This window comes from Algoriphagus sp., assembly GCF_013373065.1.
Taxonomy (GTDB): Bacteria; Bacteroidota; Bacteroidia; order Cytophagales; family Cyclobacteriaceae; genus Algoriphagus.
On sequence record NZ_JABXIN010000024.1, the window covers coordinates 1 to 57671 of the forward strand.

50 protein-coding genes and 4 tRNA genes (1 of these 54 running past the window's edge) are annotated in these 57671 nt (G+C 41.3%); 23 read left to right on the top strand and 31 right to left on the bottom strand.

The genetic code is table 11. The annotated features are described in order from the left end of the window. Positions 1-43 precede the first annotated feature (43 nt). A tRNA-Pro gene (locus HWE15_RS14550) sits at positions 44-118 on the top strand. A 72-nt stretch (positions 119-190) separates the two neighbouring features. On the opposite strand, the gene HWE15_RS14555 is transcribed toward HWE15_RS14550, so the two are convergent. After that, positions 191-820 carry an LON peptidase substrate-binding domain-containing protein gene (locus tag HWE15_RS14555; RefSeq protein ID WP_290508279.1) on the bottom strand — a complete coding sequence of 210 codons (630 nt, stop codon included), beginning with the start codon at positions 818-820 and terminating at the stop codon, positions 191-193. Between the two features lie 58 nt (positions 821-878). Then, the gene (gap, locus tag HWE15_RS14560; RefSeq protein ID WP_290508280.1) at positions 879-1883 is read right to left on the bottom strand and encodes a type I glyceraldehyde-3-phosphate dehydrogenase; all 1005 of its coding nucleotides are present in this window, start codon (positions 1881-1883) and stop codon (positions 879-881) included. Between the two features lie 255 nt (positions 1884-2138). Between gap and HWE15_RS14565 the strand changes: the two genes are divergently transcribed. Continuing rightward, a complete protein-coding gene (locus HWE15_RS14565) occupies positions 2139-3011 on the top strand; it encodes a serine protease (RefSeq protein WP_290508281.1) in 873 nt (290 codons plus the stop codon). Positions 3012-3059: 48 nt separating this feature from the next. Here the strand turns inward: HWE15_RS14565 and HWE15_RS14570 are convergent, their stop codons facing one another. The 5 genes from HWE15_RS14570 to HWE15_RS14590 all read right to left on the bottom strand — a co-directional run bounded on the left by HWE15_RS14570 (position 3060) and on the right by HWE15_RS14590 (position 7990). Further along, complete coding sequence (locus HWE15_RS14570) at positions 3060-5288, bottom strand: NADP-dependent isocitrate dehydrogenase (protein ID WP_290508282.1); 2229 nt, start codon at positions 5286-5288, stop codon at positions 3060-3062. 179 nt (positions 5289-5467) lie between these two features. Continuing rightward, on the bottom strand, positions 5468-6271 hold the full coding sequence (locus HWE15_RS14575; protein ID WP_290508283.1) for an amidohydrolase: 804 nt from the start codon (positions 6269-6271) through the stop codon (positions 5468-5470). Continuing rightward, positions 6268-6822 (bottom strand): peptide deformylase, encoded by a 555-nt coding sequence (gene def, locus HWE15_RS14580; RefSeq protein WP_290508284.1) that lies wholly within the window; start codon positions 6820-6822, stop codon positions 6268-6270. Before def ends, HWE15_RS14575 begins: the two co-directional genes overlap by 4 nt. Beyond that, the gene (ruvX, locus tag HWE15_RS14585; protein WP_290508285.1) at positions 6819-7232 is read right to left on the bottom strand and encodes a Holliday junction resolvase RuvX; all 414 of its coding nucleotides are present in this window, start codon (positions 7230-7232) and stop codon (positions 6819-6821) included. Before ruvX ends, def begins: the two co-directional genes overlap by 4 nt. Continuing rightward, a complete protein-coding gene (locus HWE15_RS14590; protein WP_290508286.1) occupies positions 7232-7990 on the bottom strand; it encodes a hemerythrin domain-containing protein in 759 nt (252 codons plus the stop codon). The genes ruvX and HWE15_RS14590 overlap by 1 nt, the downstream gene beginning before the upstream one ends. A 163-nt stretch (positions 7991-8153) precedes the next feature. Between HWE15_RS14590 and HWE15_RS14595 the strand changes: the two genes are divergently transcribed. Together HWE15_RS14595 and HWE15_RS14600 are read left to right on the top strand one after the other, a co-directional pair. Beyond that, entirely contained in the window at positions 8154-9806 is a 1653-nt protein-coding gene (locus HWE15_RS14595) for a S41 family peptidase (protein WP_290508287.1), read from the top strand. A 154-nt stretch (positions 9807-9960) separates the two neighbouring features. Beyond that, positions 9961-10362 (top strand): VOC family protein, encoded by a 402-nt coding sequence (locus HWE15_RS14600; RefSeq protein WP_290508288.1) that lies wholly within the window; start codon positions 9961-9963, stop codon positions 10360-10362. A 38-nt stretch (positions 10363-10400) separates the two neighbouring features. Here HWE15_RS14600 and HWE15_RS14605 read toward each other — a convergent pair whose 3' ends face one another. Then, positions 10401-12353, bottom strand: coding sequence for a M1 family metallopeptidase (locus HWE15_RS14605; protein ID WP_290508289.1), 1953 nt, complete (start codon positions 12351-12353; stop codon positions 10401-10403). A gap of 162 nt (positions 12354-12515) precedes the next feature. Here HWE15_RS14605 and HWE15_RS14610 point away from each other — a divergent pair, with 162 nt between their 5' ends. Beyond that, positions 12516-14342, top strand: coding sequence for a TonB-dependent siderophore receptor (locus HWE15_RS14610; protein ID WP_290508290.1), 1827 nt, complete (start codon positions 12516-12518; stop codon positions 14340-14342). A 3-nt stretch (positions 14343-14345) separates the two neighbouring features. Here HWE15_RS14610 and HWE15_RS16070 read toward each other — a convergent pair whose 3' ends face one another. From HWE15_RS16070 to HWE15_RS14630, 5 genes are all read right to left on the bottom strand, one after another. Continuing rightward, on the bottom strand, positions 14346-14726 hold the full coding sequence (locus HWE15_RS16070; RefSeq protein WP_367204032.1) for a GIY-YIG nuclease family protein: 381 nt from the start codon (positions 14724-14726) through the stop codon (positions 14346-14348). A 36-nt stretch (positions 14727-14762) separates the two neighbouring features. Further along, positions 14763-14837: transfer RNA gene (locus tag HWE15_RS14615), tRNA-Val, on the bottom strand. Positions 14838-14860: 23 nt separating this feature from the next. After that, positions 14861-14935: transfer RNA gene (locus HWE15_RS14620), tRNA-Val, on the bottom strand. A gap of 111 nt (positions 14936-15046) precedes the next feature. Then, the gene (locus tag HWE15_RS14625; protein ID WP_290508291.1) at positions 15047-16591 is read right to left on the bottom strand and encodes an aldehyde dehydrogenase family protein; all 1545 of its coding nucleotides are present in this window, start codon (positions 16589-16591) and stop codon (positions 15047-15049) included. Positions 16592-16657: 66 nt separating this feature from the next. Next, positions 16658-17680 (bottom strand): DUF4421 domain-containing protein, encoded by a 1023-nt coding sequence (locus HWE15_RS14630; protein ID WP_290508292.1) that lies wholly within the window; start codon positions 17678-17680, stop codon positions 16658-16660. A gap of 304 nt (positions 17681-17984) precedes the next feature. Between HWE15_RS14630 and HWE15_RS14635 the strand changes: the two genes are divergently transcribed. Both HWE15_RS14635 and HWE15_RS14640 read left to right on the top strand, forming a co-directional pair. Next, a complete protein-coding gene (locus tag HWE15_RS14635) occupies positions 17985-18770 on the top strand; it encodes a glycosyltransferase family A protein (RefSeq protein ID WP_290508293.1) in 786 nt (261 codons plus the stop codon). A gap of 61 nt (positions 18771-18831) precedes the next feature. Beyond that, complete coding sequence (locus HWE15_RS14640) at positions 18832-19656, top strand: FkbM family methyltransferase (protein WP_290508294.1); 825 nt, start codon at positions 18832-18834, stop codon at positions 19654-19656. Here the strand turns inward: HWE15_RS14640 and HWE15_RS14645 are convergent. Together HWE15_RS14645 and HWE15_RS14650 are read right to left on the bottom strand one after the other, a co-directional pair. Further along, the gene (locus HWE15_RS14645) at positions 19653-20363 is read right to left on the bottom strand and encodes a glycosyltransferase family A protein (protein WP_290508295.1); all 711 of its coding nucleotides are present in this window, start codon (positions 20361-20363) and stop codon (positions 19653-19655) included. The genes HWE15_RS14640 and HWE15_RS14645 overlap by 4 nt on opposite strands. 91 nt (positions 20364-20454) lie before the next feature. Then, a complete protein-coding gene (locus tag HWE15_RS14650; protein ID WP_290508296.1) occupies positions 20455-21657 on the bottom strand; it encodes a pyridoxal phosphate-dependent aminotransferase in 1203 nt (400 codons plus the stop codon). A 131-nt stretch (positions 21658-21788) separates the two neighbouring features. Here HWE15_RS14650 and HWE15_RS14655 point away from each other — a divergent pair, with 131 nt between their 5' ends. Continuing rightward, a complete protein-coding gene (locus tag HWE15_RS14655; protein WP_290508297.1) occupies positions 21789-22643 on the top strand; it encodes a hypothetical protein in 855 nt (284 codons plus the stop codon). On the opposite strand, the gene HWE15_RS14660 is transcribed toward HWE15_RS14655, so the two are convergent. After that, positions 22640-23167 carry a YSC84-related protein gene (locus HWE15_RS14660; protein WP_290508298.1) on the bottom strand — a complete coding sequence of 176 codons (528 nt, stop codon included), beginning with the start codon at positions 23165-23167 and terminating at the stop codon, positions 22640-22642. The two genes, HWE15_RS14655 and HWE15_RS14660, sit on opposite strands and share 4 nt — an antisense overlap. A gap of 11 nt (positions 23168-23178) precedes the next feature. Next, complete coding sequence (locus tag HWE15_RS14665) at positions 23179-23535, bottom strand: YraN family protein (protein ID WP_290508299.1); 357 nt, start codon at positions 23533-23535, stop codon at positions 23179-23181. An 81-nt stretch (positions 23536-23616) separates the two neighbouring features. Between HWE15_RS14665 and lipB the strand changes: the two genes are divergently transcribed. From lipB to HWE15_RS14695, 6 genes are read left to right on the top strand one after another with little or no spacing between them, the layout of a single operon-like run. After that, positions 23617-24333, top strand: a complete 717-nt coding sequence (gene lipB / locus HWE15_RS14670) for a lipoyl(octanoyl) transferase LipB (protein WP_290508300.1) — start codon at positions 23617-23619, stop codon at positions 24331-24333. Between the two features lie 27 nt (positions 24334-24360). Further along, positions 24361-24762: a hypothetical protein gene (locus HWE15_RS14675; RefSeq protein ID WP_290508301.1), complete on the top strand. Its 402-nt coding sequence runs from the start codon at positions 24361-24363 to the stop codon at positions 24760-24762. A 6-nt stretch (positions 24763-24768) separates the two neighbouring features. Beyond that, positions 24769-25518 (top strand): 3'-5' exonuclease, encoded by a 750-nt coding sequence (locus tag HWE15_RS14680; protein WP_290508302.1) that lies wholly within the window; start codon positions 24769-24771, stop codon positions 25516-25518. Between the two features lie 46 nt (positions 25519-25564). Beyond that, the gene (rnr, locus tag HWE15_RS14685; RefSeq protein WP_290508303.1) at positions 25565-27763 is read left to right on the top strand and encodes a ribonuclease R; all 2199 of its coding nucleotides are present in this window, start codon (positions 25565-25567) and stop codon (positions 27761-27763) included. Then, on the top strand, positions 27726-28712 hold the full coding sequence (locus HWE15_RS14690; protein WP_290508304.1) for a polyprenyl synthetase family protein: 987 nt from the start codon (positions 27726-27728) through the stop codon (positions 28710-28712). Before rnr ends, HWE15_RS14690 begins: the two co-directional genes overlap by 38 nt. Positions 28713-28715: 3 nt before the next feature. Continuing rightward, a complete protein-coding gene (locus tag HWE15_RS14695; protein ID WP_290508305.1) occupies positions 28716-29345 on the top strand; it encodes a rhomboid family intramembrane serine protease in 630 nt (209 codons plus the stop codon). Between the two features lie 37 nt (positions 29346-29382). On the opposite strand, the gene HWE15_RS14700 is transcribed toward HWE15_RS14695, so the two are convergent. The 3 genes from HWE15_RS14700 to rplU form a co-directional block, all read right to left on the bottom strand. Beyond that, the gene (locus tag HWE15_RS14700) at positions 29383-32448 is read right to left on the bottom strand and encodes a glycosyl hydrolase (RefSeq protein ID WP_290508306.1); all 3066 of its coding nucleotides are present in this window, start codon (positions 32446-32448) and stop codon (positions 29383-29385) included. Between the two features lie 152 nt (positions 32449-32600). After that, positions 32601-32861, bottom strand: coding sequence for a 50S ribosomal protein L27 (gene rpmA / locus HWE15_RS14705; RefSeq protein ID WP_290508307.1), 261 nt, complete (start codon positions 32859-32861; stop codon positions 32601-32603). Positions 32862-32895: 34 nt separating this feature from the next. Continuing rightward, on the bottom strand, positions 32896-33207 hold the full coding sequence (rplU, locus tag HWE15_RS14710) for a 50S ribosomal protein L21 (protein WP_290508308.1): 312 nt from the start codon (positions 33205-33207) through the stop codon (positions 32896-32898). Between the two features lie 618 nt (positions 33208-33825). Here rplU and HWE15_RS14715 point away from each other — a divergent pair. The 3 genes from HWE15_RS14715 (at position 33826) to HWE15_RS14725 (ending at position 37770) form a co-directional block, all read left to right on the top strand. Then, positions 33826-34806: a ribonucleoside-diphosphate reductase small subunit gene (locus HWE15_RS14715; protein WP_290508309.1), complete on the top strand. Its 981-nt coding sequence runs from the start codon at positions 33826-33828 to the stop codon at positions 34804-34806. A 38-nt stretch (positions 34807-34844) separates the two neighbouring features. After that, positions 34845-37244, top strand: a complete 2400-nt coding sequence (locus HWE15_RS14720) for a ribonucleoside-diphosphate reductase subunit alpha (protein ID WP_290508310.1) — start codon at positions 34845-34847, stop codon at positions 37242-37244. 82 nt (positions 37245-37326) lie between these two features. Continuing rightward, positions 37327-37770: a DUF1569 domain-containing protein gene (locus tag HWE15_RS14725; protein ID WP_290508311.1), complete on the top strand. Its 444-nt coding sequence runs from the start codon at positions 37327-37329 to the stop codon at positions 37768-37770. Between the two features lie 16 nt (positions 37771-37786). On the opposite strand, the gene HWE15_RS14730 is transcribed toward HWE15_RS14725, so the two are convergent. From HWE15_RS14730 to HWE15_RS14750, 5 genes are all read right to left on the bottom strand, one after another. Next, positions 37787-38998, bottom strand: coding sequence for a glycoside hydrolase family 57 protein (locus HWE15_RS14730; protein ID WP_290508312.1), 1212 nt, complete (start codon positions 38996-38998; stop codon positions 37787-37789). After that, on the bottom strand, positions 38995-40284 hold the full coding sequence (locus HWE15_RS14735; protein ID WP_290508313.1) for a glycosyltransferase family 4 protein: 1290 nt from the start codon (positions 40282-40284) through the stop codon (positions 38995-38997). Before HWE15_RS14735 ends, HWE15_RS14730 begins: the two co-directional genes overlap by 4 nt. Positions 40285-40294: 10 nt before the next feature. Continuing rightward, the gene (locus HWE15_RS14740; RefSeq protein ID WP_290508314.1) at positions 40295-42211 is read right to left on the bottom strand and encodes an amylo-alpha-1,6-glucosidase; all 1917 of its coding nucleotides are present in this window, start codon (positions 42209-42211) and stop codon (positions 40295-40297) included. A gap of 339 nt (positions 42212-42550) precedes the next feature. Then, a tRNA-His gene (locus HWE15_RS14745) sits at positions 42551-42626 on the bottom strand. Between the two features lie 82 nt (positions 42627-42708). Beyond that, positions 42709-44049 (bottom strand): dihydroorotase, encoded by a 1341-nt coding sequence (locus HWE15_RS14750; RefSeq protein WP_290508335.1) that lies wholly within the window; start codon positions 44047-44049, stop codon positions 42709-42711. 37 nt (positions 44050-44086) lie between these two features. Between HWE15_RS14750 and HWE15_RS14755 the strand changes: the two genes are divergently transcribed. Continuing rightward, positions 44087-45436: a DEAD/DEAH box helicase gene (locus HWE15_RS14755; protein WP_290508315.1), complete on the top strand. Its 1350-nt coding sequence runs from the start codon at positions 44087-44089 to the stop codon at positions 45434-45436. A 35-nt stretch (positions 45437-45471) separates the two neighbouring features. On the opposite strand, the gene HWE15_RS14760 is transcribed toward HWE15_RS14755, so the two are convergent. After that, positions 45472-46968, bottom strand: a complete 1497-nt coding sequence (locus HWE15_RS14760) for a M28 family peptidase (RefSeq protein WP_290508316.1) — start codon at positions 46966-46968, stop codon at positions 45472-45474. Between the two features lie 196 nt (positions 46969-47164). Between HWE15_RS14760 and gcvP the strand changes: the two genes are divergently transcribed. Further along, the gene (gcvP, locus tag HWE15_RS14765; protein ID WP_290508317.1) at positions 47165-50059 is read left to right on the top strand and encodes an aminomethyl-transferring glycine dehydrogenase; all 2895 of its coding nucleotides are present in this window, start codon (positions 47165-47167) and stop codon (positions 50057-50059) included. A gap of 66 nt (positions 50060-50125) precedes the next feature. Here the strand turns inward: gcvP and HWE15_RS14770 are convergent, their stop codons facing one another. Continuing rightward, a complete protein-coding gene (locus HWE15_RS14770; RefSeq protein WP_290508318.1) occupies positions 50126-50779 on the bottom strand; it encodes an MCP four helix bundle domain-containing protein in 654 nt (217 codons plus the stop codon). An 81-nt stretch (positions 50780-50860) separates the two neighbouring features. Continuing rightward, complete coding sequence (locus HWE15_RS14775) at positions 50861-51661, bottom strand: glycoside hydrolase family 16 protein (RefSeq protein WP_290508319.1); 801 nt, start codon at positions 51659-51661, stop codon at positions 50861-50863. A 204-nt stretch (positions 51662-51865) separates the two neighbouring features. On the opposite strand from HWE15_RS14775, the gene HWE15_RS14780 reads away from it, so the two are divergent. Continuing rightward, positions 51866-53029 carry a homogentisate 1,2-dioxygenase gene (locus tag HWE15_RS14780; RefSeq protein ID WP_290508320.1) on the top strand — a complete coding sequence of 388 codons (1164 nt, stop codon included), beginning with the start codon at positions 51866-51868 and terminating at the stop codon, positions 53027-53029. A 34-nt stretch (positions 53030-53063) separates the two neighbouring features. On the opposite strand, the gene HWE15_RS14785 is transcribed toward HWE15_RS14780, so the two are convergent. Together HWE15_RS14785 and pafA are read right to left on the bottom strand one after the other, a co-directional pair. Continuing rightward, positions 53064-53483 carry a transposase gene (locus HWE15_RS14785; protein ID WP_367204035.1) on the bottom strand — a complete coding sequence of 140 codons (420 nt, stop codon included), beginning with the start codon at positions 53481-53483 and terminating at the stop codon, positions 53064-53066. Positions 53484-53598: 115 nt separating this feature from the next. Then, a complete protein-coding gene (gene pafA / locus HWE15_RS14790; protein WP_290508321.1) occupies positions 53599-55227 on the bottom strand; it encodes an alkaline phosphatase PafA in 1629 nt (542 codons plus the stop codon). Positions 55228-55337: 110 nt separating this feature from the next. On the opposite strand from pafA, the gene HWE15_RS14795 reads away from it, so the two are divergent. Genes HWE15_RS14795 through HWE15_RS14805 form a run of 3 tightly spaced genes read left to right on the top strand, consistent with a single transcriptional unit; the run spans position 55338 to position 57366 of the window. Further along, complete coding sequence (locus HWE15_RS14795) at positions 55338-56936, top strand: aminopeptidase P family protein (RefSeq protein WP_290508322.1); 1599 nt, start codon at positions 55338-55340, stop codon at positions 56934-56936. A 39-nt stretch (positions 56937-56975) separates the two neighbouring features. After that, positions 56976-57182 (top strand): GxxExxY protein, encoded by a 207-nt coding sequence (locus HWE15_RS14800; RefSeq protein WP_290508323.1) that lies wholly within the window; start codon positions 56976-56978, stop codon positions 57180-57182. Further along, positions 57160-57366: a GxxExxY protein gene (locus tag HWE15_RS14805; RefSeq protein ID WP_290508324.1), complete on the top strand. Its 207-nt coding sequence runs from the start codon at positions 57160-57162 to the stop codon at positions 57364-57366. The genes HWE15_RS14800 and HWE15_RS14805 overlap by 23 nt, the downstream gene beginning before the upstream one ends. A gap of 42 nt (positions 57367-57408) precedes the next feature. On the opposite strand, the gene HWE15_RS14810 is transcribed toward HWE15_RS14805, so the two are convergent. Further along, positions 57409-57671, bottom strand: partial view of a carboxypeptidase-like regulatory domain-containing protein gene (locus tag HWE15_RS14810; RefSeq protein ID WP_290508337.1) — the 3' end only. The gene runs 328 nt beyond the window's last position; 263 of the gene's 591 nt are visible here — the last part of the coding sequence; the start codon falls outside the window, past its right edge; it ends in the stop codon at positions 57409-57411.

A 57671-nucleotide genomic window follows, 5' to 3' on the forward strand; every position in this document is an offset into this window, starting at 1 on the left:
CCAAAACGTGGGAGTTTCGAAAAAGATTGAGGAGTTAAAAGTTCGGGGTGTAGCGTAGCCCGGTTATCGCGCCACATTTGGGATGTGGAGGTCGCAAGTTCGAATCTTGCCACCCCGACTTATTTTCTGACTCAAAGAATTTACTAAATCACTATCCTAAAAAGCAGGTCTAAGAACCTGCTTTTTTTGTTTAAAAATCCAAAGGATCTAAATTTTTAAAATGGCCATTTTGCTTGATAATCTCTTTGGCCCGCTCAATATTTTTTATGACTGGAATAACTCGCTTAAAGTGATTGATTAGATAGTCCATTCGCTCTCCTTCTTCAGTTATTTGAAGTAATTCAAGTTCTTCCTCGAACTTCAAACCCACTTTATGTGCATAAGTGAAGGAATTCGTCAGTTCGGGTTTGATTTCTTCGGAAAAATGCAAGAGGTAAAGCATCTCCTTCAAGTAAAACAAAAACTCATGGTTTTGGACCGCGGAAGCAACCGGGCTATTCTCTAAATATTGCACATTCCCTCCGGCATAAAGTTTCCCTTCCATCGGATTGTCAAAACTCAGAATGCGAAAAACCCGCTTTCCCCGGGTTTTAATATCTAATCTGCCATCGGGATACCGCTTGTAGATTTTATCTAATACGACCTCTGTCCCGAGACCTGTCAGCTGATTCAAATAAGTACATATACCAAATGCTAATTTTCCTTCCTCTACATCCGCTAAAAGTTGCCGATAGCGCGGTTCAAAAATATGGAGGTTGAGATTCTCACCTGGAAAAACAACCAGCTTCAAAGGAAATAACGGAAGGTAGGCAGTCGACATTTGACGGGAATCAAAGGAGTGATATAAAAAAAGCTCCGTTTCCGGAGCTTTTTGAAATTTATTTATTTGCAATGTATGCCAATAAGTCTAATACCTTATTGGAATAACCCCACTCGTTATCGTACCAGGAAACTACTTTCACGAAAGTATCAGAAAGTTGAATACCCGCTCCCGCATCGAAGATGGAAGTTCGAGGATCACCAACAAAGTCATTGGAAACAACCGCATCTTCAGTGTATCCCAAAATTCCCTTCATAGCACCCTCTGCGTTTTCTTTCATTTTCGCACAGATTTCTTCGTAGGTTGCAGGGTTTTTCAATCGAACCGTCAAGTCAACTACAGAAACATCTGGCGTAGGTACACGGAAGGACATACCGGTCAATTTTCCATTCAGATCAGGAATTACTTTCCCTACTGCTTTAGCCGCACCCGTAGAGGAAGGGATGATATTTTGTCCAGCACCTCGTCCTCCTCTCCAGTCTTTCGCAGAAGGACCATCGACTGTCTTCTGAGTTGCAGTAGTAGCGTGAACTGTTGTCATCAAGCCTTCTTCAATACCCCAATTATCATGTAGAACCTTAGCGATTGGAGCAAGACAGTTTGTAGTACAAGAAGCATTGGACACAAATGTCATATCCGGTGTATAGGAAGACTCATTAACTCCCATTACAAACATCGGCGTATCATCTTTTGAAGGAGCAGACATGATTACTTTTTTTGCTCCAGCATCGATATGCCCTTGTGCTTTTTCTTTAGTCAAAAATATACCGGTAGATTCAATAACGTAGTCAGCTCCGACTTCACCCCATTTCAAGTCTGCAGGATTTTTTTCAGCAGTAACTCGAATGGATTTTCCATTCACAACAAGTTTACCGTCTACCACGTCAACAGTTCCTTTGAACCGTCCATGTGTGGAATCATATTTCAACATGTAAGCAATGTAATCGACATCGATCAAATCATTGATCGCTACAATCTCCATGTCATCACGTTCTTGTGCTGCGCGAAAGGCAAGTCTTCCGATTCTTCCGAATCCATTGATTCCGACTTTAATTTTGCTCATAATTTTTATTGATTAATGTATAGGTTTGATTCTAAAAACTTTTAAAGGTGTACCTATTCTGGTTAAAATCTTAGAATTTTGATAAAGTTATTATAATTTTTTGGCTAGCCCAAACGAAAACAACGCCTAGAAACTTCTGGCTTCCTGAAGCTGATTTTCAATCGATTTCGAAAAAACATTTTTCAATAAATTTTCAAAAATCGGACTTTTTGATCCCTGATTTACTATTTTAAAACTTTACCTAGTTTTCGATATATGTTCGTTCATGCCATTCAAGAAGTAGCGGGCTACACTCGCGCCATCCATTCCATTTCCAGAAATTTTGGAGGAAAAAGTATTCAGCGAGGTTCAGCTACTTTATTTTTTGTAAACGAAGAAGGTTGGGCTCTTACTTGCAGACATGTGGCCCAATGGATCATGCAAGCGGATACTATCAATAAAAATTATAAGTCATTTTTGGAGCAAAGTCCGGGTTTAAGTGGGAAACAGCAAAATATCCTCGCCAAGTCTTTGAATATTTCCCAAGATAAAGCCTGTGAAATGCGAATCACTTTTGTGGATTGTGTGGATGTGATTAAAAATATCCGATTTATTCTTCACCCTCAGTATGACTTAGCCTTGATGAAGTTCGAGGGTTTTCAGAAAAAACATTTTCAAGGAAAAGCAAAATTTTTGAAAGATGATCAAACTGCTCAACCCGGCGCATCGCTTTGTCGATTAGGGTTCCCCTTTCCTGAATTTTCCAATTTTAGATTTAACCCTGAAATGAACCAACTTGAATGGACCAAAGAAGGGGCTGCACGATCCCCGAGGTTCCCTATTGATGGAATGTTAACGCGCTTTTTGGGGGATCAAAACGGAAAAATCTACGGAATTGAAATGAGCACCCCTGGCTTACGCGGCCAAAGCGGTGGCCCTCTCTTCGATGCGGAAGGACGAATTGTAGGGATGCAAAGCCGGACAAAGCACCTTCATCTGGGGTTTGATATCGAAGATAAAGAGATTGTTGTCCACGGAAAAAGCAAAAGGATCAATGATTATGCTTTTATCCATTTGGGAGAATGCATCCATGTAAAAGTTATTAAGGAATTCCTCAATCAACATCAAATCTCATTCGAAGAACAATAAAAAAACCGCATCCAAGGATGCGGTTTTTTTATTCTTTATTCAGAACACTTAGCCCAAGGTTTTTAAAATTTCATTGAACGTCCTACTTGGTCTCATAGCCGTAGCAGTTTTTTCCACATCTGGACGGTAATAACCACCGATATCGACGGCTTTTCCTTGAGCACCATTTAATTCTTCTTCGATTATGGCAGCCTGACCAGTTAGAGCCGCAGCGATTGGCGTAAATTTCTCCTTCAATGCTGGATTTTTATCCTGTGCAGCCAAAGCCTCAGCCCAATAGAGAGCTAAATAAAAATGACTGCCTCGGTTATCCAATTTCCCGACTACACGAGCTGGTGACTTATCATTTTCAAGCCATTTTCCGGTGGCTTGATCCAAGGTTTCTGCAAGCAATAAGGCTCTATCATTGTGATACATTTGACCCAAATGCTCCAATGAAACAGCTAAAGCCAAAAATTCTCCAAGGGAGTCCCAACGGAGGTGGCCTTCTGTCACAAACTGTTCTACGTGCTTTGGAGCAGAGCCACCTGCTCCCGTTTCAAACAAACCTCCACCATTCATTAATGGAACGATAGACAACATCTTAGCACTTGTTCCCAACTCCAAAATCGGAAAAAGATCCGTGAGGTAATCCCGAAGTACGTTACCCGTCACTGAAATTGTATCAAGCCCCTCCTTAATTCGAGCAAGGGAGAAATTTGTTGCCTCCACAGGGTCCATAATATGGATTTCCAGCCCTTCTGTATCATGCTGTGGAAGGTATTCATTTACTTTTTTGATCAATTCAGCATCATGGGCACGCTCTGGATCCAACCAGAAAACCGCTGGAGTTTGAGATAATCTTGCTCGGTTAACGGCAAGTTTCACCCAATCCTGAACAGGCGCATCCTTGGTCTGACACATTCTCCAAATATCGCCTTGCTCCACCTCATGAGAGATTAGTGTTTCACCATCCTTATTGATTACGCGAACAGTACCTGCAAAAGGAATTTCGAACGTCTTATCATGAGAGCCATATTCCTCTGCCTTTTGAGCCATTAAGCCAACATTTGGAACGGATCCCATGGTAGCTGGATCAAAAGCCCCGTGTTTTTTGCAAAAATCAATCGTAGCCTGGTATACCCCAGCATAACTTCTGTCCGGAATTACCGCCAATGTATCCTGTAACTTCCCTTCTTTATTCCACATTTTACCAGAGCTTCGAATCATGGCCGGCATGGAGGCATCAATAATCACATCTGAAGGAACATGGAGGTTGGTAATTCCCTTATCTGAATTAACCATCGCTAAATCCGGACGATCTACCAAACAGGATTCAATATCCTTTTGAATAGCTGATTTGATGGTATCATCAAGTTTTTCGATCGCAGAAAGCACATCTCCAAAGCCATTGTTTGGATCAGCTCCTGCACTCTCCAACTCCTGCTTATACTTGTCAAATACGGGCTTGAAGAAAGCTTTTACGGCATGACCAAAGATGATTGGATCGGAAACCTTCATCATGGTTGCCTTCATGTGAATTGAGAATAAAACGCCTGCATCCTTCGCCTCTGCAATAGCTTTCTGAAAAAAGGAACTTAATGCAGCAATGCTCATCGTGGAGGCATCAATGATCTCCCCTTTTTGAAGCTTTAGGCCTTCTTTTAACACTTTACTATCCCCTTCTTTCCCTTCTAGTACGATACTGATTTCATCATCCTGTGCCATGGTGCAGGACTGCTCACTCCCATAAAAATCCCCAGTGGACATACTAGCAACTTCCGTCTTTGACTCAGGGGACCAGGCACCCATGCTATGGGGATGCTTTCGTGCATAGGCTTTCACTGCTTGTGGAGCTCTTCTGTCTGAATTCCCCTCTCTCAATACTGGGTTAACAGCTGAACCTTTGATTTTATCATAAGTGGCTTTGATCGCTTTTTCCTCCTCCGATTTAGGCTCTTCTGGATAATCAGGGAGCGCGTAGCCCTTTCCCTGAAGTTCTTTTATTGCAGCTTTCAACTGTGGGACAGAAGCAGATATATTGGGTAACTTAATGATATTAGCATCTGGAGTCTTTGCAATTTGACCCAATTCAGCCAATGCGTCAGAGATCTGCTGTTCAGGTTTTAAATACTGCGGAAAATTAGCAATGATCCTTCCTGAAAGGGAAATATCCCGAGTTTCAACCTCAATCCCTGCTGAATTGGTAAAGGATTGAACAATAGGTAAAAATGAATAAGTGGCTAAGGCCGGTGCCTCATCTGTGAGGGTGTAAAGAATTTTTGGAGTGTTACTCATAATTATTTCAAAACTATTCAATGAAAGAAAACCCTGCGAATCCACACAAAGACCCTATTTGATCTTATTGAAATGTGAGCCTTGGATGAAAAAAGGAAAACAGGATGATTTTTTAGCAGGGCTAAAATACAGAATTTATACCGGTTTCAAATGCTAGGATTAAAAATCAAGGCAATCTTCTAGCGCAATAACTGAAATGGATCGCTATCCTGCCAGGCAGGAAACTTTTTCCGGTATTGCTTCAAGATATCAAAATCCAACGTGATAGTCTGAACTGCTTCTCTTTCACCCAAATGAGTAATAGAATCGCCTTTAAAATCATAGGCTGCAGAATGTCCCACATATGCTATTTCATTGCCGTCAACCCCTACCCGATTTAACCCGATTGAATAAGCCAAATTCTCGATGGCTCGAGCAGGAAGCAAAGCATCCCAGGCAGAGGTCCGTGCACCTGGCCAGGAAGCCACGTAGAAAATCACATCGTAAGCTAATTCCCCTTTTTCATCTGCCCGATTTCTGGACCATACTGGAAATCGTAAATCATAACAGATTTGGGGACAAATCTTCCAGCCCTTTAATTCAAAAATGGGAAATTGATCTCCAGCCGTGAAGTGAAGTTGCTCATCTGCCATTCGAAATAAATGGCGCTTATCATAAAAAGCAATGCTACCTGATGGGCTGGCCCATATTAATCGGTTGAAAAAATTGCCACTATCCTGAATAATAGCGCTCCCTGCGATCACGGCCTGCTTTTGCCGAGCCATTTGTTGCATCCACTTGGTAATATGAAGATTCATTGGTTCACCAACTTCCTTCACATCCATTGTGAACCCAGTCGGAAACATTTCAGGAAGCAGGATCAAATCTACCTGTTCCTGAATTCCCCAGATTTTTTCTTCCAGCATGGCCAAGTTGGCCACCTTATCTTTCCAATAAAGGTCTGTTTGAATTAAGGCTATATGAAGTGGAGAGGCCTGGCTCATTTGAGCGGATAGATCATTCGATAATCTGTAGGCACTTTCCCTTTACTAATGTCGATCAATTTGGATTTGATCAAGCGTTTTTTCAATCCATTCAGGTAATCAATGAACAAGATTCCCTCCAAGTGATCATATTCATGTTGTATTACTCTCGCCGTCATACCTGAAAACTCCTCCTCTTTCAAGTTCCAGTTCTCATCGTAATATTCGATGGTTAATTTTTCGGGGCGAATAACTTCAGCCCGAACATCAGGAATACTCAAACAACCTTCCTCAAAACCAAAATCATCCCCATATTCATCAAGAATAATGGGATTGATAAATGCTTTTCGAATCCCTTTCTCAGAATCTTCCTCATCAAGCATTAAGCTGCTGTCAATCACAAATAGCCGAATCCCTTGATTGATTTGCGGAGCAGCGAGTCCTACGCCATTGGCTCGATCCATAGTTGCAAACATAGAATCGATTAATTCCTGGATTTCCTGTCCTTCAGGAATATCCAAGGCTTCTTTTTTCAAAATCGGATTGCCGTAGGCTACGATTGGATAAATCATCGTTGTGCTAGAAAGGATTGTAAAATTATGGTAGCGCTAATTTTATCGAGATTTCCCGACTTTTCACGCCTGTCTTTTTTTTTGCTTCCCATGCTAATCATTGATTGCATGGCTATTTTTGAGGTAAATCGTTCATCGATCAAATGAAGCTTTTTGGAGGGATATAATTCCTCCAATTTTTCTTTAAAGTGATTTACGGCCTGTGTCATATCCGTCGCTCCTCCTTGAAGATTTTTTGGCAAGCCTAGTACAATATCCTCCACAGGCTCTTGTTCGAAATACTTTTTCAAAAAGTCCAACAATTGTTCTGTCGGGATAGTTTCCAAGGGATTCGCCACAATTTGCATGGGGTCTGTGACTGCAAGCCCAGTGCGCTTGGTTCCCAAATCAATCGCCAAAATTCTAGCCATTAATTTGTTCGGATTTTTTGGTGGATCATTCGAAGAACTTCTTTTTCAAGTTCCACCGCTTTTGGGAAAAGCAATTCATCCTCGATTTGGGCATGAATAGTCAACTCGCGTTCGAAATTTTGCAATTCGTGAAAAAGCACCTTCATGGTTAGCGGTGCGGAATCAGAGAGGGAATAATTATCAGTCAATCTTCGGATCCCTTCCATCTCATCGTCATGGATTTCATGTTCTTCCGCCAAAATCCTAACTGGATCTTTTTCAAGAATTGTCAAGGCATCATGAAGCGCAAAATTGCCTTCTTCTATATCCTGTAATAATTCAATTCGCTTAAAAAGCCTGCTTTCCTCTTCATGAATATGATGGATAAAATCCTCCACAAAGAGCGGAAACATCATTTTCAAATCAGCCATTAAGGATTCATACCCTTTTTCTGCCTGAATACCTGAAATCAAATTGGATAGGAAAGGCAGCTCCTGCCGCACAAAATAATAATGCTTCTTTTTCAGATAAGCGACCAAAACCTCAATGGGATTCAAAAATAAATCTTCAGGCGTAGGCTCCTTTCGGACCGCCCATGATTCCAACTCTGCAATCAATTGATTGGGTTTAACCCGATGCTTCTTGCAAACCTGCTCCAGTGAATCGGTTGGATATTGGTAAAAGCTGATTCCAAAGTAATGCAGGACCGAAGCAAAAACGTAATTATCTGACACTAAGTCAGCAACCGAGGTTTTATTGAAATTTTGAGGAACCTGCATTTTGCAAAAATAATTATTTTTAACAGAATTCAGGAGACAAAAACAGACCTTTATCCGTTACATTCGTATAAGTTCAATTGGGACTTATCTGAAATCATTGGGAAAACTTAGGGTTTTCAGTTAAGTTTCTTATTCGACAGCAATTTCAAAAACCAACCTTAACGTGAGTAATACAAAAAATTCCAAAGCTCAAATCCGCTTACCTATTTTTTTGGCACTTGCTATATCTGCAGGGATCTGGATAGGGGCTACATTTGCAGAGCCTGAAAAAAACCAAAATGATCTCCGAGCGGCTTTATACAAAATCCAGGAGATCATGACATATATCGATCGGGATTATGTTGATAGCGTCAATTCTACCGATCTGGTTGAATACGGAATCACCAAAATGCTAGAAAACCTAGACCCGCATTCCAGTTATATTCCGGCACGAGATGCAAGCCTAGCACAATCCCAACTTGACGGTGAATTTGATGGAATTGGTGTTGAATTCGGAATTATTCGAGATACTATCTATGTGGTAGCTCCTTTAACAGGAGGACCATCGGAAGCCTTGGGTATTCAATCTGGTGACCAAATCATCAACGTGGATGGAGAAACTGTTGCCGGGATTGGCATTACCAACCGGGATGTTTTTGATTTACTCCGAGGACCAAAAGGTTCAAAGGTGATCGTGGATATCAAACGTAAAAACCAGCCTGAATTGATTACCTATGAAATCACTCGAGATAAAATCCCTCAATACAGTATCAATGCCTCTTACATGATCAATGAGGAAATCGGGTATGTTAAAATCACTCGGTTTGCAGCTACCACCTACAATGAATTCCAAGAAGCGGTAGCGGAACTCAAGGATAAGGGAATGAAAAAATTGGTAATTGACCTCCAAGGTAACCCTGGTGGATACATGGGAGCTGCAATTAATATTGCTGATGAAATCCTGGGAGATCGAGCGCTGATCGTTTCCCAAGAAGGAAAAGTCCAGCAATACAGTCAAAAAGCGTACGCATTTAGACCGGGCTTATTTGAATCCGGTTCGGTAGTAGTTCTTGTCAATGAAGGATCAGCTTCTGCCTCGGAGATTTTAGCCGGCGCTATTCAGGATAATGACCGAGGATTGATCGTAGGAAGAAGAACATTCGGAAAAGGATTGGTGCAAATGCCAATCGACCTTTCTGATGGAGCAGAGCTTCGACTGACCATTGCCCGCTATTATACACCGTCCGGCAGATCCATTCAGAAGCCTTACGACTCAAATTATGAAGCCTATGAACGAGATTGGGTAGAGCGATACGAGCACGGAGAATTTTTCTCTGCGGACAGCATTAAGTTCAATGACAGTCTGAAATATGAAACCAAAAAAGGTCGTATTGTATATGGCGGTGGCGGGATCATGCCAGATTACTTTGTGCCATTGGACACTACCTACAGTTCCGTTTATGTAACCCGATTATTTAATTCAGATTCCTCACGAGAATTTATTCTTGATTTCACGAATAAAAACAAGGATCAATTTTCCGATATGAGCTTAGAGGAATACTATCAGTCTTATGAAGTCACGGATAGTATGCTCAGAGATTTGGTTGCAATTGGAGAAAAAAATAAGGTCAAATTTGATGAAGAGGATTTTAACCGATCCAAGGATTATTTAAAGATATTGGTTAAGGCTCATCTTGGTAGACAACTGTATGATGATGATGCTTTCTACATGGTCATTAATGACATCAATGAAATCTATCAGCAAGCCATCAAACTCTTTGACGAAGCAGATCGAATTGCAATGGCTTCTGATCTTAGCCAAATGGGTGAGGAATAGCTTAGAATTCGCAACTAATCAAAAGCCGACTTAAGAAAGGGTCGGCTTTTTTTGTTTTGATTGGTTACACATTTTTAGAAAAAAGGCGTACCTTCTTCATCAACTACTCAGCAAATATCATATGAAATATTTCCTTCTATTAGTCCCCTTCCTTATGGCTACACATTTTCTGACTGCACAAATTAAGGTTAACCATATTGCTGTGCATGTTTCCGATTTAGGAGAAAGTAAGGAGTTCTATTCCTCCATTTTAAAGCTTCAGGAAATTGATGAACCCTTTAAAGATGGACTCCACGCTTGGTATGATATAGGAAGTGGAGCCGCTTTACATCTCATTGAAGCAGAGCAAGTCCCACGTGAAATTTCTAAGACGAATCATCTCTGCTTTAGTATGTCAGATATGGATGGGTTTATCGCCAGACTACGGGCTGCGGAGTACCCATTCGAAGACTGGCCAGGCGAAAAAGGAAAAATCACTACGCGCCCCGATGGCGTAAGGCAGATTTACATTCAAGATCCTGATGGCTACTGGCTGGAAATCAACGATGATTTCTAAAAAAAAGCCCGATCAATAAAATGATCGGGCTTTTTAACTTAGTCTTCATAGATTGGTTGTGGCCAATGGTCATTTCCCAAATTGATATCCGGCAAGATTTTATCCGGATCAACGGTAACCGAGACAACTTTTTTATCAGTCTTGATCAGGTGATTCCAAGAATCACCGCGCTGCCAGATTTCGACAGGAAGCATCTGTCGTTCCTTGCTTCCATCTTCAAATTCGATCTCCAACAAAACAGGCATTGGTAATTCACCCTTATTAACTAGAACCACTACGTAATTCCCTGCATAAGGAACTACCCCATTGATTCCCAAATCAATATTTCCGTTTCCAAAGAACCATCCTTTCCAGAACCACGAAAGATTCTCTCCAGCAACATTTTCGATGTGATTGAAGAAATCGGTGGGTTGCGGATGCTTGTAAGCCCATGTTTTGATATAAGACCGGAAAGCATTATCAAACCGCTCAGGACCTAGGATATATTCACGAAGCATAATCAATCCGATTCCCGGCTTCATGTATGCGACCATCCCCAAATTGGAGGTTCGAGCGACATCAGGATAGGTATCAATTCCTTCCCGATTATCATTTTGGAAGTAATTATTGTATCGTCTTGTTTGGTTCAAGTTGGAGGAATATTCCCCACCATTGAATGCCAATGTACTGTAGTGATTAATGAAGGTATTGAAGCCTTCATCCATCCAAGCATATCGTCGCTCATTATTGCCAACGATCATGGGGAACCAATTGTGGCCAAATTCATGATCGGTCACACCCCAAAGACCTTCTCCTTTGGAAGTATAGCGACAAAAATTCAAGCCAGGGTATTCCATTCCACCAATATCTGCAGCCACATTGGTCGCAGTCTCATATGGAAATTCATACCACATTTCTGAATAATGCTCAATAGATGCCTTGGAATATTCCGTTGATCTTGACCAAGCTCCCTGCCCGTCCGACTCCTTTGGATAAACTGATTGGGCTAAAATTGTCTTCCCACTTGGAAGGTTGATTTTTGCAGCATCCCAAATAAAAGCCTTAGAAGTGGCGAAAGCCACATCTCGGGAATTTTCAATTTTAAAATGCCAAGTGATTACACCCTCCTGCTGAGGACGGGTAAGCTCGGTGTTTTGGATTTCATCAGGAGAAACCAAATAAACTGTCTCGTCACTTGCTTGTGCTTTTGCATAGCGATCTTGAAGCTCCTTGGATAAAACCTCCTTAGGGTTCATCAACTTACCTGATCCTACCACGATATGATCATAAGGCACAGTCACCTTGTAATCAAAATCTCCATATTCCAAGTAAAACTCACCTGCTCCCAAATAAGGCTCTACATTCCAACCTTCTATATCATCAAAGACCGCCATCTTAGGATACCATTGAGCAAAGGCATAAATCCAGCCATCCTCTACTTCCAATCTACCCATTCGGTCCATCCCTTTTTCAGGAACTTTGAAGGAAAAATTCATGGAAATGGTGGCTTTACCACCCTTTTCAGGTAGTGGTTCATTGAACCAAACTTGCATCCGAGTATCATTGATAAGGTATTTGGAAGAAACAGAGCCCTTGGTTCCGACTTTTGCCTGAACAGCAGAAATATCAAAACCTCCATCAGCGTCTCCATTGTAGCGATACCCTTGAATAGGCGTAGTCAAAGCTCCTCTGGAGTCTTCTGTAAATCGGTTTTGCTCCAATTGCAACCATACAAACTCCAATTGTTCAGGACTATTATTGGTATACTCTATGATGACTTTCCCACTCAGCACATGGGATTCTTCATCCAAAGAAACCTCGATTTGATAGTCAGCTTCGTTTTGCCAATAATTTTCACTGGGCTTTCCGGAAGCCGTTCGGGTATAGGTCCCTTTTCGATCGATAAATTCTCCAAAGTCAGCCTGGTTATTAGCTAAGCCTTGTTGTGCAAAGCTTGTTTCTAAGCCAAGACTGACAGCGAAAATCAATCCTAACGTTAATTTTTTTATCATTTTCTCATTTTTTGATAATTCCTTAAAATTAAGCACAAGTATTCTTTCCTCAAGATCTTTTTCCACAAGATGGGCGAGATTAACCATTTTTTACATCCCTCTAAAAATTGGATACGAATTTTTCTAGGCTCAACTTTGCCTCACTATTACGCAAAAATCTTTATGAAGAAAGTATTCTTGATGCTGACTGCATTCCTAGTGGTAAGCAGTTCTTGGGCTCAGGTTGACAGTTTATCTCAAAACCTGGAAGAAATCGTCATCCAAGAAAACCGACTGCTGATTCCTTTTTCAAAGCAGAGTAGGAATATCTCAATCGTTACCAAACCCCAATTGGAAACTAGTCCTGCGCGAAGTTTACAGGAGGTATTGGCTTTCGTTCCCGGTGTTGACGTTAGACAACGAGGAGTGACGGGAGTTCAAGCGGATATTGGAATTCGAGGGGGATCTTTTAACCAAACCTTGATGCTTTTGAACGGGATCAAACTCACCGATCCCCAAACAGGTCATCATATGATGAATATTCCTGTGCCTATTTTAAACATTGACCGGATAGAGGTTTTAAAAGGAGCCGGAGCAAGAATATTCGGACAAAATGCATACACTGGTGCTGTCAATGTCATTACGCGACTTCAGGACCAACGATCACTACAGTTGCAAGCCTATGCAGGAGATTTTGGGATGCACGGATTAAGTTTTACAGGCTCCCTTCCCATGGGGTCATTTAAACAAAACTTGAGCTTTTCCCAAGACAAATCAAATGGACATTGGTACAATTCAGACTATCAGGTTAGCAATATTTTCTACGAAGGTGGAGTTGACCTGAACGAAACCCACAGCCTCCGAGGAATGATTGCTTACACTGACCGCCAATTCGGAGCCAATGGGTTTTACACGAGCGCTTTTCCTGATCAGTGGGAAAGTATTCAGACCACATTGGGAGCAATTAGTCACACGTATTCCAAACAGAATTTCTTCTTAAATACCCGAGGCTATTGGAGAAAAAATGAAGATGAATACCGCCTTCGGAGAAATGAACCTGAGTTTTACCAAAACTTCCATACCTCCAACACCTATGCCTTAGAGTTAAACGGAAGTCTGGAAAGTACTTGGGGAAAAACCGGTTTTGGAATGGAGCTGCGAGAAGAAAATCTGGACAGCAATAATTTAGGACAGCGAAACAGAACCCTTGGAGGGGTGTTTTTAGAACAGTTTACCACCTTGGGTGAGCGGCTGGACTTCCGGGCTGGGGTATATAGTAATTATTTTGACGATTGGGGATGGAAACATTTCCCGGGTATGGAAGCCGGATTTCAGGCAACTGAAGCGCTTAGGCTTTATTCAAATCTGGGGAAAAGTTTCAGAATCCCAACGTATACTGACCTGTACTATGTCGGACCAACCAATATTGGAAATGCTGATCTATTACCCGAAGAAGCACAAAATTTTGAGATTGGTGCCAAATGGATACAAGGAAGACTATTTGCTGAGGCGGTATATTTTATCCGCAAAACAGACAATTTAATAGAATGGGCCCGCCCGGATGCAGCTACGCCTTGGCAACCTCAAAACTTCAACAAAGTCGATTTTAGCGGAGTTGAATTGGCCCTTTCTTATCGCTGGAAGCAAGGCTCAACAGTACTTTCAATTAAAGAAGCGCTTCTTTCCTACAATTACATCCATGCAAACTTGATCGAGCAACCGGGAACCGAGACGCGCTATGCGCTTACCGCCTTGAAGAATCAAGTGATTGGCGGCTTACTTTTGGGTATTGGAAAGAAATTGGAGTGGAATACCAAAATGCGCTATATCGAACGAATGGAACAATCTCCATATTTCCTCTTGGATATGCGCATTGATTATAATCGGGCTGGGAAAATTGGAATCTTTTCCGAGGCATCTAATATCACAAATACGGATTACATCGAAGCTGGAACGGTTCAAATGCCCGGGAGATGGTTTCGAGCAGGATTTATGTTGAATCTAGAATAGTTTTTAAATACCGCCGCAGAAATAAAAAAGCCTCATAGGAATCTGAGGCTGATGTGGGAGCTGACCCCGATAGGTATCGGGGGAACCCCCGACCCTCCCGGCGGTATCTGTATTCCTGAACGAGCTGAGCTGGTTTTTTAACTTAATTATCTCTTTTTTCCTTTGCTTGCTTTTCCAAGATTTAATTTGCCGCTCCCTAGCATATGCCGCTTTTAAATCAGAATATTTTTCAAAATAAACCAACTCCCAATCTTTTGCCTTGGACGTGAAGACCCTATGATTTGAAAGATGCCAGGGTATTCTATCCTGTAAATCATCACACGAATGTCCTACATTAAATTTGTCCATTGAGGAGGAAGGGAGTATATAAAAATGACAAGTCATTAAATAAAAAAGCCTCAGATTTCTCTGAGGCTGATGTGGGAGCTGAGGGATTCGAACCCCCGACCCTCTGCTTGTAAGGCAGATGCTCTGAACCAACTGAGCTAAGCTCCCAATATGAAGGGAGGAAATTGAAGTGGGAGCTGAGGGATTCGAACCCCCGACCCTCTGCTTGTAAGGCAGATGCTCTGAACCAACTGAGCTAAGCTCCCAAATTCCTTCCCAAATGGGACTGCAAATGTAAATGCAATTTTTGAATCACCAAATAGTAAGAAAAACAAAATTTTCAACCCATTGAAAATGAGTTAAATATTTTTTCATCTTTAGATATCAAATTTGATTCCTTGCGCCAACGGCAATTCTGTAGAATAGTTAATGGTATTAGTTTGTCTACGCATGTAAGCTTTCCAGGCATCTGAACCAGACTCTCTACCTCCACCTGTTTCCTTTTCGCCTCCGAAAGCACCTCCAATTTCGGCACCGGAGGTTCCGATATTTACATTGGCAATTCCACAATCAGATCCTGCAACAGACAAGAAAGTTTCTGCTTCCCGCATATTAGTCGTCATAATGGCAGAGGAAAGTCCCTGTGGAACCCCATTGTGAAGGGCCAAAGCCTCTTCAAAAGTTTTATATTTGATCAAGTATAAAATTGGGGCAAAGGTCTCATGCTGTACAATTTCAAAATAGTTCTCAGCCTCATAGATGGCAGGTTTTACATAACATCCCGATTCATAACCAGCTCCATTTAATACACCGCCTTCTACCACTGCCTTCCCTCCTTCTTTCTTGACTTTTTCAATGGCTTGCAGATACATCTCAACCGCAGCTTGGTCAATCAACGGTCCTACGTGATTGTGTTCATCCAATGGATTCCCAATGACCAATTTACCATAAGCAGAAGCCAATCTATTTTTCACTTCTTCATAAACATTTTCATGGATAATCAGTCTTCTTGTGCTGGTACAACGCTGACCAGCTGTACCTACCGCTCCAAAAAGAGCGCCCCGAATAGCCATATCCAAATCCGCGTTTTCGGTGATGATGATGGCATTATTTCCACCCAATTCCAACAGTGCCCTTCCTAAACGCTCACCCACTGCTTTTCCAACAAGTTTACCCATTCGAGTGGATCCGGTCGCAGAAACCAAAGGGACTCTAGGATCATGAGAAAGCATTTCTCCTACCTTATAATCCCCAATGATCAGGTTAGAAATTCCTTCAGGCATTCCGTGTTTTTTGAAAATCTTGCTAACAATATGCTGACAGGCAATCCCTGAAAGCGGGGCTTTTTCAGAAGGCTTCCAAATAGTCACATCCCCACATACCCAAGCCAATGCAACATTCCAGGACCAAACTGCCACTGGGAAATTGAAGGCTGAAATAATTCCCACGATTCCAAGGGGATGCCACTGTTCATACATCCGGTGACCCGGTCGCTCAGACGGCATGGTCAATCCGTATAATTGTCGGGAAAGGCCAACGGCAAAGTCACAGATATCAATCATTTCCTGTACTTCTCCCAGCCCTTCTTGATAAGATTTCCCCATTTCAAAAGAAACCAGCTTGCCTAAATCCGCTTTGACCTCTCGCAGCGCATTCCCAATTTCACGGACAATCTCTCCCCGTTTGGGAGCAGGGACTAATCTCCATTTTTCAAAAGCCACCTGAGCCGTTGAAATAATCGATTCATAGGTATCTGAACTTGTCTCCTGAACATTCGCTATCACTGCTCCATCCACAGGAGATACCGAAGGAAAATAGTTTTTATTTGAGTCAAACCATGTCTCTCCTGTAGAAGATCCAAGGTTTTCAGATTTAACTCCTAATCGTTGTAAAGATTCAGCAATACCAAATCGATTGTCCATAATGCTAGAAATTTTGATGAATGCTCAAAGCTAAATGAATTCGAAGAAAGCTCAAGGCAATTGGAATCAATCTTTACTGATCCATTGCATGGGATTGAATTTTTGGAACTTCCGCTCAAATGATTTTCCGACAGAAAACTTATAGATAAAATTTATCCGGTAATTGCCTGTTAAGACCCCTTGATCAAAAGGTGCGTCTTCTACCAAGCCTAGGTTTTTCCAAACATAGTTGGCATTAATGGAAAATTTCCGAGAATTATAACCCGCAAAACCTCTGAGAAAAAAAGTAGGAAATACCCCCCACTTTTTTTGAGAAGAGCCATTTTCCCATTTTGAATATCCAGTACTTAAATTAACTCCCGTCACGCCTGTCAGAAAAAATCCTTTTCCAAAAACTAAGGTGCCTGCTGCACCTGCATTCGGTCCAAGTTGAAAATAATCCATTCTCTGGAAATTAATTAAGTCCAGCTGTTCACTACTTGGGATCAATAAGGAATCCCCTGACACTTTTCCACCATATACCTCGAACCCTACAAAAGGCGAAAAGGCAGACCTTTTTTGAATATGAGATTGGTTAAAAGCTGCCTGTAAAGACATTTTTTCTCCATTGAACAAGTAATTCACATTCAATCCAATTTTTCTCAACTTAATATCTTCTCGCAGGTAGTTTTGGTCTGAAAAAAGCAATTGATCCTTGGAAAGAACAAAACCATTATAAAATTGACCAAATACGTCAATAATCATTTTTCGAGGATAAATATGTGCCTGAAGATCCAGGTATTTTGGAAAATCAGGCTGCCGGTTGGGATTTAAAAAAGAAACAGGTCCGGCTATATTTAGGGTGAATTTTTGATAAGTAAATCCCAGCCCTAGGTTATTCCCAGAATTAGGACGATAAATCAAATTCCGGTCTTGGTCTGGAACATTGATATTGAGATTGGAATATTTCTTAGAAAAATAAAATCGTAAGACGAATAACTCGGGATGTACTTCCACATAATTGGAGTCGTACTCTGCTTGCTGTGCCCAAATAGGATTCAATCCAAATGAGAGAAAAGCGAGTAGAATCAATAAAAAGCGAGAGGCCACAGGCAGGAGTTTGAAATGAAAATTTCATTCAAGTTAAAAGAAAAAATCCGGATGGCTAATCCGGATTTTTATAAAATATTTCAGTTCGAAAATGAAGGAATTACCCTCGAATTTTTAAAGAATAATAGACAAAAGTTGTTTAATCACCTATTTAAAGGTACAAATCAAATTTAATTATCCAAATTAAAATTTGGATTTAATTGCCTTTTAATTCACTTGATAGTATTTCACACCTGAATATCTGACTAATTGAAATTTTTTCAAGAGTTTGAATTCGGGATTCTTTGACTTAGCTTGCAGTGATATGAATCATCATTTCCCTTTAGTTTCAATAGTCATCCCTTGCTACAACCAAGCAACTTATTTGAAAGAAACTATTCAATCAGCAATGGACTCAGATTACCCTAATATCGAACTTATTGTTGTCAATGATGGAAGTACAGATCACAGCCTACAAGTAGCTTTGAAGGCAGCTGAATCTCATCCCAATATTGATGTTTTAGATCAAGAAAATTCGGGGGTTTCCAAGGCTAGAAACAACGGAATAAGAATAGCAAGAGGGAAATATATTTTACCATTAGACGGGGATGACCTCATTTCCTCAAATTATATATCGGAAGCGGTAAAGGTTTTAGAAAATGATGAGGAAGTAAAGGTTGTTTATTGTCAGGCGAAAAAATTTAATGAAAAGGGAGAGAAATATTGGAAACTCAAACCCTTCAGTAGGTATGCCCTGGCAAGAGATAATATGATTTTTGTTTCTTCCCTTTTCAGAAAAAAAGACTGGGAAATAGTAGGAGGGTTTTCCGAGGATATGCATATGGGGAGAGAAGATTGGGAATTTTGGATTAAATTATTAAAAGATGGCGGCGAAGTAATTCAGTTGCCTTTTGTCGGTTTTTATTACAGATTAACACCCGAAAGCAAACGAAAGAAAACAGGATCCAATCAAAAAAAGCGTGAACGTATCGATTACCTAAATCGAAAACATGCTGATTTTTTTAATAGGGAATTACTGGGACCGCTTCGCTTTCAACGAACCTGGTCTCGCGCCTACAATCAACTAATGCGCTTTTTGGGAAGGATTTAAACAAAGCTTAATTTTTACCGCCATCAAATAGTATTATGTTTATACTTCGAAAATCATTTTCATGTCATTTAAATCAACCCTCAAAAATTTTTACAAAGGCCTTCGGATTTCATTAAGCGCGAATGAAAATCCTTTGTTCATGGCTTATTACCAATATTTTTACAGGCCAAAGAAAGGAAGCTTATCAGAATTTATTTCTGAATATTCTCTTTCGAAAAAGGGTGATTTTACGGTGATTCAGATAGGAGCAAATGACGGTATCACCAACGATCCCATCCATAAATTCATTAAGCGGGATCGGTGGAAAGGAGTACTTTTGGAACCCCAACCTGCAGTATTTCATCAGTATCTAAAAAAGATTTATCAAAAAAATCATGAGCTACATCCCATTTGCGCTGCAATAGGAGAAAAAGACGGGAAACAAAAACTCTTCAAAATTGGCTTTAGCGAATTGCGATGGGCAACAGGTTTAGCATCATTTTCAAAAGAAAAAGTTGAGGAACTATTCGAAATTGGAGTTGTCGAGAAAAACTGTAAGAAGTTTGGACTATCAATTCCTAGCAATAAAGAGGAACGGATCAGCCATGAATTAGTAGATGTAATCAGCCCGGACACGTTGATTAAAAGGTTCAAAATTGAACGAATTGATTTATTACAAATTGATGCGGAAGGTTATGATCTTGAAGTGATAAAAATTTTTGATATCGAGAAAACTCAGCCAAGAGCCATCATCTTCGAAAATGAAAATTTGCCAAAGGAAGAATTGGAGGAATGCTACCAACTACTGAAAAGCAATAATTATCGGCTTCAAAAATTCGGAAGAGACACTTTGGCTATGTTAAATCCTCCGAAAGAATTTGAGCGATTTTTCAAATCTGAAATTTAAATTTTATCCAACCCTTTCCAATATTTCAAAAAGTAGTATTTCAAGGGGTTTTTATACTTCAACTGTTTCCAAGGTCGGCTTCCATGAGGCCTGTGCCAAACGGGAGCATCCATCAATACAAAGTTCTCATAACCCAATTCTAGGGATTTGGAAGAAATGAAGGTATCATACCAATCTTTTGCGTCATCCAAACCAGAAAAATCATAAGACTTGAGCAAGGACTCTGAAAAAAGGGTACAACAAAAACTTAAACTTCGCTTTGTGGAAATGACGGACTCCCCTACATTTTTAAATTTGAGATAGGGAAAATTCACTTCTCCTTTTTCATCCACCGTAACTGAACCAATCAATCCAGACTTGGAATGGGATTCTTGAAATTCCAATAGACGCCTAACAGTATCCTTCTTGACAACTACATCAGATTCAACGACCAATAGAGGTAGTCCATATTCCAGTGCTTTCTTTTGGGAAATCTGCAAGACAAGCTTGTAATTGGGGGAAGGGTGGTCTGTCAAATCCTCCAAATGCACGAGCTCATATCCAATCTTCTTACGATTTCGCTCTAGTTCCTTTTTTGTTTCAACTGAAGAAAAATCATTGAAAATAATATGCTTTACCGCTACATCAGATTTGGCAATCGCCTTTGCGGTATCCAATGTGGTTTCAATGGAATTTTTGACAGGAGTAATTATAAGAACCTTTTCCATGATAAAAATTTTCTCAAAAGTAAGCCTTTCCAGAAGGGCAAAAAAATATCCTGGCCGATTGACCAGGATATCCTGTTTATTTTGATTTCAATTAAGAAAGTTCAGCCAACGCTTTTTTCAATCGCTTAAGAGCCTCTTTTAATTCTTCTTCAGAAGCTGCATAGCTTAATCGAACACAATTTGGAGCTCCAAAGGCGGATCCTGTCACCAAAGAAACATGGGCTACATCCAATAAATACAAACAAAGATCATCCGCATTATTTACGGTGTGACCGTGCGCTGATTTTCCAAAATAGGAGGTCACGTCAGGGAAGAAGTAAAATGCACCCTCAGGAATATGGGTCTTGATTCCCGGAATTTCTTGAAGCAATTCCAAAACCAATTGTCTTCGCTTAAAATAAGCATCAGCCATCTCCTTGGAAGGCGTTTGATCACCGGCAATCGCTGCCAATGCTGCCCGCTGTGCGATTCCTGTGCCGCCAGAGGTAAACTGTCCTTGGATTTTCTCAACAGCCTTCGCGATTTCTAACGGAGCACAGATATATCCTACACGCCAACCGGTCATGGCATATCCTTTTGAAAAACCATTCACTGTAATCGTACGCTCAAACATTCCAGGAAGTGAAGCAATGCTAAAATTCTTTCCGGTGAAATTGATCAGTTCATAAATCTCATCAGCAATAACCATGATTCCCTCATGAGACTTCACCACATCTGCAATGGCTTTCAATTCCTCCTCGCTAAAAACAGAACCCGTAGGATTACATGGAGAAGAGAAAATTACAGCTTTAGTCTTATCTGTGATAGCTTCCTCTAATTGAGCGGCAGTCGCCTTGAAGTTATTTTCCAAGGTTCCCTCAATCAATATTGGAACACCCCCAGCTAATTTGATTATCTCTGCATAACTCACCCAATACGGAGAAAAAATCACCACCTCATCTCCTTCATTCAGGAGACACATGAATGTATTAGCAATGGAATGCTTCGCGCCTGTGGAAACAACGATGTTTTCTGCCTTTGCCTGAAGAATATTATTTTCTTCTCTAAGTTTCTTTGCAATGGCTTCTCTCAGATCCTGATAACCAGCTACTGGAGGATAGGAAAAGTATTTTCCCTCATCAATTGCAGCTTTGGCAGCTTCCTGAATGTGTTTAGGAGTTTTAAAATCTGGCTCACCAAGACTCAGTCCGATGATGTCGATTCCCTGAGATTTCAGCTCCCTAGCTTTTTTTGCCATGGCGAGGGTGGCTGATTCCTCCATATTCAAGATGCGATCCGATAGAATAGAATTCATTTTTTGATTGATTTTTTTACAAATTCCTCAAAAATAGGCAGAAGATTATTAATTCTAAACAATCTGAGAGAATTGATCTTGAAATGTTATTTTTGAGTAAAATACGGACCAAAAAATCCCGTTTTTAGATTATGCAGCGAATTTCCTTTTTGTTCCTCCTACTTATTTTCTGCTTTTCAAAAAGTTGGGCTCAAACCAAAGGAGAAAAACAATCAGATCCTGACAGCACAGGGGTGGTTAATTCCTCCGTACTCCCTACAACCATGCCTTTGTTGCTTTTTGATGATCGAGACGAGAAGGAGGAGAAAAAAGAAAAGAAAAAAAAGGAACGCAAGAATATCTATTTCGGCATTAAGACCAAGCGTGCCTATCTCCGCCAAAATAATCGCGGGCAGGAAATTGTCGAATTATTCAATTACACAGATGCCTCCCGTCAACCTGATCCTTATATCCGAGATGTATATTGGTATGACCCAGGGGAAAAAACCATTAAAAATGAAAATTACCAAGCTGGTCAGGGATATCTTTTACATGGACCATACGAACGGAGAATCAATGAAGTAGTGGTAGAAAGCGGAATGTACTACTATGGAATGAAGCATGACACCTGGATGCTATTTGATGCACGAAATGTGCTGCAGGACAAAAATCATTACAAAGAAGGATGGCCTCGCGAATCCCGAATCAGCTATTACAACAGGACGTCCAAAACCATCGAAAAAATCACTCCGATCCAATATGGACTTGAAGAAGGGTACTTTTTCTATTTTTATGAAGACCGGCAAGTCGCAGTAACCGGAGAATATCGCTTCGGTCAAAAGGTCGGACTTTGGACCGAGTACTGGGACACCAATAACACGCGAGCCATTCGAAAAAGGGAAATCCAATATCAAGAAGAACCCTACATGGATGAATTCAAACCTTACATCCGAGCAGAATGGGACCAAGAAGGTAATTTAGTCTATCGATCAGATCGAGCCAATTAAAAATCCCTGAATTTAAACTGTTGCCCTCCCACGGATGCCTCATACATTAATCCACCCTTTGTTCGGGTAAAGACCATCACCCCATCCACATATTTTGCATCAGCAGAAGCTCCTGCGGCGGCGGCAACTGCTGAAACTTGGGCGGCCATTTCAATTTTCCCATTTTTAAAACGCTCCCAAGCCTCTTTATCTTCAAAAAAAACAATCTCACTGTATGCCTGTCCTCCAGCCTGAAAACCAATCGTAACCTGTGTCATGCGTGCATATCCAATGTGTTTTCCATGCTCATAAGCTACTCCATTTCCAGCAGCCCCTCCCACTCCCAAGCCACCTTTTCCCACATTAGGAAGGATAATATAGCCATAGGAAGAATTGAAAAGCTCTGACATACCAGGATCATCTTCTAGAAATTCGGATTTTGCTTCCATTGCATCTTCAAAAATCTGCTTGTCCTTTTTATCTGTTTGGGAAAAGACAAATCCTGTTAATAACAGGAATACCAAGGTGATTGCTAGCTTTTTCATAATGAATAAAGTTAATAAAATGCATCTTCAAAATGCCGAAAATTGATGACTCCTACTTTGTTTTTATAAACGCCAACAATATCAAATCTAATATCTTGATGCCAGTCAATTTGATGAATATAGGCATCAGCAGCCTTTACAATTAGCTTCTTTTTGACATGATCTACAAACTCTTCTGCAAAACCAAAACCTGTACCTGAACGAAACTTCACCTCCACAAAAATCAATAAACCTTTATGCTTCATTATCAGATCAATTTCTGCATGTTTATAGCGATAATTCTTTTCTAAAAATTCATACCCTTTCGATTCCAACCATTGACGGGCTAAATCTTCAGCATGCTTTCCCGATTCAAGATGTTCAGCCATTCAGGAATTGTTTAATTTTGAAAAATCCGAACGAAAGGCTTTTTGCTTTAGTTAAAAGTTGCAACTCGGCCTATTTCAATTATGAATGAAGTTATCAACAAAAAAGTAAAATTCACAGACTTAGGTCGCATGGATTATCAGCAGGCCTGGGATTATCAGGAAGAGCTGTTTGGAGCTATTGTCTCGACTAAAATCAGTAACCGAAAAAAACCGCTTGCGGAACAAGTTGCTACAGAAAACCACTTGCTATTCGTTGAACATCCCCATGTGTATACTTTGGGAAAAAGCGGAAAACCGGAAAACTTACTTCTGGATGAAAAAGGGCTTGAAAACCATCATGCAAGCTTTTACAAAATCAACCGGGGTGGAGACATCACCTACCATGGACCGGGCCAACTTGTCGGGTACCCAATCCTTGATTTGGAAAATTTCTTTACTGATATCCATCGCTATTTGAGATTCTTGGAGGAGGCAATTATCCGAACCTTAGCTGAATATGATATTGAAGCTGGTCGGATTGATGGATTGACTGGAGTATGGCTTGATCCGGTGAAGCAAGAAAATCCTCGGAAAATCTGTGCCATGGGCGTCAAATCCAGTCGTTGGGTCACCATGCATGGATTTGCTTTTAATCTCAATGCAAACTTGGATTATTTCGGACATATTATCCCATGTGGAATCGATGATAAAGCAGTTACCTCACTTCACTTAGAATTAGGAAAACCCGTCGATGAAAATGAAGTAAAAGCAAAAGTCAAAAAGCATTTAGTGGATTTATTTGAAATGGAACTGTACTAATCATCCAGTATCCTCATCAGCTCGAACATGAAAAAAGATATTGATTTTTCACCCGTAACCGGAGTGAAGCTTGCCATTGCAAAAGAAGAGACCGAATCCGGAACAGAATGGGGTGTATATATTATCAACTTGAATTTGATCGAACTCAATACGGTCATGATTACCTCCAAAGGATATGGAGAACTAGAAGGGGAGCTACGAAAAACCTCCATTCTTCGACATTTGATCAAAGAGCTCGGGCCACAATGTGTCGCCAAAGTGGAACCCATAGATCCAGCAGTCTTTGCCTTAACCAATGAGTTTTGGGTGAGTTACTATATCCTTGATCAGATTTTTGACAAAAAGTTTATCTTTACTCCTGGCAGTTTTGACCCCTCACTGCAGCAAATGATCCCTGAATTAGGTTTAGTAGGGGTTTTACATAGTTAATTAACCATGGCCGATTTTTTTAATCAACTGGGCGATATTTTGTTTTTAGACATAGAAACCGCCTCCCTCACAGAGCGTTTTGAAGATTTAGATGAGCGCCTTCGGGAGGAATGGGTCAAAAAAGAAAAGTACCTAAAGAAAGATCCTAACGGAATTATTGAACCAGGTGCTCTCTATTTTGAAAGGGCAGGAATCCATGCAGAATTTGGACAAATTATCTGCGTTGGAGTGGGATATTTTCAATGGAAAAAGAAAGAAAAAAAGCTGATTTTCCGTTCCAAAGTTTTTCAAAATGAAAATGAACGGGAGTTATTGATTTCTTTTTCAGAATTGCTCCAAAAGAAAAAATGGGTGCTATGTGCCCATAATGGAAAAGAGTTTGACTTCCCCTACCTCTGCCGAAGAATGCTCATCCAGGGAGTTCCCCTACCCGAACCCCTACAACTGGCAGGGAAAAAACCTTGGGAAATCCGACACCTAGATACTATGGAATTGTGGAAGTTCGGAGATTATAAATATTACACCCGGCTTGAATTATTGGCTTCTGTTTTTGGTATTCCTACTTCGAAAGACGACCTTGATGGAAGTCAGGTTAATTCCACCTTTCACCTGGAAAAAGACATGGATCGAATCCAGAAATATTGCCTTCAAGATGTAGAGGTAACCGCTCGCGTTTACCTAGCAATGAATCCGGGAATCGATGAAATGGATATCGAAGTCATACATCTTGACAGCCTAAAAAAAGAACACAACTAAGCTCCGAATTTATTTTTGGACTTATCAAAACAACCAATTACCCAGTATGGGAAGAAAATCAAATAGAAGGAACCCAAAAAATTCGGGTTCAAATTCACCCAAAGCTTCACAGCTTGCCCGACAGATTAAATCATTTTTAGACAATCATTATGGGGAAGAATTTTCTGCAAAGCAGATAATCAAAAAACTTGAAATCCGGGATGCCTTATCCAAAGGAGCTGTTGAACCTATTTTATTCAAACTCGTGGATAACGGCAGCATAGCCAAAAGCCCACGAAACTACTTTTCATCCAAAAAAGATCCAGAATTCATTACCGGTAAAGTCGATTATGTCAACCCCCGTTTTGCCTTCATCATCCCGGATGATCCTGAGGCCACAGATGGAGACATCCTCGTAAAGGAAGCAGACCTGAAGCAAGCCTTGGACGATGACCGGGTCCGAGTCATGGTTTACCCAACCAAAGGACGAGGGGGAAGAAGCGAAGGTCGAGTGTTGGAAATTTTGGAAAGAGCTCGAGATGAGTTTGTGGGAAGAGTAGAGATTTCCCCACGCTTTGCATTTGTGGTTCCAGATTTCAAAAAAATGCACAAAGATATTTTCGTGCATCGTGGAGATTTAAAAGGAGCACAACACAATGAGAAAGTTGTGGTCAAATTGACCGAATGGCGGGAAGGGGATAAAAATCCAACTGGAAAAGTCACTCGAGTCCTTGGAAAAGCCGGAGTTCACGAAGTGGAAATCCACTCCATCATGGCTGAATTCGGACTTCCATTCGAGTATCCGAAAGAGGCAGAAGCAGAAGCGAATGCCATTCCAGACACCATTAGCCCAAAGGAAATTAAAGCCCGAAAAGACTTCCGGAATATCACCACATTCACCATAGACCCAGCGGATGCCAAGGACTTTGATGATGCGATTTCTTACCGGAAACTCGAAAATGGAAATCTGGAAATTGGCGTTCACATTGCCGATGTCACCCATTATGTACAGCCCAAAACAGCTTTGGAAAGAGAAGCATTTGACAGGGCAACCTCTGTCTACTTGGTAGACCGAACAATCCCTATGCTTCCAGAGCACTTAAGCAACGGGCTCTGCTCGCTTCGTCCGAATGAAGATAAACTAACATTTTCCTGTGTTTTTGAAATGGATGAGGATGCCAAAGTCCTTAATCATTGGATTGGAAGAACAATCATTCATTCGGATAGACGCTTCGTCTATGAGGATGCCCAACAAAACATAGATCAGCAATCGGGAGACTTTTTCGCGGAGCTAACGCACCTCAATGAATTGGCAAAAAAAATCCGGAAGCGAAGGTTCCAGCATGGAGCAGTCAATTTTGAAACCGTTGAAGTCAAATTCAAACTGGATGATAATGGAACGCCGCTTGGACTGATGGTCAAAGAGCGAAAAGACATTCATAAGCTGATCGAAGAGTTCATGCTATTAGCCAATAAACATGTGGCTGAATTTATTTTCAAGAAGCATAATGGGATGGATACATTTGTATACCGAACTCATGATTCCCCAGATATGGACCGATTGGAAATTTTCTCTGGATTCGCCAAGCGTTTTGGACATCAGCTGAAATTAGACAGTGAACGCCAAGTTGCCTCTTCGCTCAACAAGCTCATGGATGAGATTCAGGGAAAACCCGAGCAAAACGTTTTGGAGCAATTGGCCATCCGATCTATGGCAAAGGCTAAGTATACAACTGAACCCAAAGGTCATTTTGGGTTGGCATTCCCTCACTATACCCATTTCACCTCACCGATTCGACGCTATCCCGACATGATGGTGCATCGCTTATTGCAGCATTATTTGGACGGTGGAAAATCTCCTGAGGCAGAGCCATGGGAAAAGAAATGCGTCCATTCTTCCGATCGTGAAAAACGCGCAGCGGATGCAGAACGCGCTTCCATCAAATACAAACAGGTAGAATACATGTCTCTAGCGGAAGAAAAAGACTATGAGGGTATTGTATCTGGCGTGACGGAATGGGGCGTATTTGTAGAAATAACCGAAACCAAATGTGAGGGAATGGTACGGGTAGCCGATATGACCGACGATTATTATGAGTTTGACGAGCGAAACATGCGGCTTGTCGGATCCAGATCAAAAAAAATGATCACCTTGGGAGACAAAGTTTGGGTTCGTGTAGTTAATACCGATATTGACCGAAGAACCATCGACCTCGAATTTGCAGAAAATGACGAAAAACCAACTCGCTCCAGCGCTATTAGATAAATTAGAAAGCTTCCTGAGCAATTATTCATTTGGAGAAGAACCAAATGAACTTTACGAACCGATTCGCTACATTTTAAAATTGGGAGGTAAGCGAATAAGACCCTTATTAAGTTTACTTTCCTATGGCCTTTTTCAGGATGATCCTGAAAAAATCCTTAGCCAAGCTGCAGCAGTAGAGGTATTTCACAACTTCACTTTGATGCATGATGACATCATGGATCAGGCTCCCTTGCGAAGAGGAAAAGAAACCGTCCATGAAAAATGGAATCCAAATGTTGCGATTCTTTCAGGGGATGTCATGCTGGTTAAGGCCTATGAATTGCTCCTTCCTACCCCATCGAATCTATTGACAAGCGTCATCCAAGCCTTCAATCAGACGGCTGCAGAAGTATGCGAAGGGCAACAACTCGATATGAATTTTGAAGTCAGAGCGGATGTCACAGAGGACGAATACCTCAATATGATCCGACTTAAGACAGCAGTCTTGTTGGGATTTGCTCTGAAACTAGGAGCCATGCTTGGCCAAGCTTCCGAAGAGGACCAAAAACACTTGTATAATTTTGGAGTCAGTATTGGAATTGGATTTCAATTAAAAGACGATTTGCTTGACGTCTTTGCAGATCAGTCCAAATTTGGAAAACAAGTGGGCGGAGACATTATTTCCAACAAAAAGACCTTCTTATTAATCAAAGCGCTGGAATTAGCAAGAAATGAAGATGCTGAAACGCTAAATCATTGGCTAAAAGTGGAGGAGTTTGATCCGAAAGAAAAAGTGAAAGAGGTCAAAACCCTTTATGAAAAAATTGGTGTACGAAAACTAGCTGAAGAAAAGATGAATGAGTTTTTTGATGCTGGTTTTTCCCAACTGGAAAAAATCCAAAAAGTAAATGAGTCCTATTACCAAGGCTTGTATGACATTGCACAAGCCCTCGTGCACCGAGAAAAATAACCCATGAATCTTTCTATTACGGTCATTTTGATCCTGGTAACTGTGATCAGCAGTTTCTTAGGATTTAATAATCATACCTTGACGGAACGCTGGATGTTTACTCCCTATTTAATAAAAAGGAGGAAGCAATGGGACCGATTCATTCTCTCGGGTTTCATCCATAAAGATTACATTCATCTCTTGTTCAACATGTTTACCTTTTATTTTTTCGGAAGGGTAGTCGAGCAATTCTTGATGTATAAGTTCGGGGCCTCCCTTGGAGGATTTGTTTTTGTATTCTTTTATATAATTGGAATCGTGATTGCGGATATTCCAACCTATCACAAGCATCAAGACAATTCCTATTACAGAGCCCTGGGAGCTTCGGGGGGAACGGCCGCTACCGTTTTTGCAAGTATCATCATTCTACCACTTGCAGATATTTGTCTTTTTGGAATTGTTTGCCTGCCTGGATTTATTCTTGGAGCCCTATTTCTTATTTATTCATACACTAAAGGAAAGCAGGATAGCGACGGGATCAATCATGACGCTCATCTTTTTGGAGCCTTATTTGGTATCGTTTTCATATTGCTAGTTTCCCCATCCAGTGCGCTCGATTTTATTGAGCAAATCAAAAGTTTTAGAATTTTCTAAAAAATAAAGCCTCCCGGAAATTCCGGGAGGCCTTACCTTATTTTTTGATATCTAGCTTAGTTCTCAGTTCATCGATGTTGAGAATCTTCGAGATTTCCTCTTGCTCGAGACGTTTAAAGCGCGCCAACTGTACATCAATCTGTTCGGTCAGTTCTTGACGAACTTCCTCAGACTGATTAGTAGGTTTATAATCACCATTTCCAACAATGGAATTTAGGTGAGCCAGCTTGTTGTTCAAGCGAATAGGGAAGTTCAAAGGATCCTGATTACTTTGATTTTTAGTCTGATAAAGCGTTTCTTCAATAGACTTCATTTCAGCTTGGATTTCCTCCAGATTCGCAGGCTTATTTTCCATGCTATCTAATTCAGTACGATACTGCCGGATCAACTTAATAGTCTGATGCGTTTCTGTAAGTTTTCGGTTGACTCTCATTAAGAAGTCAAACTGCTCCTCTAACTCTGCCTGGGTGCTTGGATAGCGTGGATCCGCCAAAACTTTAAACGGCTGTACCTGTGTTTCACCACCCAAAGTCATACGAACTTTATAATAACCGGGAACCACTTTAGGTCCTCTGAGATTGGCAGCCCACATGATTAATCCATCAAACCCTTCAGCATCTTCAACTCGAAGGTTCCAATTAAACTCATTGCTACCGGCCTTCACCTTCAAGGTGTCGCCTTTATATCCTTTTGTGGAGAAGGTACGCAATATATTGTCCTTGTTATCCAAGAATTCGATTCGCAATTCATCCTGAGGTTTTTCTTTCAAGAAATAATAAACCAGCACTCCTCCTGCTCGATTGGTACCGCTTGTCGTGGATTTTCTACTCATCCCGTCAATACGATAGGAATCTTGAGGCTTGAAAAGATGCAAAGCCTTATTCTCGATTCCAGGTTCTGCTTGATGCAAAACAGTCAAATCATCAATAATCCAAAATGCCCGTCCTTGGGTTGCTGCAATTAAATTATTCTCCTTGATAGCCAAATCTGTAATAGGAACAATCGGAAGATTCATTTGCAAGGAATGCCAACTAGCCCCGTCATCCTTTGAGTAATACATACCAGTTTCAGTTCCGGCATAGAGCATTCCTCGTTTCACAGGATCAGCTCGGACAACTCGAGTGAAATGTTCCGGATCTATTCCAGAAGTGATTTTCGTCCAGGTTTTCCCATAATCCTTTGTCTTGTATAGATAAGGTTCATAATTCCCAGTCTTGTATCCTGTCGCGGCAAAATATGCCTCTGCTGGATCAAATGGACTTGCCTCAATGCTATTGATCTGCAACCATTCCGGCATGTCAGATGGAGTGACATTTTGCCAAGTTTCCCCATTATCAGTAGTCACATGAACTAGTCCGTCATCCGAGCCTGCCCAAATGACTCCCTGCTTTACAGGTGATTCAGCAGCTGTAAAAATCGTCGCATAATATTCAACAGAAGTATTATCCTTAGTGATCGGACCACCTGAGGGGCCTAGCTTACTGGCATCGTTTCTGGTCAAATCAGGAGAAAACACCTCCCAGCTTTGTCCTTCATCCCGTGAGCGATGGAATCTATTACTTGTTGTATAAAGAAGATCAGAATCATGAGGAGAGAAGAATATCGGAAAATTCCACTGGAAGCGATATTTCATATCCTCAGCTCCGTGTCCCATTGGGTTATCAGGCCAAACATTGACAGACCGGGAAATATCATTTTCATGATCCACACGGGTCAAGTAACCTCCATAAGACCCCCCATAAACGATGTCATTGTTGTCAGGATCCGGAGCAATCCACCCTGATTCACCTCCTGCAGTAGGCTCCCAATGGTCTTCAGTAATTCCTCCACGTCCATCAATCCTATGGCGGATTCGCACGGTAGAGTTATCCTGCTGGGCACCATAGATTCGATAAGGGAAGGAATTATCAGTAGTTACTCTGTAAAACTGAGAGGTTGGTTGATTCATATATGTTGACCAATTGGCTCCCCCATCCTCGGATATTTGTGCACCGCCGTCATCAGCAATTGCCATTCGCTGATTGTTATTGGGGTCTATCCAAAGATCATGATGATCTCCATGAGGGGCATTTGCTCCCTTAAAGGTCTTACCTCCATCAGTCGATTTATGATAACTTACATTGAGGACATAGACGGTTTCTTCGTCTTGTGGATCTGCATATATTCGCGAATAATACCAAGCTCGCTGCCGCAAACTTCTGTCTTCATTGGTACGAGTCCAGCTTTCACCTGCATCTGTTGATACATAAACCCCTCCATTTTCATTCTCAATAATCGCATAGAGTCGATTGGAGTTTAATGGAGAAACCGAGATGCCCATAATACCTAAGGTTCCCTCAGGGAACCCTTCTTTTTGGGTCAAGTCCTCCCAGGTTTTACCTCCATCTGAGGATTTAAACATCTTGGAACCGGGACCACCACTTTCTAAAGAGTAAGGGGTTCGCTTAATTTCCCAAGTGGTCGCATAAAGGACTTCAGGATTATTAGGATCCAAAATCAAATCAACCGCTCCAGCCACATCACTGACAAAAAGAACCTGCTCCCAATTTTTTCCTCCATCCGTAGTCTTGTAAACACCTCGGGTAGCATCAGGCTTGAAAATATCTCCCAATACCGCGGCATAAACTACATCTGGGTTTGTTGGGTGAATCCGAAGACGCGCAACAAAACGGGATTTATCCAACCCGGCACGTTCCCATGATTTTCCAGCATCTGTACTTTTCCAAATACCATAACCAAATGAAACGTTACCTCGAACAGTTTTCTCGCCTCCTCCTGCATATACGACACTTGTATCACTTAGGGAAACAGCGACCGATCCAATGGATCCGCCGAAATAACCATCCGAAACGGACTTCCAGGTTTGTCCCGAATCAACGGTTTTCCATACCCCACCTCCGGTACTTCCGAAGTAGTAGGTATGATCAGATCCTGCAACGCCTGTAACAGCATCAGATCTTCCGCCCCTAAAAGGTCCAACAAGACGCCACTCGAGAGCATCATAGACTTTAGGGTCTGCAATTTGTTGGGAGTAGGAGCTGGGGGAAAGCCAAAGCGTCAGAATTCCAAAAGCCCATACCACCCAAGTAGTTCTTCTTCTCATAAGGATTTTGTTTGGTGGTTTGTTGAAGATAAAAAATTAGCAGATGTAAAGAGAATGCAGAACAAAAAAATGATCAATGGTCGAAATAAATCTTGGCAAAAAAAAAGCCTCACTCGAAAACTCAAGTGAGGCTTTTGTATTTAAATTTTTAATTAAGCTTCTGCAGGAACTACGCTTACTACAGACTTACCATCAGCTTTTTTTCTGAATGAAACTACGCCATCAGTCAAAGCAAACAAGGTATGATCTTTACCCAAACCTACATTGTTGCCTGGGTGATGTTTAGTACCTCTTTGTCTTACGATGATGTTTCCAGCAATTACTTGCTCACCACCAAATTTTTTAACGCCCAATCGTTTGGAGTGGGACTCTCTACCGTTTTTGGAACTACCTACACCTTTTTTGTGTGCCATGGTTTTATACGTTTAGGGTTTTCAAAAAGAAAACTTAGAGTGTAATATTTTCGATCAACAATTTAGTGAAATCTTGTCTGTGACCATTCTTCTTCTTGTAGCCTTTTCTTCGCTTTTTCTTGAAGACAATCACTTTATCACCTTTTACATGATCTAGCACTTTGCCAGATACCTTTGCACCTTCAACTAATGGTGCACCAACTGACACATTCCCATCAGCTTCAGCCAATAGTACTTGGTCAAATTCCACGGAAGCGCCAGCTTCTACGTTCATTTTTGGAGCGTAGATAGACTGATCTTTAGTTACTTTGAACTGCTTACCAGCGATGTTTACAATTGCGTACATGTTATAAATTGATTCTTTGAGAAAATCGGAGTGCAAATATAGGCAACTCTCTGAGAACAAAAAAACTTCCTTAAAAAATCATTCAGGATGATAGCACTAAAAAATGCCTAAGGAATGGGAATAACTATGCTTGCTGAAATTCCCCCTACATAAATCGACTCAAGGCTAAAATTTTGATATAAAAATAAATCCAAAACCCAAGCTTTTAATAACAAAAATGTTATCAAAAAAATCGATTTATACTGATTATCAGGGCCTTAGAATGAATTCAATTCATTATCAATTTTTTGAACATAGTTCAATATTTACCTTGAACTGGAGTAAAAAAAATTTTTTCAAAAAAATTGAAAAAAGTTTAAAGTGCTTAAATCGCCCATATTTTTTAAAGTTTTACATGATTTATTCTATTATAAGTAGCTGAATTTATGTTTATTAAATAATTTTTGAATTAAGTTCAAAAATCAACTTCAAGCACTTCTTAAGGGGTTTTATTTCTGATTTTTGGTTTACATATTTGTTCAAGGCTGTTCTGAAAAGGCAGCCTTTTCTATCCCCGGCAGCTGGCTATTTGTTAGTAACCCTTATTAATAACTTCTACCAAAAATAAAAAACGAGAGAATGATGCAAGAGGAACCCATTTTAGTAGAAAACAAAAATCGATTTGTTTTATTTCCTATCCAGCACCCTGACATTTGGCAATTCTATAAGAAAGCAGAAGCAAGCTTTTGGACTGCAGAAGAAATCGACCTTGGTCAGGACCTGACTGACTGGAAAAATTTGAATGATGGAGAGCGCCATTTTATCTCCCACGTTTTAGCATTTTTTGCTGCCAGCGACGGGATTGTAAATGAAAACCTAGCAGAACACTTCGTAGCTGAAGTACAATACACAGAAGCAAAATTCTTCTACGGGTTTCAAATTGCCATGGAAAATATCCACTCTGAAACCTATAGCCTATTAATAGATACGTATATCAAAGATCCTGTTGAGCGTGACCGCTTATTAAATGCAATCGAACACATTGATTGTGTTAAGAAAAAAGCTGACTGGGCACTTCGATGGATTGATAACGGAAACTTCCAGGAGCGTCTAATTGCTTTTGCCGCAGTGGAAGGTATTTTCTTCTCTGGCTCCTTCTGCTCTATTTTCTGGATGAAGAAAAGAGGACTGATGCCAGGATTAACTTTCTCCAATGAGTTGATCTCTCGAGATGAAGGTTTGCACTGTGACTTTGCTTGCCACCTCTACACCAAGCACGTGGTGAACCCGCTTCCTAAAGAGACTGTAAAAGAAATCATCATGGATGCCGTTGCCATCGAAAAGGAATTTGTGACTGATGCACTACCGGTTCGACTAATCGGCATGAACGCAGACCTTATGTGCCAATATATCGAGTTTGTCGCGGACCGTCTTTTAGTAGAACTCGGATGTGAAAAAGTATGGAATAGTACGAACCCATTCGATTTCATGGATATGATCTCCCTACAAGGAAAAACCAACTTCTTCGAGAAGCGAGTGGGAGACTATCAAAAAGCAGGTGTAATGAAAACTACTGAAGCCTCAGATTCTCCACGTTTTTCTCTTGGAGAAGACTTTTAATATCAATAAACAACCCAACCACTTAACCTTATCCGACTATGCTTGTAATAAAAAGAGATGGAAGACGCGAATCAGTACGATTCGACAAAATCACGGCGAGAATTGAGAACCTCTGCGAAGGATTGGATCCGAAGTTTATCCAACCTATCGAGGTTGCCAAAAAGGTAATTGATGGCTTATATGATGGCGTTACGACAGCTGAACTGGACAACTTAGCTGCTGAGGTTTGTGCCTCATTGACAGTCAAACATCCTGACTATGCGATTTTGGCGGCTCGAATTGCCATTTCCAATCTTCATAAAACTACCAGCCAGTCTTTCTCCAATACCATGAAGCGGCTTTACACTTATGTCAATCCAAAGACAGGTGAAAATGCTCAGCTTTTGGATACAGAAGTATATGGTATTATCAAGAAAAATGCGGCAAGACTAGATGCTGCCATCGATTACAAGCGGGATTTTGGATACGATTATTTCGGGTTTAAAACTCTAGAAAGAAGTTACCTGATCAAGTTGGATGGAAAAGTGGTGGAACGACCTCAGCATATGCTGATGAGAGTTTCCGTGGGAATTCACAAGGAAGATATTGATGCTGCTATAGAAACTTACAACCTGCTTTCTGAGAAGTGGTTTACACACGCTACTCCTACCTTATTTAATGCAGGTACACCTAAGCCTCAACTTTCTTCTTGTTTCCTTCTTACGATGAAGGAAGACAGTATCGACGGCATCTACGATACGCTGAAGCAATGTGCTAAGATTTCACAATCTGCTGGAGGTATTGGTCTTTCTATCCATCATGTTCGAGCGAAGGGTTCTTACATCAAAGGAACCAATGGCGTATCAAATGGAATTGTGCCAATGCTGCGTAACTTCGACATGACCGCTCGCTATGTAGACCAAGGAGGTGGTAAGCGTAAAGGTTCATTTGCTATCTATTTGGAACCTTGGCATGCAGATATCAAGGACTTCTTGGAACTAAAGAGAAACCACGGAAAAGAAGAAATGCGTGCCCGTGATTTGTTCTATGCACTTTGGGTTCCGGATCTATTCATGAAGCGTGTCGAGGCTAATGAGAATTGGTCCCTATTCTGTCCGAATGAAGCTCCCGGTTTGTCAGATTGCCATGGGGAAGAATTTGAAAGATTGTATGAAAAGTATGAGCGTGAAGGCAGAGCCAGAGAAACAATCAAGGCACAAGAACTTTGGTTTGAAGTCTTAGAGTCTCAAATCGAGACAGGAACTCCATACATGCTTTATAAGGATGCAGCTAATGGCAAATCCAATCAAAAAAACCTGGGAACCATTAAGTCTTCTAACCTTTGTACTGAGATCATCGAGTACACCTCTCCAGATGAAGTAGCAGTGTGTAACCTTGCCTCCATTGCCCTTCCAAAATTTGTAACAACTGGACCAGATGGGAAGCGATATTTTGATCATCAGAAATTATATGAAATTACAAAAGTTGCGACTCGCAACTTGAATAAGGTGATCGATGTCAACTACTACCCTGTAGAAGAGGCTCGTCGTTCCAATTTCCGTCACCGACCAATCGGTTTGGGTGTACAAGGATTAGCGGATGCCTTCTTAATGTTACGTATGCCTTTTGATTCTCCGGAAGCAAAAGGGCTGAACGAGGACATCTTTGAAACCATCTACTATGCTGCGGTAGAGACTTCCATGGAATTGGCTAAAATCGAGGGAACTTATGAAACCTATGAAGGTTCTCCAGCTTCACAAGGAATCCTACAGTTTGACATGTGGGGCGTGACACCAAAATCCGGAAGATGGAATTGGTCAGAATTGAAAGAGAGAGTGAAGAAGTTTGGATTGCGTAACTCCCTATTGGTTGCTCCTATGCCTACTGCCTCCACTTCTCAAATACTTGGAAACAACGAATGCTTCGAGCCTTACACCTCTAATATTTATACTCGAAGAACACTTTCAGGTGAGTTCATTGTAGTGAATAAGCATCTCATGAAAGACCTGATCAAATTGGGACTTTGGGATGATACCATGAGAAATAGATTGATTGCGGCAAACGGATCTGTTCAGAACATTCCTAATATCCCGCAAAACATCAAAGATCTCTACAAAACTGTATGGGAGATATCCCAGAAAGTAATCATCGATATGGCAGCAGACCGAGGTGCTTATATCTGTCAGTCTCAAAGTATGAACGTCTTCTTGCAAGATCCAAACTTTGGAAAATTGACCTCTATGCATTTTTATGCATGGAAAAAAGGACTCAAAACCGGTATGTATTACCTACGTTCTCAAGCTGCCGCAGCTGCTATCAAGTTCACTTTGGATAAAAGCGCACTTGTTGACAAAGAAGAAACAGCAGCAGCACCAACAGCTCAGGAACTCAAAGACAAGCAAGCAGCCATCGCTTGTTCTCTGGACAATCCTGATGACTGCGAAATGTGTGGAAGTTAATTATTTTAGAGTTCGTCAAATGGAAAAAGCGCCTGGTTGTTCTAGGCGCTTTTTTTGTATTTTCCCTTTCATTCTAAACACTATGGAAATTCAAAAAATCAAAAACTGGCTTAGCCACCTAGAAGGAGACCAAGTAGCTTCCTTTGGAAAAATGACACCTCAACACATGGTCGAACATCTTACGCTGACAGTGAAAATCTCATCTGGCCGAATAAAAATCCCCCCTTTCCAACCAAAAGAAAAACAATTGGAAATGAAAAGACAATTGCTGGAAACAGATATGGATTTCCCAAAAGAAATCAAATTCCCAAATGACCCCGGCAAGCTTTTGGATTTGCGTTTCCCTAATTTAGAAACAGCGAAAACCAAATTAATTCAAGGTCTAGAAGAATTTGAAGCCTACTTCCAGGAGAATCCGGCATCCAAAACAGTACATCCAGTTTTGGGCGAACTCGATAAAAAAGAATGGGATCGATTCCATCAAAAACACTTTGCTCATCATTTCTCCCAATTTGGAATCGGGTAAAAAAAAGAATCAGCCGTTATTCGACTGATTCTACTTCTTTTTTCTTTTCCTTGATCCTTAAGACAAAATCACTTAAGACATTCATGTAGTTGATAAATGCGTCATAAGGTGTATCGTAAGGGCTGAAATAAGAATGGATATCTCCATCTGAAAAGAACTTTGTACACATGTAGTAAAAGTGATCTGAAGTCTGTAGGTAATTCCAGTCTCGTATCAGATCCGGATCATCCAGCGTTCGGATTGTTTTCTCCAGTTCATACAAGCGGTCAAAAGCTTCATCTTGAAGATCGTTACCCAACCAAGCAGTCAAATCACGCTCCTCATCGGCCCAGCTTATCGGGATTGGAACATGAATAGGACTTACGGCTTCGACTTGACTAAGGACTTCCGAAGGTGTTGAAAAACCAAAATCCGTTTTACTTAAAACTGCTTCAGGTAAGGCTCGCATAAACTCGAAAATCCCGGTTTCTTTCCATTGATGCTCTCCAAAAGTCTCATAATCCATGAAAAGGTTTAAGACTGGTTCTGATTTCGGGATTGCATTAATCCAATTGATAAACTTGTCAACGGTCAATGGATAATCTGACCAGGTCTTGTTCGAGAATCGGAAGGCGATATCATCAGAAAGAAGGAAATTTTTCAACAAGACTTTCAGTTCGGGTTTGATGCTGTTTTGGTAAACAAAGTTCGGGCTCTTCCATCCCAAAACATGCTTGGCTCCTTCTGTAAGAATTCCAGAATAGCCCATATCATAGACCATTTCACCGATTTTATCAGAATAAATCAATTCTGTATTTCGAAAGATCTTGGGGGTATAACCATGAAACAACTGTTGGATCTTGTCTTTGTGCTGATCCACCATTCGCTTGAATTCTTCCTGGCTTTTGAGAGAAGCAAGGGAATGTCCATAAGTCTCACTTAGAATCTCGACTTGACCTGTAGCGACTAATCGTTGAAAGCTCTCCAAAACATCAGGAGCATACGCTTCCATTTGGTCCATAAAAGTCCCAGAAAAAGAAAAGGTCACCTTAAAAGCCCCTTTATGCTTTTCAATTAGTTCAAGAAGCAACGCATTCATGGGGAGATAGCATTTTTGAGCTACTCTTCTCATGACATTCCGATTTAGAAAGTCATCCCAGTAATAATGATCGTCTCCAATATCAAAAAAGCGATAGGGTTTTAGCCGGTAAGGTTGGTGGACCTGAAAGTAAAAGCAAATCGTTCTCATGGTTGTTGCGCTAAAGTTTTTTCATAAATCTTGACGAGTTTGGCAGCCACATGCTCCCATTTCAAATTTTTAAGCTCTTCGCTGCCAAGCTCTTTGAACATCTTCGAAATCCCCTGATAATGCAGCAAAGCAAATATGGCATCTGCCATCGCATCCACATCCCAAAAATCAATCTTAATGGCATTTTGAAGAACTTCCGCTACACCGGATTGCTTTGAAATGATAGTCGGGGTATTATGCCTTACAGCTTCCAATGGAGCGATCCCAAAAGGTTCGGATACGGAAGGCATCACATAGACATCCGAAATCGCATACATATGATCCACATCATCCCCTTTTAGAAAGCCGGTAAAGTGAAACTTATTTCCCATCCGGAGTTCGGCCACCCGGTCAATCATCCGATTGAGAAGATCTCCAGAGCCAGCCATAACAAACCGGACATTTTCATCTCGGTCTAGTACTTTTTTGGCAGCTTCTACAAAATACTCAGGACCTTTCTGGAAAGTAATTCGACCTAAAAAGGTGACGATTTTTTCAGGGACTTTCTTTTCGTATTTGGATTTGATAATGCTGGCATCCAATACGGCATTGTGGAGAACGCTGACTTTTTCTTCTGGGATTCCATATCGCCGTACAATAGTATTTTTTGTAAGTTGACTTACAGCGACCACATGATCAGCAGCCTCCATCCCGGCTTTCTCAATTTCAAAAACAGGAGGGTTGACAGATTCCCCAGATCGGTCATATTCTGTAGCATGTACATGGGCTACTAGCGGCTTTCCACTGATTTCCTTGGCAGCAATTCCAGCTGGAAAAGAAAGCCAGTCATGGGCGTGAATAATTTCAAAATCATTCCGATCGCGGGCAATTTGAGCAGCCGTAAGGGCGTAGCGGCTAACTTCTTCCATTAGATTCTTCCCGTATTTCCCACTAAACTGGTACTTGGTGGTAAAGATACTTTCATCCACATCCGCCCGGTCATGAATCGCGTAATCGGTAAATTTTTGATACTCTTCAGGACCTAAGTAGGGAACCAAAAAACTCGAGACTTCCAGGTAAGTCAGATTTTTCCAGATGCTTTTAAACTTCTTTTCACGATAGTCAATATGGACGTCACTAGCATTGACAAAATCTGCTAATGGCTCTTCGTCTCCCCAAAGTTTCGGGACGACAAAAATCACATCTTGGTTGTGGTGCACCATTCCCTTCACTAACCCATAACAAGCCGTCCCTAATCCTCCTGAAATATGAGGTGGAAATTCCCACCCAAACATTAATACCCTCATAAAAAATCTTTTATAAACGTTTGACTAATTCCATCATGCGTAATAATTCTGCCACGCTCCAAGCTTGAGAAACAGAACCTTTCGGTCGGTGAGGTGGGTCACCGTCATAAATTTCTGCCACAGTTCCAACCCCATATTGAGTCATTACCCCATCAAAACTTTTGATAATTTTATCAATGAAATTTTTGGCTGATTTGCCATGGAGCTTGATGTAGGCTTCCACAAAGTGTCCCATTGGCCAAACCCAAACAGTACCGTTGTGGTACGCATTATCTCTACTTATTGGATCTCCAAAGTAATACCCTTTATAAGCTGGGTCATCAGGAGCCAAAGTTCGAAGTCCTCGATTGGTCAACAAGTTGGATCGAACTATATCCAAAATTTGGTCCCGCTGATATTCATCCAACATGGTATAAGGTAAAGAAGTCGCAAAAACCATATTTGGACGGATGGCCCAATCTTTCTCAGATCCGTTAATAACATCTGCTAAATACCCCTTCTTCTCATCCCAAAATTCCTCCAGGAAAGTTGATTTTACTTTTTCTGCGAGTTCTGCATAGGATTTCTCATCGGTCAATTCATGATAGAATTGAAGGGCATTGTACCAAAGGGCTTGAATTTCTACCGGGCAACCTGTCCGTGGCGTAACTGGACCGTCCACAGTGACGGCATCCATCCAAGTAAGAGCCACATTCTCGTAACCTCCATAGATGAGCCCATTCGAAAGCATATGAATATTAAAATCAGTACCTTTTTGGTATCCATCCAAAATTCCTTTCAACTTTCCTAAATAACGACTCTTGATCGTCTTCGAATCTCCAGTAAAATAAATGTATTGTTGCAAGGACCAGAAAAACCATAGCGGTGCATCGATGGAATTCATATTGGTAAAGTCTCCGCTTCCTACGTTTGGAAAAAGAGGTCCAACCAAATCTTTGGACATGGTATCCATAATTTCCAAGAAAGTTTCCTTGTCACCCCTCGCCAGTGTCAAGCCAGGTGCAGCAATGAAGGTATCTCTGCCCCACCAGCCAAACCACGGATAGCCTGCGATAATTCGAGTCTCCCCGTCGCGCTTTCTAATAAATTGGGTTGCTGAATTGATCAGACAGTTTTCAAAATTGCTTCGAGGAATTCTTCGGGCAACTTCTTTTTCAAAAGCACGCTGACGGGTACTTGGATCTGCTTCGGTCAATCCTGCAGAAAAAATTACAGATTCGCCTTTTTCAATATCAAATTCAAAGTAGCCCGGTACATACAAATCCTCTTGGTACTCGTAGCCACGTTCACGTTCTAAAATGTACTCTACATTGTGATACCAATTGGGATCAGGATGAAATTTATTCTTCTTGGAAAGCTGCAAGTACAAAGGATCATAAACTGGATAAAGTCGAAACTTAGCACCGTTCGGCACTTTTTCATATTCCTTTTGAATATCATCATTCTCCTTACACAGGGTGTGATAGCCCCGGAACGCCAAAAAAGGCTGTATCCGAATCTTGGTTGGAGAATGTGCTTCCAATAAGGTATAGCGGATCATCACCCGGTCCCGATTGGTATCCAAGATCAATTCTTTTTGCAAAAGCACACCCCCTACTCGATAGGTCAATTTTGGAATAGGTTCAGAATCGAAATCCTCTAGGTATTTATGTCCTCTCGGGAAATAATTGCCCGGAAATTTACTGATCCCCAAATTGAAGCTGGCGCCATGTTGTATCACAGTCTCATGGACTGTCGATAGAAAAACATGGTTTTGGGAATCGATATGGGGCTGAGGAGCCACCAACAAACCGTGATATTTACGGGTATTACAACCAATAATAGTGGTACTGGTGTAGGTACCCGACCGGTTGGTTCGGATGATTTCCCGATCAAGGGAATAGTTGAGATTGACTAGCTGTGTTTTGTCAAAATGGATATAACTCATGGGTCCAAAAGTTGCAACCCGTAAATTATAACATTGAGAGGTAAAGAAAAATCAAATTGAAAAAAATAAAGGTTATGTTTCCATAACCTTTTGTTCTTTATGCTTTTTCAAGAATGATAAGCTTCATTTTGAATCTCTTCAAAGTTCTTCAGAGACTCTTCAAACTTGATCATGTAATTTCTTACAAGGGAAATATTTACCGGTCGAATCACCGGAAATTTCGGCGAGTTTTTAAACAATGTAAACATCTGAAGTTGGTTTAGTTCTGGTTTCTTTCGTCAATATTAATGCCAATTGACTACGAATAAATAGAAAAACCCCTCAATGTGAGGGGTTTTCGGGTGAAAGACCGGGTTCGAACCGGCGACCTCTGGTGCCACAAACCAGCGCTCTAACCAGCTGAGCTACAATCACCATTTAAAGATCTTGAGGACATTTCCCTCAATTGGAATGCAAAGGTAGAGAGAAGTACTTTTTTGCGCAAGAGTACTCTTAAATTAATTTACAGAAAATGTCAACCGCTCTCCTTTCTTACTCTCATCAAATCGGCCATTTTCGTACGCCAAGTGACCGGAGACAATTGTGTGGGTAACCTTTGATTGAAAGGTATGTCCTTCAAAAGGTGACCAACCGCATTTGGCTAGAATATTTTCCTTGTTGACAGTCCATGGATCATTCAAATCCACCAAGACCAAATCAGCATGGTATCCTTCTCTGATGAATCCTCGCTCCTCAATTCTGAACAATTTGGCCACATTATGAGCCATTTTATCGACAATCCGTTCAAGACTGATTTTACCCTGATGATAGAAATCCAACATTGCTACCAAAGAATGTTGAATCAAAGGACCCCCAGACGGAGCTTTGGTGTAAACTTGCCCTTTTTCCTCTAAAGTGTGCGGCGCATGATCGGTAGCAATCACATCAATTCGATCATCCAATACCGCTTTGAAAATTTCGTCCCGATCATGGGCTGTTTTCACAGCAGGATTCCACTTGATCAAAGAGCCTTTTGTCTCGTAATCTTCCTCCGAAAACCACAAATGATGAATGCAGGCTTCGGAAGTAATATGCTTTTGCTCCAAAGGAATACTGTTATCAAAAAGCTCCAACTCTTTGGCTGTACTGATATGGAGGATATGAAGGCGGGTTCCGTATTTTTTTGCCATGGCTACAGCCCGACTTGAAGCGTTGTAACAAGCTTCTTCAGACCGGATTTTTGGATGAAATTTCATAGGAATGTCATCTCCGTATTTCTCCTTGTATTCAGCCAAATTCGCGGCAATGATGTGATCATTTTCAGAGTGGATCGCCAAAAGCCCTTTGTAATGCTTAAATATCCCTTCTAAGGATTCGATATTATCCACCACCATATTTCCAGTGGAAGAGCCCTGGAATACTTTGAGTCCGCAGACATTTTTCAAGTCCAACTTGAGAATTTCTTCCAAATTGTCATTGGTCCCCCCAAAGAAAAAAGAGTAATTGGCCAAGGACACTTCCTTCGCCCGCGCATACTTTTCCTCTAAAAGCGGAATAGTCACAGCTTGTGGGACGGTATTGGGCATCTCCATGTAAGAGGTAGTTCCTCCTGCCACACCGGCTTTTGCTTCGGTGTAAATTTCCCCTTTGTGGGTAAGACCGGGCTCTCTGAAATGTACCTGATCATCAATAACTCCTGGCAGAAGGTATTTTCCTGTCGCGTCTATCCGCTTATCGGCAGATTCGCCTGAAAGGTTTTCACCGACTTTGGCAATGCGTCCATTCGCTACCAAAACATCTCCCCGAAAGATCCGGCCTTCATTGACTATATTTGCACCGGTGATCAGAATACTTTTCATCATTTCGCTATTTAATTTTCCCCTAAATTAAGCAATCATGGCCAATCAGGCAGAAGGTTTTGAAGCTTTTAAACTCAACAGGCAATTACTCAACGCTGTCGAAGAAGCTGGCTATACCCAACCAACACCAATTCAGGAAAAAGGGATCCCTTTGGCGCTCGCCGGTCATGATGTATTGGGAATTGCACAGACAGGCACTGGAAAAACAGCAGCTTATGTGCTCCCCATTTTGATGAAAGTAAAATACGCCCAAGGCATGCACCCCCGGGCAATGATTTTGGCACCGACTCGTGAATTGGTCATGCAGATCGAAACGGTCTGCAAAGAGCTAGGAAAATACACAGATATCCGGGTAGTCTCCCTGTATGGAGGAATTGGCCCAAAAACCCAAATTGAGCAGATCGAGGCAGGTGTAGATCTCATTATTTCCACTCCCGGCCGTTTTATGGATTTGTATAAAAAGGGAGTCATCCTAACCAAGGAGCTTAAAACCATGGTTTTGGATGAGGCCGACAAAATGCTGGATATGGGTTTCATGCCACAAATCCGCGCCATTTTAGAAGTCATTCCCGTCAAGCGCCAAAACCTACTCTTTTCAGCTACTTTTTCACCGAAAGTGGAGCGACTATCCACGGAATTTTTAGAATTCCCCGAACGAGTAGAAATTACTCCATCTGCAACTACTGCTGAAACCATTGATCAGGTCAAATATTTCGTTCCAAACATCAGAACCAAAATCAATCTCTTAGAGAATCTCCTGGAAAACGAAGAAGTCAGCCGGGCGATCATTTTCACCCGAAGTCGGAAAAATGCGGAAGAGGTCTCCAATTTCTTGCAGCGAAAGAAAGTTGGTGAAGTACGAGTCATCCACGCCAATAAGGGACAAAACACCAGGATTAACTCCATGGAAGATTTCAAGGCTGGCGATGTACGGATTTTGGTGGCGACTGATGTAGCTTCTCGGGGTTTGGACGTAACGATGGTCTCCCATGTGATTAATTTTGATGTGCCGCTGATCTATGAAGACTATGTCCATCGAATTGGACGAACTGGCCGCGCAGAAAATGAAGGCATGGCTATCACTTTCATCAACCCAGCCGAGGCTTGGCATTTTGAAAAAATTGAAGAGTTGATCCGGATGGAAGTTCCGGAAGTTGCTATCCCCAAATCGGTAACTATTACCGAAACGCCTTTTGCAGAAAAGCAGATCTATGCACGTGAATTGGATAAGCTTAAGCAAAAGGAAAATCCAGATTACAAGGGCGCATTTCATGAAAAGAAAGCGCGTCCAAAACGGAATATAGGTAAGGGGGAAAAAGTCAAGGCGAGAAAGTCCGGGAATAAAAAGAATAGGAATCAGCTGAAGACTAAGAATAGAAGAAAATAAAAAGGCCCTTTTTTAGGGCCTTTAATTTTTCAATTTTATCGCTCTCCGCGAGTGTTTGTACCATCCACTCGAGTACGCTTCTCTCTATTTGCCAAATCCCAAGCCGTATGGAAAATCAAATGAGCCCGTTTGGTCATCAAAGGGAATTCGATTTTATCAACTGTATCTGTCACCTGATGGTAATCATCATGAACTCCGTTGAAGAAAAAGATCACCGGAATATCAAACTTCGCAAAGTTGTAGTGATCTGATCGGTAGTAGAATCTGTTTGGATCGTCCTCTGCATCATATCTATAGTCCAAAATCAAATCTGTATAAGTGATGTTGTTATACTCATTGATTTTTTTCAAATCTGTGGAAAGCATCTCCGAACCGATCACATAGACATAGTCTTTGTTTTCCGCATCCTGGTATTCGTAATCAATACGACCTACCATGTCAATGTTGATGTTATTCACAGTATTTGCTATCGGGAAGATTGGGTTTTCAGAGTAATACTGAGAGCCCAACAATCCTTTTTCTTCACCAGTCACATTTAAAAACAGAATCGATCTTCTTGGTCTGTGTCCCTCTTTTGCAGCAGTGGCAAAAGCTTGAGCAATTTCCATTACGGAGACTGTTCCCGAACCGTCATCATCTGCACCGTTGAAAATTTCTCCTGTAGAGCTCACTCCTACGTGATCATAATGCGAAGAAATCACCAATACTTCATCCTTCTTATCGGTTCCTTCCAAAAAGCCCATCACGTTGTAAGCTTCTACCGGCGTTACACTTTTCTGAACGAGGTAAGAAGCCTTTTGAGATTTAATGGATTCTGGATTGGATTTCGCGGCTTCCTTCAACTCCTCCACAGGAGTACCGAAAAGCTCCCCCATTTTGTCTGAATTCACCATAAAAACAGGCCGCTGAGAGATTTCTCTTTCAAAACCAATTCGACCTCTTCCCGCCAATGACTTATAGCGATTGGCAATTCGGTCAAAATTAGCTTGTCCTTCCATGCTGACAATTACTACACCAGCAGCACCCGCGTCCATCACTTTATTAATAAGTCCATTGCTTCGCTCACCTACAGCCCAGATACCAACCAGTTTCCCGGTCACATCAACTTTGGCTAGGTTTTCATCATTTGCTAGACCTAAGAAAACCAAGTCAGTTTTGGCGACTTTTTTCATATCCCCATCCCCAGTGAATACGAAATCCTCGTTTTCGACCAACTTAGCCTTACCGATTTGGAGAGTCACCTTATCAAATTTAGAGCTCACCAAAGGTACTTGCTGAAAATAGCTTCCATCTACAGGACCTGTCAAGCCTAATTCTTTGTAAAAGTCAGCGAGGTAATTCGCAGCAATCAAACCCTCAGGCGAACCCGTATCTCGACCTCTCATTTCATCAGAAGCCAAAAAGGTCAAGTACTCTTTGAGGTCATCTGCCGTGATCGTATTGGCATATTTTACCTGCAAAGGATTCTGCGCAAAAGTGCCCCAAGAGAGCCCCAAAGCCAGCGCAGAGGTTAAAAGAAATCGTTTATTCATAGGATCAAATTTTATTTTGGCCCCTAAGCTATACATTTTTTTATCCCAGCCACAAACCGTTTACAGGAAAGGAGTGTTGAGAGGGTGAAATTCTGTCTGTTAAGGAAAGATTATCTTCTAATAAATTGTACCTTTGCCGCCAGAAATTGAAAGGATTTCTAACCCAAATATTCATTACAGCTTCCAAACAATTCGTATGAAAATCAACCTATCGAATGCTGTCAAATTTGAGAGCAGACACAATGGCCCGACAGAAGCGGAAATCGCCGAAATGCTAGAAAAAATCGGAGCCACTTCCCTGGAGGAACTCATCGAACAAACCGTCCCTGAATCTATTCGTCTTACCCGACCTTTAGATTTACCAAAAGCGAAATTAGAGTCTGAGTTTTTAGCTGACTTTAAAAAATTAGCATCTAAAAACAAGGTATTCAAATCCTTCATCGGGATGGGTTATTACGACACCTTCGTTCCGGGGGTGATTTTGAGAAATGTACTTGAGAATCCAGGTTGGTATACCGCATACACTCCCTATCAAGCAGAAATTGCTCAGGGACGATTGGAAGCGTTGATTAATTTCCAGACGGTAGTGATGGAACTTACCGGAATGGAATTGGCAAATGCCTCTTTGCTCGATGAAGGAACCGCTGCTGCAGAAGCGATGACTATGCTTCATTCCGTGAAGCCAAGAGATAAAAAGACAGCAAATAAGTTTTTTGTCGACGAAAAAATATTCCCTCAAACCAAGGCAGTTCTTGAAACGAGAGCAGAGCCGGTGGGAATTGAATTGGTCTTCGGTTCCATAAACGATTTGGATCTGACTGATCCAGAACTTTACGGGGTGATGTTCCAGTACCCAGATGCTGATGGAGCTGTTCGCGATTATTCTGCCATCATTGCTGCTGCCAAAGAAAATAAAGTCCTAACTGCTTTTGCTACAGATTTATTAGCATTGACATTATTAACTCCTCCGGGAGAGATGGGAGCGGATGTTGTTGTCGGTTCTGCACAGCGATTTGGAGTTCCTATGGGTTATGGAGGCCCTCATGCGGGATTCTTTGCCACCAAGGAAGATTTCAAGCGCCAAATCCCAGGTAGAATCATCGGTGTATCCCTAGACCGTGCCGGAAACAAAGCCTACCGAATGGCACTTCAAACCCGGGAGCAACACATCAAACGTGAAAAAGCCACTTCAAACATCTGTACCGCGCAGGTACTTTTGGCAGTTATGTCCTCCTTCTACGCAGTTTATCATGGACCGAAAGGATTGAAAAATATTGCACTTCGTACGCATGGGCTTGCCAAATTAACGGCGCAAGCCTTGAAAAAAGTCGGTTTGGATGTTGCTGATCATTCCTTCTTTGACACCATTCAAGTTCGAATGAGTGATGTTTCCAGAGAGCGAGTAAAAGGCTTGGCTTTGGCTGCTGAAATGAACTTCCGCTATGAAAGCGATTCTATCTTCATCTCCTTTGACGAGACTAAAACTCTGGAAGACGTCAAAACCATCGTCTCTATTTTCGCTACTGAGGAAGGAAAGCAGTCGATCGATTTGAATGATTTGGTAGAGAATCTGAATTTGGAACTTCCAGAAGCGCTAGTACGAAAGTCAGAATACCTGACTCATCCGGTGTTCAACGACTACCACTCGGAGCATGAAATGCTTCGCTACATCAAGCGATTGGAAAATAAAGACCTTTCATTGGTACATTCCATGATTTCATTGGGAAGCTGTACAATGAAGCTGAATGCCACTGCTGAAATGATTCCAGTGACTTGGCCGGAATTCGGACAAATCCACCCTTTTGCTCCGATGGATCAAACATTAGGATATCAGGAGCTCTTCAGCAATCTAAGAACTTGGTTGACTGAGATCACTGGATTTGCAGACACTTCTCTCCAACCTAATTCCGGTGCTCAGGGTGAATACGCGGGCTTGATGGTGATCCGAGCGTATCACATCAGCAGAGATGAAGGACACCGCGATGTTGCTTTGATTCCTACCTCAGCACATGGAACCAACCCTGCTTCTGCTGTAATGGCTGGTATGAAAGTAGTCTTGGTAAAATGCGATGAACGAGGAAATATCGACGTAGCAGACTTGAAAGAAAAAGCTGCTGCAAATGCAGATAATCTAGCTGCTTTGATGGTAACTTATCCATCTACTCACGGCGTATTTGAAGAGGCTATTCAAGAAATCTGTGAAACTATCCATCAATATGGAGGTCAGGTTTATATGGATGGTGCCAACATGAATGCTCAGGTGGGATTGACTTCTCCTGGCAGAATCGGAGCCGACGTATGTCACCTCAATCTACACAAGACCTTCTGTATTCCTCACGGAGGAGGAGGACCAGGTATGGGGCCAATTTGTGTTGCTTCCCATCTAGCGCCTTTCCTTCCTGGAAACCCAATCGTAAAAACAGGCGGAACACAAGCTGTATCATCCATTTCGGCTGCTCCATATGGAAGTGCCAGTATCCTTCCAATCTCCTATGCTTACATCGAAATGATGGGTGGAGAGGGTTTGACCAATGCAACCAAAATGGCCATCCTCAACGCGAACTACATCAAAGAGCGTTTAGAAGGTCATTATCCGATCTTGTATACAGGAACCAAAGGAAGAGCTGCTCACGAGATGATCGTGGATTGTCGTGGATTCAAGGAGTTTGGAGTTGAAGTAGAGGATATCGCCAAGCGATTGATGGATTATGGATTCCATGCTCCAACCGTCTCCTTCCCGGTAGCCGGAACCATTATGATCGAGCCAACCGAATCTGAAACCAAAGCAGAATTAGATCGATTCTGCGATGCTTTGATCGCCATCCGTGCAGAAATTCGGGAAATTGAGGAAGGACATTATGACAAAGAAAATAATGTCTTGAAAAATGCACCACATACAGCCCAACTGGTGTTGACCGGAGAATGGGATCTGCCTTATTCTAGAGAAAAAGCAGTTTACCCGCTTCCTTATGTGAAAGAGCATAAATTCTGGCCGTCTGTTCGTCGAATTGATTCTGCTTACGGAGACAGAAACCTAGTCTGCAGCTGTATTCCTGTAGAAGAATATGCTCAGGAAAGCGAAACAGTCTAATCAATCGCCTTCTTGGTGCAAACAAAAAAGACCCGGAATAATCCGGGTCTTTTTTTTGCTTATTGCTTAGGAAATAACTCCCTTAGTATCCTTTGATTTTCTAAAGATCAACCAGAACATCACCACAATCAAAATGATCAGCAAGGCTACTTCAAACTGTGCCCAAATCTGGGATCGGTTAATTAGTTTTTTCGCCTTTTTGATCAGCCTATCCCCTTCCGCTAACTGAATTTGGCTTAAATCATCAAGATCCTTTCTGGCTTGTGAAATCTTATTGTCGTAAAGCTTTACTTGCTCAATATTGACTCCGGAAGAATCGGTGTACAACAATTCGTAGCTTTTGATGGCGAGGTCATTTTCAATAATCGTCCGAAAATCTTTCAAGTAGCTAGACTCCTGATCTGTCAGCTTTGTCTTTTCAAAATCCTCCACAATAGCCAAGATTTCCTTCTCCTGCATGTCTATTTCGTCAATTACTTTAGAGTAATCATAATCCAAATTGCAGTGATCTATGAGTTTTTGAATTTGAAAAAGCCGCTCTGAAATGTCAAAAATATAGCTCTCCACAACCAATCTATCATTGTACACTTCTGTAAACGTTGAACTAATCTCGCGGAAAGACTGACGCTCGATTAGGTTTTTTGCATAGATCAATAGCAATAACATGCTAATGATGAACATTGCTTGGATTTTTTTTCGCTTGATGGATTGACCGGACATAGAGTAAGTATGACTAACTAAATTTCTTTCTCAGTTTAGGCAATCTTAAACAGTTTCCCAAAATTCAATAAGGTTCTTCTCCTAAAAATTCGGTCGGCTATCGTAAACCCGAACATAATCTACCACCATTCTTTGTGGCCAAATAGAAGCATCTACTCCCTTTTGTCCTCCCCAAGTTCCTCCAACGGCAATGTTTAAAATCAAATGGAAGGGCTGATTAAATGGCCATTCTGAATAATCCCCTCCTGTATTCTCAAATTCAAAATATTTTGCTCCATCCACATAAAACTCGATGGACTCTTGGGTCCAATTAATGGCATATGTGTGGAATGCTTGGTCAAAATCATCGATCTGAATTTGAGCTCCTTTTTGCGTGCCTTTTACATGATTAAACGCTTCGGTATGGACGGTCCCATGAATTACTCCGGGATCGTATCCCACATGCTCCATGATATCAATTTCCCCATTTTTGGGCCATCCTCCGTGTCGATTTTCCTCGGCCAGCATCCAAATTGCCGGCCAGGTTCCTGTTCCAGCTGGTAGTTTTGCTCGTACTTCAATGTATCCATATTCCCACGAAGCCTTCCCCCGTGTCACCAAACGAGCAGAGGTATAACCTTTGGGATATTCAGCATCAGCATGCGCCTCAATAATCAAATACCCATTTTCAACCCTTGCATTTCGAAGTTCTTTCTCCGTGTAAAATTGAAGTTCTTGATTTCCCCATCCATGATCTCCAACATCATAGGTCCATTTCGTAGAGTCCGGCAAACCCGAACTATCGAATTCATCAGACCAAAGTAGTTTTTGGGGAAAAGTATTCGATGAAAAGGCAAAGAAAAGCCCGAGACTTAGAGTTGCATATAGAAAATAGGTCTTCATGAGCGCAAGTTTTACAGGATTACTTCAGGATGGAAAAATGGCACATTTTAGACCAATCTCAAAATGAATACCTACTTACAGATTCCTTATTCCTCAAAACCATTGGGCTTTTATGGAGTTTTATAAATCCATAGCAATTTGCTCCGAGGATGGTTTTTTCCCTCGTTAGAACCTTGTAAATTGCCGATATAAACCCAAATAAACATGGCATATTATCATCGATTAGGTCAGATTCCTCCGAAACGGCACATTCAATTTCGCCAACCTGACGGTAGCCTATACAAGGAAGAATTGGTCAGCTCCAAAGGTTTTTCTGGAATCTACTCTAACTTGTATCACATTTATAATCCAAACGAAGTAAAATCCATCGGAGAGCCCAAACCCTACAAATGGGATATCGCAAAAGATCATGGATTGCAGCAGACTCATCTCAAAACTTCTGGTGTAGGAACTACTGGTAAGGATTATCTATCCGCACGCCGAATGCTCATGATGAATAATGATGTCATGATGGGCATCTGTTCGCCTGAGCAGCGAAAAATGGATTATTATTTCAAAAATGCAGATGGGGATGAACTCATCTACATCCATGATGGAGCGGGAATCCTATATTCCCAGTTTGGTAAATTGGAAGTTAGAAAAGGGGATTATATCGTAATTCCGAGAACGACCATTTACCGCTTCGAATTTGAAGAAGAAGGTCCACTTCGCTTGTTGATCATTGAATCGCACGGGCCAATCGAAACAGTGAAGCGCTATCGAAATGAGGTAGGCCAGTTGCTGGAGCATTCTCCATATTGTGAGCGGGATATTCGACCTCCACATGAATTGCATATCGAACGGGAGAAGGGAGATTATTTGGTTCAAATCAAAAAGCAAGGAATGCTTCATCAGTATTCCTATGCACACAGCCCCTTAGATATTGTCGGTTGGGATGGCTATTTATATCCATATGCCCTATCCATTTATGACTTTGAACCGATCACGGGCCGAATTCATCAGCCACCACCCGTACACCAAACCTTCCAGGCTTGGGGATTTGTGATTTGTTCCTTTGTTCCAAGATTATTTGACTATCATCCTTTGGCTATTCCTGCCCCATATAATCATTCCAATATTGATTCCGATGAGGTGCTTTATTATGCTGAAGGTGAATTTATGAGTCGAAGAGGAATTGATCGAGGATCCTTCACTATCCATATGGGCGGCCTTCCGCATGGCCCACATCCAGGCACGGTTGAGAAATCTATTGGAGCTAAAGAAACGGAAGAATATGCGGTGATGTTGGACACCTTTAGACCACTTCAAATCACCACCGATGCTTTGGAATTTGTGGACAAAAATTATCCCATGAGTTGGACCGATTAAATATCTAAAGGCCGGTTTTTCCGGCCTTTTTCATTTACATCCCAAAAAATTTAAGCTCTTCCAAAAGACTAACCTGTTGATGTTTTTGATCTTGCCTAAGGATGTAATTTTTCTCGGCACTCAGCTGATTCAAACTTACTGAATATGCATAGGGGTCCGATTTCCAATCCAAAAAATCATCCTTTACTCCTGATCCCTTTAAGCCTTCTTGAATTTGAAGTTTGAGGTTGTTTGCAAAATCATCGGGAGAAGTTTTAAATGGAAGCTTGATCAACAAGTGAAAATGATCGTTCAAAACGGAAAACATACCATGAGAATTTCCAAAATCTTCAATGAATTTTTCCAAGGTTTGGGAAAGCGCCTCTCTTTTTGAAAAATCAATTATAGGCTTACTTTCCTTTGATACAAAAACCCAATGAATCCATATTTCCGAGTTTGAATGACTCATATCCATCAATGAAAGTACCCAATTTAAGTATAAAAATCATCCTAGGCACTATCAGGACTGAATCCAAAAAAATTCCCAAACCGGATTCGGATTGGGAATTTCTAATTTTGATGTATCTCTTTTATTCCAAAATCTCAAGGATGGGTTGTCCCGTAGCTCCATTTGGTAATCTTATCTGAAGCATCATTGAAAGTGTCGGAGCGATATCTGTCACCGTGGCATAACGACTGCTACTTCCTGCCGGAACATTCCATCCAAAAAACAGGATAGGAACATGGGTGTCATAAGTAAAACCTGTTCCATGAGAAGTCCCTCTTGCACCTCCCGTCAACCAAGCCGGTTCCAAAACAAGGAGCACATCTCCAGAGGCTTTGTGATTGTAACCCATTTGTAACAAATGAGGTCTTCCGGTTTGAAATTCAGCATTTTTTATAGAATGTGCCGTGTAGGCTTCTTTTACGCCTTTGAAACGCAATACAAAATTTGCGATATCATCCTGTACTTTGCTTAACTCCAACCCCTTTTCCCGAATCAACCGATGGTTAAGAAATATCTGCTCATTGGATACATTTTCAATCCAATCTCCTTCTCCATAAGATTGATTCGCAAATCCCATTAACTGCCCTCTCACATATCCGATATTGAGGTTTCCTGCTGGAACATTTTCACTTTCCATATAGGTGGCCACATCTGCCACTCCGTGATCAGCAGAAAGGAAGACCAAATAATTTCCTTTTCCATAGTGCTCATCGAGGTATTTCAAAAATCGTTCAAACTCCTGGTCCAAGCGCAAATAATTATCCTCTAGCTCGATGGAAGTAGGACCAAATCGATGTCCGATGTAATCCGGGGAAGAAAAACTTACTGCTAGAAAATCGGTCTCCTCTCCTTTTCCAAGGCCCTCTCCTTCAATGGCGGCCAGCGCAAAATCCAGGGTCAAAGTATTTCCAAAAGGTGTAGAAGCGATAAGACCTAAGCCCCCATTATTTTCCATCAAACTTGGAAGTTCATAGGGGAAAGTTGGGGTATCCTTTCCAATAAATGGTGCCTCAAACTCATTGTTATCATCGATACTATTGACATAGCTATCCACTGTATAAAGCGGTTCCCATGTATTCTGAAGATATTGCTGAGCCAGTTGTTTTTCATTGAATTGCTTAACCCAAGCTGGTAGATCCTCCATGTAATAAGAAGAAGTCATAAACTCCCCTGTTCCACTATCAAACCAATACGCATCACCCAAGTGACCTGCTGGCAAACTAGCTCCACGGTCTTTTATAGCAATTCCAACTACCTTGGATCGCTTGTTGGTTGAGAATCGAAGTTCGTCAGTTATGGTGGTGGTTAAGAGATTCCTAGGACTGATTTTCCCAGCATTGAGGCTTCCTCCGATATTGTAGACGGTGGAATCCTCTGCACAGTAAATGGACCGATTCAAGGAGCGTACATACCAACTGTTCGCAATGACACCATGAGTGGCCGGCGTGGTACCTGTATAAACAGAAGCATGACCAGGGCCAGTATAAGTTGGGATATAATTGTAATGCCCGTTCTTCATCATAAAGCCTTCCTTCATGAGTCGCTTAAAACCACCCTCACCATATCGATCAGCGAATTTATAGAGATAATCTTGGCGCATTTGATCGACGATAATTCCGACGACCAATTTTGGTTTTTCGGAAGCTTGTTGAGCTTGAAGCCCAGTAAAGAGGGAAGTAATGATGAATACTAAAAGGCTATATCTTTTCATTTTTAGAATTTTTAGCATGTCAAAGATAAGCATATCCTCCGTTTGAATTATTAATACTTTGTTAAATGGAAGAAAGCCTACATCTTAGAACAAAAACTCACCCTATTCAGATGAAACGACTCTTATTATTTTCTATTCTATTTTTAGCCATTACCCCAATTTTCAGCCAATCTTATTTTAAAGATGGCCTGTCGGCAGAATGGCATCGGGAACGACGGGATGAATTGCGAAAGCTTATGCCCGCCAATAGCATGGCTATTTTTTTTAACAATCCAGTGAAAAACAGGTCGAATGATGTGGATTTTATTTACCATCCTGATACCGATTTTTTCTATTTGACAGGTTTTAGGGAGCCTAATGCTGCTTTGATTATTTTCTCAGAAAAGCGCCAACTTGAAGGTATCGAAACCGATGAATTAATCTATGTACAGCCGCGAGATCCTCGTGCCGAAATGTGGAATGGAAAACGGTTAGGTCAGGAAGGCGTTCGAGAGCTTTTAGGCTTTGATCAAGTATATCTTTTTGAAGATTTTGGCAAAAAACCACAATTAAACGCAGCGGATTTTGATAAAATCCTCACACTAAGCTTGACCATGGAAATCGAAGGAAGTTCTGCCAATGCTCCACTACGGCGAATGGTATCAACTTTCAAAAAGAATTCGAATTATCCTGAAGAAGGAAGCGAGGTTACCCTGCAGATGTATAATTTAATTCGTGCAACTGATATCGAAAACTCAGCGAATGTAGCTCAGATTATTGGTCGATACAGACAGCGCTATCCAGAAATCGAGAAAGACCCGGTATTGCAGGACTTTTTGAAAGCAGAAACTCCAGAACAGCGGATGGAGGTGAAAAATAAGGTTCCTGAGAATAAAACAGACGTTTTTGCCTTATCACAAATGATGGATCAGCTTCGGGAAGTGAAAACTGCTGAAGAAATCAAGCTTTTGCAAAAGGCTGCAAAAATCTCTGCAGTAGGACAAATCGAGGTAATGAAAGCTACTCAACCGGGAATGTCGGAACGTGAAATCCAAGGGATCCATGAATTCATATACAAACGATATGGTGCAGAGGGAATTGGTTATCCTTCAATTGTAGGAGGCGGTAATAACGGATGCATTCTTCACTACATCGAAAATGATATGGCGCATATCAATGAACGATTGGTATTAATGGATCTGGGAGCAGAATGGAGAGGCTACACTGCCGATGTCACACGGACAATTCCAGTTAGTGGAAAATTCAGTCCGGAAGAACGGGCCATTTATGAATTGGTTTTGAAATCTCAAGAAGCGGGTATTGAACTTTGCAAACCAGGAGTTGAGTTCAGCGAAATCGGGAGAGTAACTCGTGAAATTATCAATGAAGGATTGGCTGAATTGGGAATTATTAAAAAAGGTCAACGCCATAATTATTTCCCCCATGGGACCAGCCATCATTTGGGTTTAGATGTGCATGACCGGGGAGGTTATGGCCCATTGAAAGAAGGGATGGTATTGACGGTCGAGCCTGGAATTTACATCCCAGAAGGAAGCGACTGCGACCCGAAATGGTGGGGAATTGCGGTCCGAATTGAAGATGATATTCTTATTTCCCCAGAAGGACCGGTCAATCTTTCAGGAGATGCCCCTCGGACTGTTGCTGGCATAGAACAAATGATGCGCATTCCTAGTGTATTGGAAAACTGGGTGCTTCCCGAAATCGATTAAAAATCTCGCTGCGGCGCGACGACGCAGCTTTTGAAATAAATGAACTATTTAGAAAATGATATTGCCAAAATTATTCTTGATAAGGCATTTTTAATTCACCGAGAATTAGGGCCTGGACTTTTAGAATCCATCTATGAAAAAGTCCTAATTCATGAGCTAAAAAAATCTGGTTTAGAAGTTAAAAGTCAAGAACCTATTTCTTTTTTCTTTAGAATGGGATGGAATGGTTTTCGAAAAAGGTTTTAGAGCTGATTTAATTGTAAACGAAAAGGTGATAGTTGAGATTAAATCAGTTCAAATTCTAGCTCCCGTTCATGCAAAGCAATTACTAACCTATTTAAAATTAACAAACCTAAAACTTGGACTACTTCTAAATTTTAATGAAGCTCTTTTAAAAAACGGCATCAAGAGAATTTTAAATGGATTATAATGATCTAATCGTTGCGCCTTTGCGTCTTGGCGAGCCTCATTTTTAATCCCTGCTTTTCAAGTCGCCCCGCTTAATGGATCGGATAAATTGTGCCCAGGCAAACGGATCCAAAAGTCGCAGCGGTCTAGGCCCATAGAGATCTTGATTTTGTTGCATCAACCCTTGTTGGAAATAGCGGAAGTTTTCGTTCCCTGATGCAGGCATGGCTTCAGCCCATCGAAGCAACATCTCCGGACTCATATTGGAACCACTGATGGTCATCGGATCCACTACTGACATGGCAAGCACCGCCTCTTTAAATTCTT

What these genes read in the sequence shown, in the direction of transcription:
- HWE15_RS14555 (WP_290508279.1), bottom strand. Translation starts at nt 820, where the DNA reads ATGTCGACTGCCTACCTTCCGTTATTTCCTTTGAAGCTGGTTGTTTTT.
- gap (WP_290508280.1), bottom strand. Translation starts at nt 1,883, where the DNA reads ATGAGCAAAATTAAAGTCGGAATCAATGGATTCGGAAGAATCGGAAGA.
- HWE15_RS14565 (WP_290508281.1), top strand. Translation starts at nt 2,139, where the DNA reads ATGTTCGTTCATGCCATTCAAGAAGTAGCGGGCTACACTCGCGCCATC.
- HWE15_RS14570 (WP_290508282.1), bottom strand. Translation starts at nt 5,288, where the DNA reads ATGAGTAACACTCCAAAAATTCTTTACACCCTCACAGATGAGGCACCG.
- HWE15_RS14575 (WP_290508283.1), bottom strand. Translation starts at nt 6,271, where the DNA reads ATGAGCCAGGCCTCTCCACTTCATATAGCCTTAATTCAAACAGACCTT.
- def (WP_290508284.1), bottom strand. Translation starts at nt 6,822, where the DNA reads ATGATTTATCCAATCGTAGCCTACGGCAATCCGATTTTGAAAAAAGAA.
- ruvX (WP_290508285.1), bottom strand. Translation starts at nt 7,232, where the DNA reads ATGGCTAGAATTTTGGCGATTGATTTGGGAACCAAGCGCACTGGGCTT.
- HWE15_RS14590 (WP_290508286.1), bottom strand. Translation starts at nt 7,990, where the DNA reads ATGCAGGTTCCTCAAAATTTCAATAAAACCTCGGTTGCTGACTTAGTG.
- HWE15_RS14600 (WP_290508288.1), top strand. Translation starts at nt 9,961, where the DNA reads ATGGCTACACATTTTCTGACTGCACAAATTAAGGTTAACCATATTGCT.
- HWE15_RS14605 (WP_290508289.1), bottom strand. Translation starts at nt 12,353, where the DNA reads ATGATAAAAAAATTAACGTTAGGATTGATTTTCGCTGTCAGTCTTGGC.
- HWE15_RS14610 (WP_290508290.1), top strand. Translation starts at nt 12,516, where the DNA reads ATGAAGAAAGTATTCTTGATGCTGACTGCATTCCTAGTGGTAAGCAGT.
- HWE15_RS16070 (WP_367204032.1), bottom strand. Translation starts at nt 14,726, where the DNA reads ATGACTTGTCATTTTTATATACTCCCTTCCTCCTCAATGGACAAATTT.
- HWE15_RS14625 (WP_290508291.1), bottom strand. Translation starts at nt 16,591, where the DNA reads ATGGACAATCGATTTGGTATTGCTGAATCTTTACAACGATTAGGAGTT.
- HWE15_RS14635 (WP_290508293.1), top strand. Translation starts at nt 17,985, where the DNA reads ATGAATCATCATTTCCCTTTAGTTTCAATAGTCATCCCTTGCTACAAC.
- HWE15_RS14640 (WP_290508294.1), top strand. Translation starts at nt 18,832, where the DNA reads ATGTCATTTAAATCAACCCTCAAAAATTTTTACAAAGGCCTTCGGATT.
- HWE15_RS14645 (WP_290508295.1), bottom strand. Translation starts at nt 20,363, where the DNA reads ATGGAAAAGGTTCTTATAATTACTCCTGTCAAAAATTCCATTGAAACC.
- HWE15_RS14650 (WP_290508296.1), bottom strand. Translation starts at nt 21,657, where the DNA reads ATGAATTCTATTCTATCGGATCGCATCTTGAATATGGAGGAATCAGCC.
- HWE15_RS14655 (WP_290508297.1), top strand. Translation starts at nt 21,789, where the DNA reads ATGCAGCGAATTTCCTTTTTGTTCCTCCTACTTATTTTCTGCTTTTCA.
- HWE15_RS14660 (WP_290508298.1), bottom strand. Translation starts at nt 23,167, where the DNA reads ATGAAAAAGCTAGCAATCACCTTGGTATTCCTGTTATTAACAGGATTT.
- HWE15_RS14665 (WP_290508299.1), bottom strand. Translation starts at nt 23,535, where the DNA reads ATGGCTGAACATCTTGAATCGGGAAAGCATGCTGAAGATTTAGCCCGT.
- lipB (WP_290508300.1), top strand. Translation starts at nt 23,617, where the DNA reads ATGAATGAAGTTATCAACAAAAAAGTAAAATTCACAGACTTAGGTCGC.
- HWE15_RS14675 (WP_290508301.1), top strand. Translation starts at nt 24,361, where the DNA reads ATGAAAAAAGATATTGATTTTTCACCCGTAACCGGAGTGAAGCTTGCC.
- HWE15_RS14680 (WP_290508302.1), top strand. Translation starts at nt 24,769, where the DNA reads ATGGCCGATTTTTTTAATCAACTGGGCGATATTTTGTTTTTAGACATA.
- rnr (WP_290508303.1), top strand. Translation starts at nt 25,565, where the DNA reads ATGGGAAGAAAATCAAATAGAAGGAACCCAAAAAATTCGGGTTCAAAT.
- HWE15_RS14690 (WP_290508304.1), top strand. Translation starts at nt 27,726, where the DNA reads ATGACGAAAAACCAACTCGCTCCAGCGCTATTAGATAAATTAGAAAGC.
- HWE15_RS14695 (WP_290508305.1), top strand. Translation starts at nt 28,716, where the DNA reads ATGAATCTTTCTATTACGGTCATTTTGATCCTGGTAACTGTGATCAGC.
- HWE15_RS14700 (WP_290508306.1), bottom strand. Translation starts at nt 32,448, where the DNA reads ATGAGAAGAAGAACTACTTGGGTGGTATGGGCTTTTGGAATTCTGACG.
- rpmA (WP_290508307.1), bottom strand. Translation starts at nt 32,861, where the DNA reads ATGGCACACAAAAAAGGTGTAGGTAGTTCCAAAAACGGTAGAGAGTCC.
- rplU (WP_290508308.1), bottom strand. Translation starts at nt 33,207, where the DNA reads ATGTACGCAATTGTAAACATCGCTGGTAAGCAGTTCAAAGTAACTAAA.
- HWE15_RS14715 (WP_290508309.1), top strand. Translation starts at nt 33,826, where the DNA reads ATGATGCAAGAGGAACCCATTTTAGTAGAAAACAAAAATCGATTTGTT.
- HWE15_RS14720 (WP_290508310.1), top strand. Translation starts at nt 34,845, where the DNA reads ATGCTTGTAATAAAAAGAGATGGAAGACGCGAATCAGTACGATTCGAC.
- HWE15_RS14725 (WP_290508311.1), top strand. Translation starts at nt 37,327, where the DNA reads ATGGAAATTCAAAAAATCAAAAACTGGCTTAGCCACCTAGAAGGAGAC.
- HWE15_RS14730 (WP_290508312.1), bottom strand. Translation starts at nt 38,998, where the DNA reads ATGAGAACGATTTGCTTTTACTTTCAGGTCCACCAACCTTACCGGCTA.
- HWE15_RS14735 (WP_290508313.1), bottom strand. Translation starts at nt 40,284, where the DNA reads ATGAGGGTATTAATGTTTGGGTGGGAATTTCCACCTCATATTTCAGGA.
- HWE15_RS14740 (WP_290508314.1), bottom strand. Translation starts at nt 42,211, where the DNA reads ATGAGTTATATCCATTTTGACAAAACACAGCTAGTCAATCTCAACTAT.
- HWE15_RS14750 (WP_290508335.1), bottom strand. Translation starts at nt 44,049, where the DNA reads ATGAAAAGTATTCTGATCACCGGTGCAAATATAGTCAATGAAGGCCGG.
- HWE15_RS14755 (WP_290508315.1), top strand. Translation starts at nt 44,087, where the DNA reads ATGGCCAATCAGGCAGAAGGTTTTGAAGCTTTTAAACTCAACAGGCAA.
- HWE15_RS14760 (WP_290508316.1), bottom strand. Translation starts at nt 46,968, where the DNA reads ATGAATAAACGATTTCTTTTAACCTCTGCGCTGGCTTTGGGGCTCTCT.
- gcvP (WP_290508317.1), top strand. Translation starts at nt 47,165, where the DNA reads ATGAAAATCAACCTATCGAATGCTGTCAAATTTGAGAGCAGACACAAT.
- HWE15_RS14770 (WP_290508318.1), bottom strand. Translation starts at nt 50,779, where the DNA reads ATGTCCGGTCAATCCATCAAGCGAAAAAAAATCCAAGCAATGTTCATC.
- HWE15_RS14775 (WP_290508319.1), bottom strand. Translation starts at nt 51,661, where the DNA reads ATGAAGACCTATTTTCTATATGCAACTCTAAGTCTCGGGCTTTTCTTT.
- HWE15_RS14780 (WP_290508320.1), top strand. Translation starts at nt 51,866, where the DNA reads ATGGCATATTATCATCGATTAGGTCAGATTCCTCCGAAACGGCACATT.
- HWE15_RS14785 (WP_367204035.1), bottom strand. Translation starts at nt 53,483, where the DNA reads ATGGATATGAGTCATTCAAACTCGGAAATATGGATTCATTGGGTTTTT.
- pafA (WP_290508321.1), bottom strand. Translation starts at nt 55,227, where the DNA reads ATGAAAAGATATAGCCTTTTAGTATTCATCATTACTTCCCTCTTTACT.
- HWE15_RS14795 (WP_290508322.1), top strand. Translation starts at nt 55,338, where the DNA reads ATGAAACGACTCTTATTATTTTCTATTCTATTTTTAGCCATTACCCCA.
- HWE15_RS14800 (WP_290508323.1), top strand. Translation starts at nt 56,976, where the DNA reads ATGAACTATTTAGAAAATGATATTGCCAAAATTATTCTTGATAAGGCA.
- HWE15_RS14805 (WP_290508324.1), top strand. Translation starts at nt 57,160, where the DNA reads ATGGTTTTCGAAAAAGGTTTTAGAGCTGATTTAATTGTAAACGAAAAG.